The 41457-nt window shown below is 72.4% G+C and carries 44 protein-coding genes (1 of these 44 cut by a window edge); 20 read left to right on the top strand and 24 right to left on the bottom strand.

Annotated features, from left to right (window positions below):
- The first annotated feature begins 130 nt into the window (after positions 1–130).
- Together QUG93_RS14465 and QUG93_RS14460 are read left to right on the top strand one after the other, a co-directional pair.
- Complete coding sequence (locus QUG93_RS14465) at positions 131–607, top strand: hypothetical protein (RefSeq protein ID WP_289474967.1); 477 nt, start codon at positions 131–133, stop codon at positions 605–607.
- 53 nt (positions 608–660) lie between these two features.
- Positions 661–2169, top strand: a complete 1509-nt coding sequence (locus QUG93_RS14460; protein ID WP_289474965.1) for a threonine/serine exporter family protein — start codon at positions 661–663, stop codon at positions 2167–2169.
- A 216-nt stretch (positions 2170–2385) separates the two neighbouring features.
- Here the strand turns inward: QUG93_RS14460 and QUG93_RS14455 are convergent, their stop codons facing one another.
- Complete coding sequence (locus QUG93_RS14455; protein ID WP_289474962.1) at positions 2386–2580, bottom strand: DUF2795 domain-containing protein; 195 nt, start codon at positions 2578–2580, stop codon at positions 2386–2388.
- A gap of 76 nt (positions 2581–2656) precedes the next feature.
- On the bottom strand, positions 2657–3337 hold the full coding sequence (locus QUG93_RS14450; RefSeq protein WP_289474960.1) for a TetR/AcrR family transcriptional regulator: 681 nt from the start codon (positions 3335–3337) through the stop codon (positions 2657–2659).
- Between the two features lie 150 nt (positions 3338–3487).
- Between QUG93_RS14450 and QUG93_RS14445 the strand changes: the two genes are divergently transcribed.
- Positions 3488–3805: a hypothetical protein gene (locus QUG93_RS14445; RefSeq protein WP_289474957.1), complete on the top strand. Its 318-nt coding sequence runs from the start codon at positions 3488–3490 to the stop codon at positions 3803–3805.
- 96 nt (positions 3806–3901) lie between these two features.
- Here QUG93_RS14445 and QUG93_RS14440 read toward each other — a convergent pair whose 3' ends face one another.
- Positions 3902–4828: an SDR family oxidoreductase gene (locus QUG93_RS14440; protein ID WP_289474955.1), complete on the bottom strand. Its 927-nt coding sequence runs from the start codon at positions 4826–4828 to the stop codon at positions 3902–3904.
- A 158-nt stretch (positions 4829–4986) separates the two neighbouring features.
- On the opposite strand from QUG93_RS14440, the gene QUG93_RS14435 reads away from it, so the two are divergent.
- Positions 4987–5826, top strand: coding sequence for a hypothetical protein (locus QUG93_RS14435; RefSeq protein WP_289474952.1), 840 nt, complete (start codon positions 4987–4989; stop codon positions 5824–5826).
- Between the two features lie 27 nt (positions 5827–5853).
- Here the strand turns inward: QUG93_RS14435 and QUG93_RS14430 are convergent, their stop codons facing one another.
- The 5 genes from QUG93_RS14430 to QUG93_RS14410 all read right to left on the bottom strand — a co-directional run bounded on the left by QUG93_RS14430 (position 5854) and on the right by QUG93_RS14410 (position 11707).
- Positions 5854–6636, bottom strand: a complete 783-nt coding sequence (locus QUG93_RS14430) for an endonuclease/exonuclease/phosphatase family protein (RefSeq protein WP_289474949.1) — start codon at positions 6634–6636, stop codon at positions 5854–5856.
- A gap of 26 nt (positions 6637–6662) precedes the next feature.
- A complete protein-coding gene (locus QUG93_RS14425; protein WP_289474946.1) occupies positions 6663–7223 on the bottom strand; it encodes a sigma-70 family RNA polymerase sigma factor in 561 nt (186 codons plus the stop codon).
- An 85-nt stretch (positions 7224–7308) separates the two neighbouring features.
- The gene (locus QUG93_RS14420; protein WP_289474944.1) at positions 7309–8814 is read right to left on the bottom strand and encodes an LCP family protein; all 1506 of its coding nucleotides are present in this window, start codon (positions 8812–8814) and stop codon (positions 7309–7311) included.
- A gap of 103 nt (positions 8815–8917) precedes the next feature.
- Complete coding sequence (locus QUG93_RS14415) at positions 8918–9568, bottom strand: GntR family transcriptional regulator (RefSeq protein WP_289474942.1); 651 nt, start codon at positions 9566–9568, stop codon at positions 8918–8920.
- A 12-nt stretch (positions 9569–9580) separates the two neighbouring features.
- Positions 9581–11707 carry an MMPL family transporter gene (locus tag QUG93_RS14410; protein WP_289474939.1) on the bottom strand — a complete coding sequence of 709 codons (2127 nt, stop codon included), beginning with the start codon at positions 11705–11707 and terminating at the stop codon, positions 9581–9583.
- Positions 11708–11785: 78 nt separating this feature from the next.
- On the opposite strand from QUG93_RS14410, the gene QUG93_RS14405 reads away from it, so the two are divergent.
- On the top strand, positions 11786–12184 hold the full coding sequence (locus tag QUG93_RS14405) for a MarR family winged helix-turn-helix transcriptional regulator (protein ID WP_289474936.1): 399 nt from the start codon (positions 11786–11788) through the stop codon (positions 12182–12184).
- 68 nt (positions 12185–12252) lie between these two features.
- Positions 12253–13284: an LCP family protein gene (locus QUG93_RS14400; RefSeq protein ID WP_289474933.1), complete on the top strand. Its 1032-nt coding sequence runs from the start codon at positions 12253–12255 to the stop codon at positions 13282–13284.
- Between the two features lie 60 nt (positions 13285–13344).
- Here the strand turns inward: QUG93_RS14400 and QUG93_RS14395 are convergent, their stop codons facing one another.
- The 6 genes from QUG93_RS14395 to QUG93_RS14370 form a co-directional block, all read right to left on the bottom strand.
- Positions 13345–14037 carry a LysM peptidoglycan-binding domain-containing protein gene (locus QUG93_RS14395; protein WP_289474931.1) on the bottom strand — a complete coding sequence of 231 codons (693 nt, stop codon included), beginning with the start codon at positions 14035–14037 and terminating at the stop codon, positions 13345–13347.
- Between the two features lie 347 nt (positions 14038–14384).
- On the bottom strand, positions 14385–15536 hold the full coding sequence (gene rlmC, locus QUG93_RS14390; protein WP_289474928.1) for a 23S rRNA (uracil(747)-C(5))-methyltransferase RlmC: 1152 nt from the start codon (positions 15534–15536) through the stop codon (positions 14385–14387).
- Between the two features lie 7 nt (positions 15537–15543).
- Positions 15544–16416 carry an SMP-30/gluconolactonase/LRE family protein gene (locus QUG93_RS14385; protein ID WP_353067776.1) on the bottom strand — a complete coding sequence of 291 codons (873 nt, stop codon included), beginning with the start codon at positions 16414–16416 and terminating at the stop codon, positions 15544–15546.
- A gap of 29 nt (positions 16417–16445) precedes the next feature.
- A complete protein-coding gene (locus QUG93_RS14380; RefSeq protein WP_289474926.1) occupies positions 16446–17066 on the bottom strand; it encodes a DedA family protein in 621 nt (206 codons plus the stop codon).
- 41 nt (positions 17067–17107) lie between these two features.
- Complete coding sequence (locus QUG93_RS14375; protein ID WP_289474924.1) at positions 17108–17794, bottom strand: FadR/GntR family transcriptional regulator; 687 nt, start codon at positions 17792–17794, stop codon at positions 17108–17110.
- Complete coding sequence (locus QUG93_RS14370) at positions 17791–18510, bottom strand: SDR family oxidoreductase (RefSeq protein WP_289474921.1); 720 nt, start codon at positions 18508–18510, stop codon at positions 17791–17793. The genes QUG93_RS14375 and QUG93_RS14370 overlap by 4 nt, the downstream gene beginning before the upstream one ends.
- Before the next feature lie 71 nt (positions 18511–18581).
- On the opposite strand from QUG93_RS14370, the gene QUG93_RS14365 reads away from it, so the two are divergent.
- The 7 genes from QUG93_RS14365 to mnhG all read left to right on the top strand — a co-directional run bounded on the left by QUG93_RS14365 (position 18582) and on the right by mnhG (position 25773).
- Entirely contained in the window at positions 18582–19355 is a 774-nt protein-coding gene (locus QUG93_RS14365; protein WP_289474918.1) for an SDR family NAD(P)-dependent oxidoreductase, read from the top strand.
- Between the two features lie 112 nt (positions 19356–19467).
- Positions 19468–22395, top strand: a complete 2928-nt coding sequence (locus tag QUG93_RS14360) for a Na+/H+ antiporter subunit A (protein WP_289474916.1) — start codon at positions 19468–19470, stop codon at positions 22393–22395.
- Positions 22392–22817, top strand: a complete 426-nt coding sequence (locus QUG93_RS14355) for a Na(+)/H(+) antiporter subunit C (protein ID WP_289474914.1) — start codon at positions 22392–22394, stop codon at positions 22815–22817. The genes QUG93_RS14360 and QUG93_RS14355 overlap by 4 nt, the downstream gene beginning before the upstream one ends.
- Entirely contained in the window at positions 22814–24508 is a 1695-nt protein-coding gene (locus tag QUG93_RS14350) for a Na+/H+ antiporter subunit D (RefSeq protein ID WP_289474913.1), read from the top strand. The genes QUG93_RS14355 and QUG93_RS14350 overlap by 4 nt, the downstream gene beginning before the upstream one ends.
- Positions 24501–25082 carry a Na+/H+ antiporter subunit E gene (locus QUG93_RS14345; protein ID WP_289474911.1) on the top strand — a complete coding sequence of 194 codons (582 nt, stop codon included), beginning with the start codon at positions 24501–24503 and terminating at the stop codon, positions 25080–25082. Before QUG93_RS14350 ends, QUG93_RS14345 begins: the two co-directional genes overlap by 8 nt.
- On the top strand, positions 25079–25420 hold the full coding sequence (locus QUG93_RS14340) for an MrpF/PhaF family protein (protein WP_289474908.1): 342 nt from the start codon (positions 25079–25081) through the stop codon (positions 25418–25420). The genes QUG93_RS14345 and QUG93_RS14340 overlap by 4 nt, the downstream gene beginning before the upstream one ends.
- Entirely contained in the window at positions 25417–25773 is a 357-nt protein-coding gene (mnhG, locus tag QUG93_RS14335; RefSeq protein ID WP_289474903.1) for a monovalent cation/H(+) antiporter subunit G, read from the top strand. The genes QUG93_RS14340 and mnhG overlap by 4 nt, the downstream gene beginning before the upstream one ends.
- Before the next feature lie 410 nt (positions 25774–26183).
- Here mnhG and QUG93_RS14330 read toward each other — a convergent pair whose 3' ends face one another.
- A complete protein-coding gene (locus tag QUG93_RS14330; protein WP_289474900.1) occupies positions 26184–27155 on the bottom strand; it encodes an NAD-dependent epimerase/dehydratase family protein in 972 nt (323 codons plus the stop codon).
- Between the two features lie 104 nt (positions 27156–27259).
- On the opposite strand from QUG93_RS14330, the gene QUG93_RS14325 reads away from it, so the two are divergent.
- Positions 27260–28483, top strand: a complete 1224-nt coding sequence (locus tag QUG93_RS14325) for an ATP-binding protein (RefSeq protein ID WP_289474897.1) — start codon at positions 27260–27262, stop codon at positions 28481–28483.
- A gap of 7 nt (positions 28484–28490) precedes the next feature.
- Here QUG93_RS14325 and QUG93_RS14320 read toward each other — a convergent pair whose 3' ends face one another.
- Positions 28491–29729 (bottom strand): MFS transporter, encoded by a 1239-nt coding sequence (locus QUG93_RS14320; protein WP_289474895.1) that lies wholly within the window; start codon positions 29727–29729, stop codon positions 28491–28493.
- A 187-nt stretch (positions 29730–29916) separates the two neighbouring features.
- On the opposite strand from QUG93_RS14320, the gene QUG93_RS14315 reads away from it, so the two are divergent.
- Positions 29917–30936, top strand: coding sequence for an aldo/keto reductase (locus tag QUG93_RS14315; RefSeq protein WP_289474892.1), 1020 nt, complete (start codon positions 29917–29919; stop codon positions 30934–30936).
- A 10-nt stretch (positions 30937–30946) separates the two neighbouring features.
- Entirely contained in the window at positions 30947–31438 is a 492-nt protein-coding gene (gene soxR, locus QUG93_RS14310) for a redox-sensitive transcriptional activator SoxR (RefSeq protein WP_289474889.1), read from the top strand.
- Between the two features lie 82 nt (positions 31439–31520).
- Here the strand turns inward: soxR and QUG93_RS14305 are convergent, their stop codons facing one another.
- Positions 31521–31964, bottom strand: a complete 444-nt coding sequence (locus QUG93_RS14305; protein ID WP_289474887.1) for a MarR family winged helix-turn-helix transcriptional regulator — start codon at positions 31962–31964, stop codon at positions 31521–31523.
- A 46-nt stretch (positions 31965–32010) separates the two neighbouring features.
- Between QUG93_RS14305 and QUG93_RS14300 the strand changes: the two genes are divergently transcribed.
- Positions 32011–33246 carry a multidrug effflux MFS transporter gene (locus QUG93_RS14300; protein WP_289474884.1) on the top strand — a complete coding sequence of 412 codons (1236 nt, stop codon included), beginning with the start codon at positions 32011–32013 and terminating at the stop codon, positions 33244–33246.
- Positions 33247–33297: 51 nt separating this feature from the next.
- Here the strand turns inward: QUG93_RS14300 and QUG93_RS14295 are convergent, their stop codons facing one another.
- Positions 33298–34023 (bottom strand): phosphatase PAP2 family protein, encoded by a 726-nt coding sequence (locus tag QUG93_RS14295; RefSeq protein WP_289474880.1) that lies wholly within the window; start codon positions 34021–34023, stop codon positions 33298–33300.
- Between the two features lie 128 nt (positions 34024–34151).
- Between QUG93_RS14295 and QUG93_RS14290 the strand changes: the two genes are divergently transcribed.
- The gene (locus QUG93_RS14290) at positions 34152–34649 is read left to right on the top strand and encodes a MarR family winged helix-turn-helix transcriptional regulator (RefSeq protein WP_289474878.1); all 498 of its coding nucleotides are present in this window, start codon (positions 34152–34154) and stop codon (positions 34647–34649) included.
- A 31-nt stretch (positions 34650–34680) separates the two neighbouring features.
- Here the strand turns inward: QUG93_RS14290 and QUG93_RS14285 are convergent, their stop codons facing one another.
- Complete coding sequence (locus QUG93_RS14285) at positions 34681–34968, bottom strand: Dabb family protein (RefSeq protein WP_289474876.1); 288 nt, start codon at positions 34966–34968, stop codon at positions 34681–34683.
- Between the two features lie 136 nt (positions 34969–35104).
- On the opposite strand from QUG93_RS14285, the gene QUG93_RS14280 reads away from it, so the two are divergent.
- Positions 35105–35461, top strand: a complete 357-nt coding sequence (locus QUG93_RS14280) for a VOC family protein (protein WP_289474874.1) — start codon at positions 35105–35107, stop codon at positions 35459–35461.
- Between the two features lie 87 nt (positions 35462–35548).
- Here the strand turns inward: QUG93_RS14280 and QUG93_RS14275 are convergent, their stop codons facing one another.
- Complete coding sequence (locus QUG93_RS14275; protein ID WP_289474872.1) at positions 35549–36436, bottom strand: SDR family oxidoreductase; 888 nt, start codon at positions 36434–36436, stop codon at positions 35549–35551.
- Between the two features lie 126 nt (positions 36437–36562).
- Entirely contained in the window at positions 36563–37294 is a 732-nt protein-coding gene (locus tag QUG93_RS14270) for an NYN domain-containing protein (RefSeq protein WP_289474870.1), read from the bottom strand.
- Between the two features lie 173 nt (positions 37295–37467).
- On the opposite strand from QUG93_RS14270, the gene QUG93_RS14265 reads away from it, so the two are divergent.
- A complete protein-coding gene (locus tag QUG93_RS14265; RefSeq protein WP_289474869.1) occupies positions 37468–38286 on the top strand; it encodes an SDR family oxidoreductase in 819 nt (272 codons plus the stop codon).
- Between the two features lie 103 nt (positions 38287–38389).
- On the opposite strand, the gene QUG93_RS14260 is transcribed toward QUG93_RS14265, so the two are convergent.
- The 3 genes from QUG93_RS14260 to QUG93_RS14250 form a co-directional block, all read right to left on the bottom strand.
- On the bottom strand, positions 38390–39121 hold the full coding sequence (locus QUG93_RS14260) for a S1 family peptidase (RefSeq protein WP_289474868.1): 732 nt from the start codon (positions 39119–39121) through the stop codon (positions 38390–38392).
- A 153-nt stretch (positions 39122–39274) separates the two neighbouring features.
- A complete protein-coding gene (locus QUG93_RS14255) occupies positions 39275–40207 on the bottom strand; it encodes an ROK family protein (RefSeq protein WP_289474866.1) in 933 nt (310 codons plus the stop codon).
- Positions 40204–41457: the 3' portion of a dipeptide ABC transporter ATP-binding protein gene (locus QUG93_RS14250; protein WP_289474865.1), read on the bottom strand. Its footprint extends 459 nt past the window's final position; 1254 of the gene's 1713 nt are visible here — the last part of the coding sequence; its start codon lies beyond the right edge, outside the window; it ends in the stop codon at positions 40204–40206. Before QUG93_RS14250 ends, QUG93_RS14255 begins: the two co-directional genes overlap by 4 nt.

Below are 41457 nucleotides of genomic sequence, written 5' to 3'. Positions count from 1 at the left end.
CGCGGGCCCGGCGGCCGCACGCCTCCCCGCCCCCCCGCCCCCCCGCCGCCCCCCCCCCCCCCGCCGGGGGGGGGGGGGGGGGCCCCGCGGCCCCCCCGCCTCCCGTCCGTCCGTCAGTACCGTTGACCGCATGCGCCGCCTGTTCCGCACCCGCTCCCACACCGTCTCGTGGGTGGGTGCCCTCGTGTCGCTCGTCGGCGTCGTCCTCCTCGCGGCGAGGCGACTGCAGTCGTCCGACCTGATCACGGGCGCGTCGCGGACCGACTTCGCGTTCGTCGCCGGCACGTACGACGGAGAGCTCGTCGCCGGGTCGGTCCTCGCCCTGGTCGGCGGGATCGTCGCAGTGGTCAGTGCCGCTCGCCTCGCTCGGACGTGGACGCCGCGCGCGCTCCTGACGGGCATCGTCCTGCTCGTCGCCGGCGTCGTCGTCCTCCTCGCCGCGCCGAACCCGTCGTTCGGGTGGTTCGCCTACGCGCCCCTCGCTGACGAGGCCATGCTGCCGATCACGCACACGTGGCAGGAGCGCGTGGGACAGGTCGTGGTCCTCGTGGGTGCGGTCGTCACGGCCTTCTCGGCCGGACGGCTCAGCGCCCGGCGCTGGCGCTGACCACGTCCAGCCGACGTCCGGACTCGGGCGCGGGCGGCTGGCACCATGGTCGGATGGCCGAGCAGTTCCTCCCCGGCGTCCCACGGCCCCCACGACCTCCGCGGCCGCGCGTCCGCAACCTCGCCCAGCACGACGTCCGTGACGCCCGGGCCAGGCTCCGCGGCACCATCTACGAGGACGTCACCCCGGACACCCGGGCCCGCGAGCAGTACTCGCCCGTGCAGATCGTCGACTTCTGCCTCGACCTGGCCGAGGTGATGCTCGCCTCCGGCGCCGACACCCGCAGCGTCGAGACCGCCGTCGTCGCGGTGTCGACGAAGTGGAACCTCGCCCCGCTCGACCTCGACTTCTCGGGCAGCTCGGTGACGATCCAGTACGCCCCCGCCGACCACCCGCCGCTCGTGAAGGTCCGCACGGTGCAGTCCGACGGCTCCGACCTGGACCGGCTCGCGCGCGCGAACCAGATCGTCGACGACCTGGTCCACGGCGAACGCGACATGACGAGCGCGGTGAACGCCCTCGTGGCGGTCCTGCGCCTGCCGAGCCGGTGGCCGACGTGGCTGGCCGACGTGGGGCTGTCGGTGCTCGGGACCTCGATCGCGGTGCAGGCCGGTGGCGGGTGGCGTGCGGGCGTCGGCGCCTTCGTGCTCATGCTCGGGATCATCGTGTCGGGGCGTTGGTTGACCGGTCGGGGCTTCCCGCAGTTCTTCGTGTCCGGGGCGCAGGCCGCGGTCGCCTCGGCGCTCGGCACCCTGGCGATCTGGGCCGACGTGCTGACCGCGACCGGAGCGGCCACCATGGTCGCCGCGCTCGTCGTGCTGCTGCTGCCGCACGTGTCACTCGTCACCTGGGCACAGGACGCGATCTCCGGGTTCCGCGCGATGGCCGTCGCCCGGGCGTTCTACATCGTGCTCGTGATCGCCGCGATCGTGGTCGGGGTGCCTGCGGGCATCGCGGTGCTGCAGTGGCTCAGCATCGAGGTCGACCCGTCCGGGATCGTGCTGCAGCCCCTGCCGCTCTGGCTGTCGCTGTCCCTGACGGTGGTCTCGGCGGCGGCGAACTGCTTCGTGCAGCAGGCCAGCGCTCGGGTGATCCCCGTCGCCGTGGTGTTCTCGGTCGCCGCCGGCGCGTTCCTGTGGGAGCTGCGGCACCTCGGCATGCCGCTCCTCGGGGCGACCTTCATCGCGTCGGTGCTGCTCGGCGTCCTGTCGACCATCGCGGCGGCGCGGATGCGCACGGCGGTGGCGGCGATCGCGGTGCCGGCGTTCTGCGGAGCACTGCTGCCCGGTGTCGCGGTGTCGAACGCGCTGCTCAACTTCATGTCCGGCTCGTCCGGGGCGGCACTCGACTTCGTGGCGGCGGTCTCCGTGGCACTCGGCATCGGCGCGGGCCTCGTGCTCGGCGGCCTCGTGGCGACGCCCGGCGCGCGACGGGCCCTGCGTCGCGCTCGACGGGTGACGGTGCACTCGGTCCACAACGACACGACCGCGATCCCCGTGCTGCGCGACACCGGCTACGATCCCGGCAACGGCTCGGTCCCGCGGGGACACCGCCCCCGCTGATCGGCAGCGACGCCGCCGGACCCGATCGCGCGGACGCGCAGCGCCGCTCCGTCGGACGCCGCCGCGCCGCCGGGCCGCCGGGCCGCCGGGCCGCCGGGCCGCCGGGCCGCCGCACACAGTCGCACCCCGCGGCGGACGCCGCGCCCCGGTTCGACGGGGTGCGACGTCCGCGACGGGGTGCGGACGGTGCTGGGCGAGCCGGTGCTCGCCCATGGATCAGCCCGCGTCGGAGACGGCCTTCGTCACCGCGGTCGGTGCGTCGTAGTCGCCGTCCGGGATGTTCCCCAGCGCCTCGAGCACGTCGTCCGGCGCGCTCTCCTGCTTCGCGGTCGACACGATGTCCTCCTTGGAGGCGGGGTAGTCGATGCCGCTGAGGTACTTCTGGACCTGGATCGGGTTCGGTGCTGCCATGTCGGCTCCTTCGCTCGGAGCATCCAGGACTACGCCGGGGTCCCTGCGCACCGGCCCGGCCAGTGCGCCCTGCGGCTCAGATCTCCCAGCTGCCGCCGTCGCTCCAGTTCGAGAAGCGCTGCGCGGCGCGGGGCTCGTACCGCTCCATCCACCCACGCTCGAGACGCGCCACGGCACGGTCGAAGGCGGGGACGAGGTCGAGGTCCGAGCGCAGCATGGCCTGCAGCTGCAGCCCCTCGTACAGGGCGATGAGCTGCTCCGCGCCGCGCCGCGGGTCCATCGTGTGCGGCGCACGGCCCACGGCGATGTCGTGCTCGAGCCCGCGGCGGATCTGCGAGGTGAAGAGCTGGTACCGCGAGCGCAGGTACGTGGCCATCGGGTGCGCGGGGTTGCCGGCGACCGACAGCAGCGCGACGAGGAGCCGCATGAGCGCGGGGTCCTCGGCGTTCGAAGCGACGATCGCACGCAGCAGCTCGACCGTCGGGCCGTCACCGACCTCGCGCGTGACCTCGTCCATCCGGGAGCCGTTCCACCGGTCCAGGGCTGCGAGCACCAGGCCGTCCCACGACGGGAAGTGCTGCCGGAGCTCGTCGGTCGTGATGTCCATGCGCTCCGCGACGAGGCCGACGTGCGCTTCGTGGAAGGGCACGTCGCGGAGCAGGTCGACGGTCGCACCGACGATCGTGATCCGCAGGTGCAGGGTGGCGGCCGCGGCGGCTGCCGCCTGCGTGTCCGCGCTGGTGTGTTCGAGCATCATGCCCTCCGTCGTGCGGCGGACGTCCTGTCCGCCCTCCCATCAAACCGCAGTGTCGGGGGACACAGCATCCCCGGTCCGGGTGTCAGCATGTCGGGGGACAAGGATCGGACCCCACTGCGCGTCACCGGGGTCCCGTGCGACCATGCCGGGATGACTCCCGAGGACCCGATCGCACAGGGACTGGCCACGATGGCGTCGGCCGGCTTCGAGTTCGGCGGCGACGACGAGCAGGTCGCGCACGACGTGCGGACGATGTGGGAGCAGCTCGGCTCCCCGGCGGGCGCCTTCGACGCGGCAGCACGCGCGATCGCCCGCTTGCCGCAGCGGCCGGAGGTCCCGCTCGCCGACCAGGCCCGACGCCGCGCGTTCGAACGCGCGGTCGGCATCAACCCGGTCGAGGTCGAGCTCACCGCGGCGATGTCCGCGCGGGAGCTGCTGGAGCGGATGGCGCGGTCCGTCGCCTGCTGAAGTGACGGACAGACGGACAGACGGACGGGAGGCACGGTGCCAGCTGGCACCGTGCCTCCCGTCCGTCTGCGGTGTACGCGCGTCAGGCCACGCGTCTCACGGGGTCGGCATGCCGCCGTCGACGTGGAGCGTCTCGCCGACCACGTAGGACGACTCACCGCTCGCCAGGAAGACGAACGCCGGCGCGAGCTCGGCGGGCTGGCCCCAGCGGCCGAGGTAGGTCTGCTCGCCGGCGGAGGGCAGCGCCTCCGGCGGCTGGCCGCCAGCCGGCTGCAGCGGGGTCCAGATCGGACCGGGTGCGACGGCGTTGACGCGGATGCCCTTCGGCGCGAGCTGCGCAGCGAGGCCCTTCGCCATGTTGTTCACGGTCGCCTTCGTGGCGGCGTAGTGCACGAGGTGCGGGGACGGCGCGTACGCCTGGATCGACGTCGTGTTGATGATCGTCGAGCCCGGCTTCAGGTGCGGCACCGCGGCCTTGGTGATGCGGAACGTCGCGTAGGCGTTCGTCTTGAACGTCTCGTCGAACTCCTCGTCCGAGATCTTCGTGATGTCGTCGACGTTCTGCTGCTTGCCGGCGTTGTTCACGACGATGTCGAGTCCGCCGAGGCCGTCGACGGCCTTCTGGACGAGCTCCTCGCAGAACGCGAGGTCCTTGATGTCCCCGGGGATCGCGACGGCGGTGCGCCCGGCGTCCTCGATGAGCCCGACGATGCGGTCTGCGTCCTCCTGCTCCTCGGGCAGGTAGACGATGGCCACGTCAGCACCCTCACGGGCGTAGGCGATCGCGACGGCGGCACCGATGCCGGAGTCACCGCCGGTCACCAGGGCCTTGCGCCCGGCCAGGCGTCCCGAGCCGCGGTAGGTGTCCTCACCGTGGTCCGCGGGGACGTTCTGCGCCATCTCCTCGTCGGTACCGGCACCCTGCAGGTACTGCTCGTCGGGCTTCTTGTCGGCGTACATCTTCGTCGGGTCCTGCATCGAGTACTGGTCGATGGCTCCCTGGTCGTTCTGCTGCTCCGTCATGGCCTGGACGGTACGCACCGGGGCACCGCGGTCCGTCCAGCCGGGTGTCCCCCGCGGGACGTCCGTGACACATCCCCAAGATCACGAACGCGTGACGACCGGGCTGCGATTCGGTAACACCTGTCGTCCTGTGCGGTGCCACGTCGTACGGTCGAGTGATGACTCCCCGTACTGCGATCGCCTTCGGCGCTGCCGTGCTCGCCGTGACGGCCTGCACGGTCGGGGTCGACGCGACGGCGCTCGGGAGCGTCACCCCGGCGTCCGCCGCCGAGGACCGCAGCGACGTCGCGCCGTCCGCACAGCCGGCGGTCCGGGTCACGAACCGCGAGCTGCGGCGGGTCGACACCATCGAGCTCGACGCCGAGTCGCTCCTGTTCCAGCACGACGACCACACCGTGGCCGAGACCTCGATGCGCGACGCGCGGTCCACCGTCGACCTGCTCGACCGGCTCCTCGGCACGCCGTCCCGCACGCAGACGGCCGTCGGCGACGGCGGTGCGTGCTTCCCGTCCGGCACCACCTACACCTGGGGCGGGGCGATCCGCGTCGCGGCGATGACCGCCCCGGCCGCGGCGGGGAACGCGGTCGAGATCCGGGTGCTCAAGGACGCCGTGCGGACGCGCGGCGGCGACCGGATCGACCTGACCGGACCGGACGGCGTGCAGGTCGGCGACGACGTCGAGGACGAACTGCGTTCGGCGTCGAAGGCCGACAAGGTCTCGTTCGGGTCCGGCGACTCCCGGGCCTGGCAGCTCCTGCTCGAGCCCGGGTGGGAGTCGACCGACGGCGACGTCCAGCCCGATGGCGACGCGCACGACGAACCGCGGGTCGAGCGTGGCACGCCGAGCGCGGCCCCGACGACCGACACGGACACCCGTGACGACGCAGACGACGAGTCGGACGAGCAGGGCACGAACGGCGTCTCCGCGCTGACGGACGACACCGAGGTCACGGTCATCGGGTCGCCGATGCCCGTGCACGCCCGCCGGTCCTGCTGAGCCGGGCCGTCAGGGCCGTCAGGGCCGTCAGGGCCGGATGGTCGCCACCACCGGGAAGTGGTCGCTCGCTGCCCACGTCTCCGGTCCGTCGTGGTCGATCACGACGCGCTCGACCTGGACCCCACCGCGGGTGAGCACCCAGTCGATCCGCTCTCCCGTGGGGTCCGGTTCCTGCCAGTCGTTGAACGAGGCGGTCCGGTCGTCCGGGTCGCCTGCCACCACCCAGGCGTCCTCGTAGCCGGCGTCCGCGAACACCTGCGATGCCGCGCCCTGTCCGGCCGGCTCGTTGCAGTCGCCGGCGAAGACGACCGGACCGTCGACCGAGCTGAGCCGCTCGACGACGAGGGCCGCGCTCCGGCGTCGCACCTCGTCGCCGTGGTCGTTCGGCTCGTGGTCGAAGTGCGACGTCAGGACCGTGAAGGCGCCGCCCTCGGCGTCCACGAAGCGGGCGTGGTTCGCGATCCGCGGGTACAGGCTCCCCCACGTGTTCGACACCGGTTCGTCCGGGGTGTCCGACAGCCAGAAGCTCCCGACGTCGACGGGACGCAGCCGGTCGCGCCGGAAGAAGATCGCCGCGTGCTCGCCGGCGGTACCGCCCTCGCGTCCCTGCCCGACGTCGCCGTGGTCCGGCAGACCTGCGCGGAGAGCGTCCATCTGGTGGTCGAACGCCTCCTGCACGCAGAGCACGTCCGGGTCGTGGCGACGGATGATCTCGCGCACCAGCGGCAGCCGCGCGGGCCAGTCGTGGGCGGGATCCGGGTTCTTGATGTTGTAGGTCATCAGGGTGATCGGACGGGCGACGTGGCTCACCGGTCGAACATACCCAGGGTGACCCGTCAACACCCCAGGCTGCGTCGCAGGGTCAGCAGGCCGTCGCGGGCGCGGGTCTTCGCGGTCCCGAGCGGAACCCCGAGTCGTTCGGCGAGTTCCGGACCGCTCAGCTCACCGAGGTGCCGGAGGACGACGGCCTCGCGCTGCCGCGTCGGCAACGCCGCGATCGCGCGGTGCAGCGCCGCGCGCTCCAGAGCACCCTCGGCCCGTTCCGTCGCTGCGTGGTCGACGGTGTCGAGCAAGCGGGTCCCGATGCGGAGGTCACGCTGCCGGTCCGCCTCGGCCTTGCGGACCCGGTCGATCGCACGGCGCTGCGCGATCGTCCTGATCCACGAGACCGGAGCGTGCTGCGGGTCGTAGCGACCCGCTCGACACCAGACCTCGAGGAGGACGTCCTGCACGACCTCCTCGGACAGGCTCCGGTCGACCAGGTGGTGCCGCACCCACGACTCGACGAGCGGTCGGAAGCGTCGGTGGAGTTCGGTGAACGCGTCGTGGTCGCCCGCGGCCGAGCGGAGCAGGAGCTCACGCTCCTCGTCACGGCAGCGTCGGAGGTCGTGGTGCACCGTGGCATTCCACATGTCACCGTGCACCACGTGCAAGCAGGACACGTCGGCGCCGACCGATGGCCAGCCGACTGTCGGACGACCGTCAGTTGATGCAGACGCCTTCCTTGCCGTAGCTCTTCACGTCGGTCGAACTCGGCTTCGGTTCGGACGACTTCGACGGCTGCGCCGGCTCCGAGGCCCCGGATCCGGTCGACCCGTCGGCCGGAGCCGAGGACGCGTCCCCGGCGGGGGCCGGTGCGGTGACGGTCTTGCCGTCGGACCCGAGCACCAGCGTGACGCCGGTCACGGTCGTCGAGCGGACGGCGACGGCACCCGGCACGACGGCGGCGACGGCCTTCGCCTGCGCCTCCTGCCCCGCGGGGTACTGCACCTGGGTCGTCTTCGTCGTCTCCGAGGAACCGGGCGCGCCGGCCTGGAACCCACGCGCGGTCAGGTTCGCGGTCGCCGCGCCGGCAGCCCCGGTGACCCCACTGCCGTTCAGCACCGTCACGCTCGTCGCCGCGGGCTGCGCGGCCGTGGCCTTCGTGTACTGCTCAGGCGCACCGACCAGCCCCTGCACGAAGGCGGGGAGCCCGACGGTGTCGACCTGCACGATCGAGAGCGGCGAACCGTTCACGGTGATGGTGGGGGTGCCGAGGGTCGGGATCGTGGCCGACTGGATGTTGCCGGGTCGCAGGTTCCGCATCTGGGTCGCGAGGGAGACCAGGTCGGTGTCCGTCTGGATCGAGCCGCCGACCGCGCTGAGGATGGCGTTCATCTTGATCGGGTTGAGGAGCGTGCCCGCGGACAGGACCTTCCGGGCCTCTTGCGACAGGAAGTACTGCTGGCGGACGTTCCGGTCGAGGTCACCGTTCGGCAGCCCGTGGCGCTGACGCACGAACGACAGGGCCTGCTTGGCATCGAGCTGCGAGGTGCCCGCGGGCAGGTCCACCCCGGAGTACGGGTCGTCCACCGCGTTGTTGAGGCAGACCTCGACCGGGCCGAGCTCCTTGACCACCTGGTAGAAGCCGAGCAGCGAGACGCGCACGTAGTGGTCGATGGTCAGACCGCTGAGGTCCTGGATGGTCTGGATCAGCAGCTTCGCGCCGCCGGTGTCGCCGCCACCGTTGAGGGTGCCGTAGTAGAAGGCACTGTTGAGCTTGCCCTTGCCGACGCCGGGGATGTCGACGTACGAGTCGCGCGGGAACGAGATCATCGTCGCCTGCGAACCGTCGGCGTTGATGTGCAGCACGATCATCGTGTCGGTGTTCGTCGCGCCGCCGTCGCTCGTCGTGCTGAGCTCGGCCATCTGCTCGGGCGTCGCGTTGTCCGGCCGGTGGTCGTCGCCCACGAGCAGGATGTTCTGCGCCTGCCCGTCCACGTCGTCGTCACCGTTCGACCGAGGTGCGATCGCGTCGATCTTCGTGACGCCGTTGTTCAGGCTGGTGAAGGCGAACGCGGCGTACCCGCCGGTCAGGACCAGCCCCATGGCCAGCACGCCGGCGATGGCGGGGAGGACGACGCCGCCCCCGCGCTTCTGGCGCCCGTGGCGCGGCGGCACGTGGCCGCGGCGGGCACGGCGCGTCGTCTGCTCGGGTTCGATGCTCACCCGGAAACCATAACCGCACAGCGTGGAACGGACAGGGAAACCCCTGAAGGTCGTCCGCCGAGGCTGAACGCCCCGTCGCGTCGGTCCCGCGTCGGCGGCCGCGTCAGTCCCGCGTCGGCAGGAGGTGGATGGCCTCCATCGCGAGCTCGGCCGCGATCGGGTCCTGGTCGAGGACGGCGGCCTTGAGCCGGTCGAGCTCGGGGCGGACCACCTCGGCCGGCACGAGCTCCGCCAGCTCGGGGACGCGCAGCTTGAAGGCCAGTCCGTCGGTGGTGGCGCGGCACAGCTGGGCGAGCGAGGCGTTGCCGCAGGCGTCGGCCCACATCGCGTAGATGTCGGAGCCCTCGCGAGCGACCTCGTCCTGGTGCTGCGCGTCGACCCGGGCAGCGACGTCGTCGATCATCGCCACGATCTTCTTCCGCTCGGCAGCGGAGAAGCGCGGCACGGCCAGCCGGACGACACCGCCGTAGATCACGCCGAGCGTGCGGTACGCGTCGAGCAGCTCGTCCTTCGTCGGCGCAGCGACCCGGGTGTAGCGGTTCGGCGCCATCTCGATCAGCCCGGCGCGGGCGAGCTCCGCCAGGGCCTCGCGGATGGGGGTGCGGGAGACGCCGAGCCAGGCGATCAGGTCGTCGTCGTTCAGCCGCTCCCCCGGCTCCAGCGTGCCGTCCATGATCGCGTCGCGGATCTTGTCCTGCACGGTGTCGCGGAGCAGCTTGCGTTCGGCGGCGGGCTGCGTCGAGGGGACTGGCATGACACCAGCGTGTCACATGTGACGGCCGGTCCGCGAGAGGCGCGACGGCCACCAGGCGCGGCGCCCGAGGTCGACGACGAGCGCCGGGACGAGCAGGGACCGGACCACCACGGTGTCGAGCAGGACGCCGAAGGCCACGACGAAGGCGATCTGCGCGAGGAACAGGATCGGGATCACCCCGAGGGCAGCGAAGGTCGCCGCCAGCACGACGCCGGCCGAGGTGATGACCCCGCCCGTCGCGGCCAGCCCGCGCAGGACGCCCTCGCGCGGACCGTGCCGGAGCGTCTCCTCGCGCACCCGGGTCATGAGGAAGATGTTGTAGTCGACCCCGAGCGCGACGAGGAACACGAACGCGAACAGCGGCACGGACGGGTCCGCTCCGGGGAAGTGGAACACGTGGTCGAACACCAGCGCGCCGACGCCGAGCGCGGCCGCGAAGGACACGATCACGCTGCCGATGAGCACGAGCGGCGCGACGACGCTGCGGAGGAGCAGCACGAGGATCAGCAGGATGACCGCGAGCACCACGGGGATGATCACGGTCCGGTCCCGGATGCCGGTGTCGTTCGTGTCGAGGGCGGTCGCCGTGACGCCCCCGACGAGCGCGTCCCGGTCCACCCGCTCGACCGCCGTCCGGAGCTCGCGGACGGTCTGCTCGGCAGCGGCGGAGTCGGCCGGGTCGGTGAGGGTCGCCTCGAGCAGGACGTCGCCGCGCGAGACCGTGGGAGCGGCGGCGGCCGGGGCACCATCCGGACCTGCCGGGTCGACGGGCACCGTGCCCGACGGGGCGTCCTTCGACGCGGCGACCACCCCGTCGACGCCGGGCACCGAGCGGACCGCGTCGACGAGCGCGTCCAGGTCGCGCTCCGCACCGATCACCTGGGCCGGGCTCCCGGACCCACCGGGGAAGTGGTCGGCGAGGACCTGCTGGCCCTCCCGCGCCTGGGACGCCCCGATGACGAGGTCGCTCTGCGGCACCCCGTCGGCACGCAGCCCGATCAGCCCGCTGCCCATCGCCAGGAGCGCCACGGTGCAGACGATCCACACCGTTCGGGACCGGCGCGCCACGAGCCGGCCCACGCGCGCCCAGAGCCCGGTGGCGTCGGGACCCGTCAGCGCGCGCTCCCCGCTGCCGAACCGCGGACGCAGCGGCCAGAACGCCGCGCGGCGGAAGACCAGGAGCAGCGCGGGCAGCAGCGTGAGCGCCGCGAGCAGGCTGGACGCGATGCCGATCGCCGCGACCGGACCGAGCGCCTTGTTCGAGTTCAGGTCGGACAGCAGCAGGCAGAGCACGCCGACGATCACGGTCCCGCCCGAGGCGACGATCGGCTCGGTGGCGCCGCGCAGTGCCGCCCTGGTCGCGTCCCACCCGGTGCGGTGCTCCCGCAGCGCCTCGCGGTACCGCGCCGTGTAGAGGAGCGCGTAGTCGGTGGCGGCACCGATCACCAGGATGGACAGGATGCCCTGCACCTGCCCGTTCACGGTGACGATCCCGGCCTTCGCCAGCGCGTACACGACGAGGATCGAGGCGCAGAGGGCGAACGTCGCCGTGCCGAGCACGAGGAACGGCAGCAGCGGTGAACGGTAGACCACCACGAGGATGACGAAGACGGCGGCGAGCGCGACACCGAGCAGCAGGCCGTCGATGCCCGCGAACGCCGCGGTGAGGTCCGCCGTGAAGCCAGCCGGACCGGTCACGTACCCGTCCACCCCGGAGGGCAGCGCGTCGTCGACCTGCGCCCGGATGGCCGTGACGACGTCACCGGTGTCGGCGTCCTCGGTGGGTGTCGCGACGATCTCCACCGCGTCACCGTCCTCGCTCGGGATCGCCGGGCTGACCGCCTGCACGTCGTCACGGTCGCCGATCGTGTCCGCGAGCCGCTGCGCGTCGGCGAGGTCGGCACCCGTCAGTCCGCCGTCGCGCTCGAGGACGACGATCGCGGGCACCCCGGACGCCTGGCGGAACGCGGACGCACGCTCCTGCACCTTCGTGGCGTCGGCCGACGCGGGCAGGAACGAGGTCTGGTCGTTCGTCGCGACCTCGGAGATCTTCCCGAAGACCGGACCGCCGACACCGGCGACGACGAGCCAGACGACGATGACGAGGGCGGGCAGCACGGCACGGAGGAACCTGGACACGTCGGGGAGCGTACACCGATCGTCAGCATGCTGACTACTTTCCCCGGAGGGCAGGTGCCGCGCCGGTAGGATCCTGCCATGTCCGAACCTGCCGAGCAGTGGCCGCTCGGACGCCTCCTCTCCGCCGCCGCCCGCGCCGTCGAGCGCGAGTGGGACGAGCGACTGCGGGCGATCGGGCTGACCCACGCCGCACTCGTCGCGATCGACATCGTGCTGCGGACCGGCCCGACGGGTGCGGACACCCTCGCCCGGACGGCACGCGTCCAGCCGCAGACCATGTCGCGGACGCTCGAGCGCGCCGAACGCGACGGCCTGGTCGAGCGGACGTCGCACCCGGAGGACGGGCGACGCCGCGTCGTGCAGGTCACGGAGGCGGGGCGTCGGGCATGGGAGACCGCGCAGCACATCGAGCGCGAGGTCCTGCCCGAGGACGCCGAGCTCCGGCGCCGTCTGAGCGCCGTCCTCCACAGGGTCTGATACTGGAATACCAGTTACGGTAAGCTCTTCCGGGTCGGCGCAGGGCCGACCCGACCCGAGGAGTCCCGATGTCCGAACGTCGCACCGCCCGAGCGGCGGCCGAGGCAACAGCCCGACCACCGCGCAGGAAGCGTCCGTTCCTCGTCGCACTCCTCGTGACGGGCGGCACGCTGGTCGCCGCTGCGACCGCCCTCGCCGTCGCCGCCGCGGTCTTCGTCGGCGGCCTCGCGAGCAGCTTCGACCAGCGCTCCGATGCCCTCGCCGACCCGTTCCCCGCCGGGTCCCGTCCCGCCGCGTCCGGCACGGCGGAGAACCTCCTGCTCGTCGGATCCGACTCGCGGGCAGCCCGCGATCCCGACGGCGACCACGCGGCCGGCGGGCGTTCGGACTCGCTGATGCTCGTGCACGTCCCCGCCGACCGTCGGCACGTGTACCTGATGTCGATCCTCCGCGACTCGTGGGTCGACGTCCCGGGGCACGGTCGGGCGAAGATCAACGCCGCGTACTCCTGGGGCGGGATCCCCCTCACGGTGCAGACCGTCGAACAGCTCCTCGACGTGCGGATCGACCACGTCGCGGAGATCGACTTCGCCGGCTTCCAGGACGTCACCGACGCACTCGGTGGCGTGACGGTGCAGTCGAGCGAGGACTTCACGGCGCGCGGTCACCACTTCACCCGCGGGACGAACCACCTCGACGGCGAGCAGGCACTCGTCTTCGTGCGGGAGCGGTACGCATTCGCCGACGCCGACCACACCCGCGTCCGCAACCAGCAGGCGTTCCTCCGTGGCGTGTTCCAGCAGGTGCTCTCCCGGGGCACCCTCACGAACCCCGGGCGCCTGCAGGACTTCGTGGCGGCCACGAGCGAGCACGTCGCCGTCGACGCCGGGTTCGACGCCAGGGCGATCGCGACGCTCGGATGGTCGCTCCGGGGCATCCGCGCCCACGACCTCGTGACCTTCACGCTGCCGACGGCCGGCGGCGGGACCTCCCCGGACGGGCAGTCCTACGTCTCGCTGAACGAACTCGACCGGCAGGACGTGTCGCGCGCCCTGCGGTCGGACGACCTGCAGGACTGGCTCGCCGAACGCGACCGGTAGGACGCACGAGACCCCCGCGGCGCTGGGCCGCGGGGGTCTCGTGTCGGATCGGGAGGTCGATCAGGCGGGGAGCTGCAGCTCCTGGCCGGCGTAGATCAGGTTCGCGTCGTCGATCGTCGACGTGTTCGCAGCCCACAGCTTCATGTAGCCGCCGTCGACGTCGAGCTTCGTGGCGATCGAGTCGAGCGTGTCGCCCGACTGGATCGTGTAGGTCTTGCCACTGGTGGCGACCGCAGCGGGCTTGCTCGGCGCGGTGACCTTCGGCGCGGCCGGGGTCGTCGCCTTCGGAGCCGCCTGCTGCGGGGCAGCCTGCTGCGTCGTCTGCTGCTGCGGGGCGGCCTGCTGCTGCGGCGCCGCCTGCTGCGGGGCGGCGGGCGCCGGAGCTGCTGCCTGCGGTGCCGCACCGGCGGTGCCGCTCAGGCCGAGCTTCGCGGAGCAGGCCGGCCAGGCGCCCCACCCCTGCGATGCGAGGACGCGCTCGGCCACCGCGATCTGGGTCGCGCGGCTCGCGGAGGCCGGGTTGCCCGTGCCCCCGTGCGCCTGCCAGGTGCCGAGGTTGAACTGCAGGCCGCCGTAGTAGCCGTTGCCGGTGTTGATGGCCCAGTTGCCGCCGGACTCGCACTGCGCGAGCGCGTCCCAGGTCGAGCCGGATGCTGCGTTCGCGGGCGTCGCCGCGAGGCCGACACCGGTCGCGGCGATGCCGGCGAACGCCAGGCCGCCGACGATGGTGCGGGTACGGGAAAGCTTCTTCATGGTTGATCGCTCCACCGGGACCACGGACCGAGAGCCGGTCGCCACTGCCCGTCCCGACCGATCGCGGTCACGTTGTGGGGTGCTCCGCCGGGGGCAGTGGACTCGTGCCGGCGTCGCCTGGTCGGCAACCATAGGAAACTCGCGGTCGTTATCAAACCGAGACCAACGGTTCTACGGGACGATGGTATGTACCCCGGTGGCCTTCCTGTACGCCTCGATCACCATGAGCATGGCGATCGGGACGTACCCGGGTACGCCACCTTGGCAGTTCCCTGGCAATGCGGCGGACGGGAGGCCCGTGGCGGGCCCGCCGCGAGCCTCCCGTCCGCCTCCTGGCCGCCGCCTGATCACCGTCTGGACAGCAGCGTCACGGCCTCCAGGTGTCCGGTCTGCGGGAACATGTCGAGCACACGGGCCCGGCGGAGGCGGTAGGACGGCATGCGCGCGAGGTCCTTCGCGAGGGTCACCGGGTTGCAGCTCGAGTAGACGACGTGCTGCACGTCGGACTCCTCGAGCCAGGTCGCGAGCGTCTCGCCGACGCCCCGGCGGGGCGGGTTCACGACGACGAGTTCGGGGAGCGTGCCGGGACGGGCCCGGAGTGCGTGCTCGGTCGCGTCGTCGGCGGCGAAGCGCACGTCGGACAGCCCGGCCTCGCGGGCGGACTGCTTGGCCGATCGGATCGCCTCGCGACTCGTCTCGATGCCGGTGACCGTCCGGCCGGGCCGGGCAGCGTGCAGGGCGAACCCCCCGACGCCGCAGTACAGGTCCCACATCGACGCCGGCGCCACCTCGTCGATCCACGCCGTCGCCTGGTCGTAGAGCTGTGCGGCGACGGCGGTGTTCGTCTGGAAGAAGCTCTGCGGCCGCAGGTGCATGGTCACCGTGCCGAAGCGCATCGGCAGGGTCTCCTGGTCGGTGAGCACGACCTCGCGGTCCCCCTCGGTGACGGCCTTGTGCTCGGGCAGCAGGTTCGCGGTAACCACGACGGCTTCCGGCAGCACGCGGCGGAGGGTGTCGAGGTGTGCACGGAGGCGGGGCAGCTGCCCCTCGGAGCGCAGCACGAAGCGCACCATGAGCTCGCCGTCGGGTGACTCCGTCACGAGGACGAACTTCAGCTCGCCACGGCGCGCGCCGACGTCGTACGGGATGAGCCCGGCGTCGGCGACGAAGTCCGCCAGCACCGGGAGTGCGCGCCGGATGCCGGGGGTGCAGATGCCGCAGTGGCGGAGGTCGACCCCGCGCTGCCGGTGGTCGAGGATGCCGACCGTCGGACGCTGCACCGTCCCGCCGACGACCATCTTCGCCTTGTTCCGGTAGCCGGACTCGGGGCTGGTGACCGCCGGCAGCCACTCGACGACCCCTGGGCCGCCCGCCGCCTCGACCGCATCGTGCAGGAGCTCGCGTGTGCGGATCTCCTTGTCGAGCACCTGATCGGCGTAGGGCTGGCCCATGAGCGTGCACGAGCGGCACACCCCGCGGTCGAAGTAGTCGCACTGCATGGCCGGGTCAGGATACGGCAGCGGCGTCCCGTGTCGTGGTCGGGATGCGGTACACCGACGTCGTCGCGGTGACGAAGAGCGTCGTGCCGTCGTCGCCGCCGAAGCAGAGGTTCGCGACGACCTCCGGCACCGGCAGGTCTCCGATGCGCGTGCCGTCCGGCGCGAGGACCGTGACCCCGCGGTGCGTCGAGGACCACACGTTGCCGTGCTCGTCGACGCGGATGCCGTCCGGCACGCCCTCGCCGTCGTCGAGCCGGGCGAACACGCGGCCGTTCTTCACGCGGACGCCGTCGACGTCGTAGGCGCGGACCACCGGCGCGTCCGACGACGAGCTCGCGACGTAGAGCACCCGCTCGTCGGGCGAGAACGCCAGGCCGTTCGGCTCGTCGACGTCGAGGACCACGGGGCGGAGGTCCTCGCCGTCGGGTCCGCACCGGAAGACCCAGTGGTCGCCGTACTCCCGCTCACCCGGGTGCCCCTCGCGCGGCTGGGTGATGCCGTACGCGGGGTCGGTGAACCACACGGTGCCGTCTCGGGTGACGACGACGTCGTTCGGCGAGTTGAGCCGTCCACCCGCCCAGCCGTCGATCACCGGCGTGACGACCCCGGCGCGGTCGCGCTCGACCCGGCGGCGCCCGTGCGAGCACTGCACGACCGACCCGTCGCGGTCGAGGGTGCGGCCGTTGGTGAACTCGACCCCGGCGGCGTACGTCGAGGTCTCACCGGTGTCCTGGTGCCACTGGAGGATGCGGTCACCCGGGATGTCCGACCAGCGGAGGGTGCGCGAGGAGGGGATCCAGCAGGGCCCCTCGGCCCACGTGCTGCCGGTGGCGAGCCGCTCGAGGGCGCCGGGATCGGGGACGAGGTCGGTCAGCTGCACGGGTTCTCCTTCGAACGGTGGAGCGGGGGTCAGGCTGCGGCTGCTGCCTCACTGCGGCGGCGGACGGCCTTCTCGATGGCCGAGATCGCGAGGCCGAGCAGGATCGACGCCACGACCGCGAGGGTCGTGACGAGGAAGGGCTGGTCGCGGCTCCAGCTCCCGGTCGCCGCCGCGATCCCGACGCAGTACGCGGCCCAGACGACGTCGGCGAGCGCGCAGCTGACCAGGAACGTGCGCAGGTCCAGCCCGCTGTCCGCGCCGACCAGGTTCGTCGTGAGCCGTCCCATGGGGATGAAGCGACCGAGGACCGCGATGCGCCCGGGGGCCCTGCGGTACCGGCCGTCGATCGACTCGCGCGCCCTGCGGACCTTCGGTCGGGTGAACCAGGAGCGGGAGCCGAGGTCGACGGTCCGCGCCAGGTGCCAGAGGCCGAGGTCACCGAGCACCATGCCGACCGTGGCGGCGACGACGAGGAGCAGCACCGGCAGGAGCCCGCCGTCCCCACCGACGAGGAGCGTGCCGATCGCCACCACCAGGGCCTGGCTCGGCAGGAACACCGCCACGCTGCCGACGGCCAGCACGAGTCCGACCACGAGGAAGGCCCACGGCGTACCGACGAGCTGGAGCACCAGCTGTTGCGCTGCGTCCACCGGTCCACCTCCACGGGCGCGGGGAAGCACGCCGACGTCGATCATCCCAGGTCGGCGTCCGGTCCGTGCTCCGTCCTGCGCACGATCTCCCGCATCGCGTCGGCTGCGCCGTCCGCGTCGCCCGTCGCGACCGCCCGCGCGAGCGTGCGGTGCAGCCCGACGTCGTGCCGGTCCGGCCGGATGCTGCCGCGCTCCCGGAGCGCCTCGCCGACCACCCGGTGCAGGCGACGGTAGAGGACGTTGCCGGAGAGCTCGAGCACGAGTGCGTGGAACCGGACGTCCGCGATCGTGAAGTCGAGGCGGCGGTCCTCGGACGCGGCGGCGGCGAGCTCGTCCGCGGTGGTGAGCAGTGCCTCCCGACCGGTCGCGCACGCCTCGAGCGGTGCCCGTCGGGCCGCGGCGGCCGCCGCGAGCGGCTCCACGGCGGCGCGGAGCTCACGCAGCTCCGCCGAGGCTCGTTCGCGGTCCGGGCCCTGCAGTCGCCACCGCACCACGCGCGGGTCGAGGACGTCCCACTCCGTCACACCGAGGACGGTGATGCCGACCCGACGACCGGCGTGGAGCAGCCCGAGCGAGACCAGGACCCGGACGGCCTCGCGCACGATGCTGCGACTGGCGCCGGTCCACGCCACCAGCTCGTCCGTGCTGCGACGGCTGCCCCGGGGGAACGCCCCGGAGACGACCGCTGCGCCGATCGCGTCGATGACCCGGTCGAAGGTGCTCGTCACCGCTGCGAGACCGGCGACAGCACGAGCTCGTCGATCCGCACGTGCGCCGGGGCACCGAGCACGAACGCGACCGTCCGACCGACGTCCTCCGGCTGGAGCATGCGCTGCCGCGCGGCGGCGTCCGGCACCTGCGGCCGCTGGTCGAGGAAGTCCGTGGCGACGTCGCCCGGGCACAGGTGCGTGGCGCGGACGCCGTGCGCGGCCTCCTGCTGGTTGAGCGTCCGGACGATCGACCCGAGGGCCGTCTTGCTCGCCGAGTACGCCACTCCCGCCCCCGGCTGGAAGGACCACCCGGCGTACGACGACACCACGACGACGACGCCACCCGCATCGCGCAGCGCGGGCAGCGCCGCGTCGACGACGGTCACGACCGCCGTCGTGTTCGTGTCGAGGACCGCACGGACGTCGGCCAGCGACTGGTCGTCCCACCGTCTGCCCCGGGTGTTCAGCCCCGCGGCGAGCACGAGCCCGTCGATGCGTCCGTGACGCCGGAGCACGTCGTCGCGTGCGGCAGCGACGGCGTCCTGCGCCGTGACGTCGAGCGGCAGCACGTCCGCTGCCCCACCGGCCGCGCGCACCGCGTCGGCGACCTGCTCGAGGCGGTCGGGGCGCCGACCGCTCAGCACGACGGTCCACCCGTCGCGAGCGGCCGCGACCGCACTCGCAGCACCCATGCCGCTGCCGCCACCGGTGACCCAGAGCACCCTCGCTGCCATGCTCCAATAGTATGACCATTCGAGGCACGGGCGCCGCACGGAGTCGACGGCCTCCGACGACGGGAGCGACGATGCACCTCGACCTGACCGACCGCGTGGTGGTCGTCACCGGAGCCGCGCGCGGCATCGGCCGGACGCTGGCCGCCCGCTTCGCTGCGGAGGGCTGCCGGGTGGTCGCGTTCGACCTCGCCTTCGACGAGGCCCCGCCCTCGCCCTCAACCTCGCCCTCGGGCATCGACGAGGTGGTGTGCGACGTGGCCGACCCGGCGTCGGTCCGCGCGGCCGTCGACACGGTCGTCGCACGGCACGGCACGATCGACGTGCTGGTCAACAACGCCGGCATCAACGTCACCGGGGCCGTCACGGAGCTGGAGTGGGACGCCTGGCGTCGTTGCATGGACGTCAACCTGGGCGGGACGTTCCTGGTGAGCCAGGCCGTCGCCCCGGTCATGCAGGCCGCCGGACGCGGACGGATCGTCAACGCGGCCTCGTTCGCGGCGATCGTGCCGAGCGTGGGCAGCGCTGCCTACGCCGCGTCGAAGTCGGCGGTCGTGGCGTTCACCCGCGTGCTCGCGTCGGAGCTCGGTCCGTGGGGCATCACGGTGAACGCGTACGCACCCGGCATGGTGCCGACGGCGATGAACGGGTTCGCCGAGATGCCGACGGCGGAGCAGGACCGGCTGCTCGACACACTGTCGCTCCGCCGGTGGGAGACCCCGGACGACGTGGCCGACCTGCTCGTCTTCCTGGCGAGCGACGCGGCCGGGTACATCACCGGCACCCTCGTCGACGTGTCCGGGGGCAAGCTCGCGACGCAGATGCCCGCACGGGCGCACGGGCGCTGAGGCGGCGATCGGGGCAGGGCTGTCCGGTCGCTCAGGAACTTGCCACCGAGCGTTCCGTAAGCTGTGAGGGCCCAGTGAGCCGGACTGCAGCCCGACCCCGAGGAGGTGCCCGATGGTCTCCGTCCTCATCGCGTTCGCGATCGTCGCCCTGATCGTTCCCGCCCTGACCCCCCTGCTCGGCCGCCGTGTGTTCTACGCGGCCGCCCTCGCCCCCGCGGCCGCCGCGGTGCTGACGATCGCGCAGTCCGACCGGGCCCTGCACGGCGGCGTCACCAGCCGGTGGCAGTGGATCGCCGAACTCGACCTCGCCGTGTCGCTCCGGATGGACGCCCTGTCGTGGGTCCTCGCCCTCGTGGTCTCGGTGGTCGGCACCCTCGTGCTCGTCTACTGCGCGTCCTACTTCGGGCGCGACGAACCCGGACTCGGACGGTTCGCCGGCGTCCTGACCGCCTTCGCCGGGTCGATGTACGGGCTGGTCGTCGCCGACGACGTCATCGTGCTCTTCGTGCTGTGGGAGGCCACGACGGTCTTCTCCTACCTGCTCATCGGCCACGACGCCGCGAAGCGTGCCAGCCGTGCAGCCGCGATGCAGGCGCTCGTCGTCACGACGGCCGGCGGTCTGGCGATGCTCGCCGGACTCGTCGCGCTCTCGGTCACGGCGGGCACCACGAGCCTGTCGGGGATCATCGCGCAGGCGCCCGAGCTCGTCGACCGCCCCGGTCCGCTCGTGCCCGTCGCCGTCGTCCTCGTGCTGCTCGGTGCGCTGACCAAGTCGGCGATCGTGCCCTTCCACTTCTGGCTCCCCGCCGCGATGGCCGCCCCGACGCCCGTCAGCGCGTACCTCCACGCCGCGGCGATGGTGAAGGCCGGCATCTACCTCGTCGCCCGCCTCGCCCCGGCGTTCGCGCTCATGACCGGGTGGCGCGAGACCGTCACCGTGCTGGGTGTGCTCGGCATGCTCGTGGGTGGGTACCGGGCGCTGCGCCAGACCGACCTCAAGCTGCTGCTCGCGTACGGCACCGTCGCCCAGCTCGGCTTCCTCGTGCTCGCCGCCGGGTGGGGTGCCCCAGCGGTGGCGCTCGGCGGCGTCGCCCTCCTCGTCGCACACGCCACGTTCAAGTCCACGCTCTTCCTGGTCGTCGGCTCGATCGACCACGTCGCCGGCACCCGTGACCTCGGCCGGTTGAGCGGACTGGGACGGCGGATGCCCTGGCTCGTCGTCGTCAGCGTCCTCGCGCTGGCGTCCATGGCCGGGATCCCACCGACGATCGGCTTCGTCGCGAAGGAGGCCGTGCTCACCGGCTTCGTCGAGGAGCTGCACGGTCCGCAGGCAGGGTGGGCCTGGTTCGCGCTCGTCGGCGTGACGCTCGGCTCCCTGCTGACGGTGGCCTACTCGCTGCGGTTCCTGTGGGGTGCCTTCGCCCGGAAGCCCGGCGTGCAGGAGACCGAGGCGCACGGGCTGCACGGCCTCGGGGTCGTGCCGTCGGTCCTCGCCGTCACCGGTCTCGTCCTCGGCGTGCTCACCCCCGTCGTCGCACACGGCATCGAGCCCGCGGCCACCGCCGCAGCGCTCCCGGAGGGCGAGGTCCCGCACCTGGCGCTCTGGCACGGCCTCGAGCCGGCGCTCGGCCTCTCCGCCGTCACGCTGGTCGGCGGTGTCGCCCTGTTCCTGCTCCGCCGTCCGGTCGAGGCCCTGCAGCACCGGCTCGCCGGGTCCCCGAGCGCGTCGGGCACGTACCGCGGGATCATGCGCGGACTCGACCGTCTGGCGACCGGTCTGACAGCCGGTGTGCAGCGCGGCTCGCTCCCCTACTACCTGACGGTGATCCTGTCGGTGTTCGTCGCCGGGGCCCTGGCGAACCTCGCGCTCGGTGGTCCGTGGGAGTTCCGGGTGCGGTTCGCCGACTCGTGGGGACAGGTCCCGGTCGTCGTCGTGATGGCCGTGGCAGCGATCGCCGTGCTCACCGCCAAGACGCGCTTCGCCGCCGCCGTGCTCGTCGGCGTGACCGGCTACGGGATGTCCGTCCTGTTCGTCCTGCACGGCGCCGTCGACCTCGCCCTCACGCAGCTCGTCGTCGAGACCGTCACCCTCATCGCCTTCGTGCTGGTGCTCCGGCGCCTGCCCCCGCGCATCGCGACGGCCAACCCGTCGCGGTTCCGCATCGTCCGCGCGCTCTTCGCGGCGCTGGCCGGTGCGACCTTGGCGGTCGTCGTCGTCGTCGCGGCGTCGGCGCGCAACAGCACCCCGATCTGGCCGGACATCCCCGCGCTCACGAAGTCCTTCGGGCACGGGCTCAACGTGGTGAACGTCGCCCTGGTCGACCTGCGCGGGTGGGACACGCTCGGCGAGCTGACGGTCGTCGTGGCCGCGGCGACGGGTGTCGCGAGCCTGATCTTCCTCGACTCGCGCGAGGACACCCTCCCCCGGCTCCGTGACCTGCCCGCGAGCGTGACGAGCGACAAGCACCGCCCGGACGGTGAGCCACGGGCCTGGCTGCCGACGAGCGCGGCGATCCCGACCGGCCGCTCGGCCCTGCTCGACGTGGTCGTCCGCCTGCTCTTCCACGGACTCGTCGTGCTGTCGCTCTACCTGCTCTTCGCCGGCCACAACGCCGCCGGTGGCGGGTTCGCCGGCGGTCTCGTGGCGGGCATCGCACTCGCCGCCCGGTACCTGGCCGGCGGTCCCGCCGAGCTCGGCGCCGCCGCTCCGGTCCGGGCCGGGCGGCTGCTCGGGCTCGGTGTCGCCACCGCAGCCACGACGGCGGTCGTGCCGCTCTTCTTCGGCAAGGAGGCCCTGTACTCCGAGTTCTTCGAGGCCACCGTGCCGGTCCTCGGTCACGTCGAGTTCGTCACCGCGACGTTCTTCGACATCGGTGTCTACCTGGTCGTCGTCGGGCTCGTGCTCGACGTGCTCCGCAGCCTCGGCGCCGAGGTCGACCGGCAGCGCCTCGAGGACTCCCGCTCGCGGGTGCAGGACACCACCGAGGACGACCCGCACGACAACGCCGCCGCATCGACCCCGGAGGGGAGTGCCGTATGACCATCACCCTGGTCCTCGTCATCGCGATGGCGGTGCTGTTCTCGTGCGGGGTCTACCTGCTGCTCGAACGCTCGCTGACGCGGATGCTGCTCGGGTTCCTGCTGCTCGGCAACTCGCTGAACCTGCTGCTGCTCATCATGTCCGGCGCGGCGGGGAGGCCCCCGATCGGCGGGTCGTCCGAGGGCATCACCGACCCGCTCCCCCAGGCGTTCGCCCTGACCGCGATCGTCATCACCTTCGCCGTCAGCGCCTTCCTGCTCGCACTCATCCACCGCTCCTGGAAGCTGTCCCGCGCCGACGAGGTCGAGGTCGACGAAGCCGACGCGGCCATCGGCAGGGACCGCGACGACGACCCCGCCGACGACGACCCCGAGATCGACACCGACCCCGAGGCCGCACAGAACGAGGAGGCCACGCGATGACCTGGCTCGTCCCCCTGCTCGTCCTCGTCCCGCTGCTCGGGGCGGCCGTCGCACTCGGACTCCTCCGGCACCGGAAGCTCCAGCGGGCGATCACCGTCGCCGTGCTGGCGGTCGCGGTGGCCGTCGCCGCCACGTTGATGGTGCTCGTCGACCAGCACGGCACCATCGTCGTGCAGGTCGGCGGGTGGCAGGCGCCCTACGGCATCTCGCTCGTCGTCGACCGGCTGAGCGCGCTGCTCCTGACCGTGAGTGCGAGCGTGCTCCTGCTCGTCCTGCTGTTCTCGATCGGCCAGGACCTCGCGCCGGACGACGAGGACGCCCCGGTCACGATCTTCTACCCGACGTACCTCGTGCTCGCCGCCGGTGTCCTCGACGCGTTCATGGCCGGCGACCTGTTCAACCTCTACGTCGCGTTCGAGATGCTGCTCGTGGCGAGCTACGTGCTCATCACCCTCGGCGGCAGCGAGCAGCGCGTGCGGGCCGGCACGACGTACATCATCACGAGCCTGATCGCCTCGGCGCTCTTCCTCGCGTCGATCGGCCTCGTGTACGGCGCGACCGGCACCGTGAACATCGCGCAGATCTCGGAGCGGGTCGCCGGGCTGCCCGATCACGTGCAGCTCCTGCTCCACACGATGCTGCTCATCGCGTTCGGCATCAAGGCGGCGGTGTTCCCCCTGGCCTTCTGGCTGCCGGACTCGTACCCGACCGCGCCGGCCCCGGTCACCGCGGTGTTCGCGGGCCTGCTCACCAAGGTCGGCATCTACGCGATCATCCGGCTCGAGACGATCATCTTCCCGCGCCCACAGCTCAACACGGTGCTGCTCGTGGTCGCGGTGCTCACGATGATCGTCGGCGTGCTCGGGGCGGTGTCGCAGACCGACGTCAAACGGCTGCTGTCCTTCACGCTCATCAGCCACATCGGCTTCATGGTGATGGGCGTCGGCCTCGGCTCGGTCGTCGGCACGGCCGCCGCGGTGTTCTACACGGTGCACCACATCGTCGTGCAGACCACGCTGTTCCTGGTGTCGGGCGTGATGGAGCGCGTCGGCGGGACGACGTCGACCAGGTCGCTCGGCGGACTGCTCAAGGCTGCACCGCTCCTCGCCGCGCTCTACCTCGTGCCGGCGTTCAACCTCGGCGGCATCCCCCCGTTCTCCGGCTTCATCGGCAAGCTCGGCCTGTTCCGCGCCGCAGCCGAGGACGGCTCCCCGATGGCCTGGGTGACCGTCGGCGCCGGCGTCGTGACGAGCCTCCTGACCCTGTACGCGCTCATGCGCGTCTGGGACGCCGCCTTCTGGCGGCCGAAGCCCGCCGCCGAGGCGGCGGCACCGCACGTGAGCACGGCCGAGCCGCAGGCGCACCTGCGGTCGCCGGAACCGGCGCCCCTCACCGTCTCCGAGGAGACGGGCGAGGCGTACCACCCGGGAGGCTCGACGACCGTCACCGACGCACCCCACGCGAGCAGCGCCTCCCGTCCGGCCACCGGCCAGACCGCCGCTGTCGGCGAGGCACCGGAACGTCCGCAGCTGCCCCGCATGCTCGTCGCCGTCACGACCGTCGCCGTCCTCGGGTCGGTCGCCCTGACCGTCGTCGCCGGACCGCTCTACGGCTACGCGACCCGCGCAGCGGAGTCGCTGGAGTCGCCCGACCGCTACGTGCAGGCCGTCCTGGGAGGCACCGATGAGTGACACCCGCCGCATCTCGAACGCCCGGCGCATCGCCCTCGCCTGGCGCTACGACGTCCCGCTCGTCGCCGGCCTGACCGTCCTGTGGGCGCTGCTCTGGGGGTCGTGGAGCGTCCTGACGCTGCTCTGCGGCGTCGTCGTCGCGCTCCTCGTCACGCAGCTGCTCCCCCTGCCGCCCGTCCCGCTGTCGAAGCGGTTCTCGGTGCCGCGGGTGCTGTGGTTCCTGCTGGTGTGGGCCGGACACGTCGTCGTCGCCTCGTTCCGTGTGGCGTGGGTCGCCGTCCGTCCGCGGGGCGTGCAGCGCAGCTCGGTCGTGCTCGTGCAGCTGCACACCACGTCCGAGATGACCTTCACGCTCGCCACCCTGGCGATCTCGCTGGTCCCCGGCTCGTACGTCGCCGACGTCGACCTGCCCCGCCGGCGCCTGCTCGTCCACGTGCTCGACACCGAACGCATCGAGCAGGTCGACCAGGAACGCCGCACCATCGCACGCATCGAGGAGCTCGTCATCCGCGCCATCGGGTCAAAGCAGGACGTCTCGGAGCTCGCCGAGCCACTGCCGGAGGTGACCCGGTGAGCGCCGCCGTGGTCGTGATGAGCACCGGGATCGTGCTCGTGCTCGCGCTGCTCGGCGCGACGCTCGCCCTGGCCGTGGGCCGCATCGTGCGCGGGCCGACGATCCTCGACCGGATGATCGGCTCCGACATGGTGCTGACGACCGCGCTCGTGGTGATCGCCGCCGCGATGGTGGTCCGGCGCGACCTGACCGGGGTGCCCGTGCTCGTCGTGATCGCCGCGACGAGCGTGTTCGCGACGATCGCCGTCGCGCGGATCGTCACGCCCTCGTCGGACCCGTCGGACGAGGGGCTCGACGCGACCACGCCGGAGCACGCCGTCGAGGAGGAGACGAAGTGATCGCGATCCTGGAGTCCTTCGTGGACGGCGCCGGCGTCCGCGCGTGGATCGCGCTCGCGCTGCTGCTCGTCTCCGCGGTGCTCTCGCTCGGCGCAGCGATCGGCATCGTGCGGTTCCCCGACCCGCTCGTCCGGCTGCACGCGATGGCGAAGCCGCAGGTGCTCGGGCTGGCGCTCGCCCTGGCCGCGCTCGTCGTGGCGGTGTGGACCTGGACCGCGTTCTGGGTCGCGGTGCCGATCATCGTGTTCCAGCTGTTCCTGGTGCCGGTGTCGACGCACATGATCGCCCGTGCCGGGCTGCGGTCGAACGACTACCGGCACGAGGACCTGCTGGTCGACGACACCGAGGACTGAGTCAACTCCTCGCGGGCCTGTCAGCTCCGGCATCGATGAGACCGGTGCCGGGGCGGAACCGTGAGCACTCTCGAGAACCCCTCGCCGCAGCCGTACACCGCCAAGGGCCTGCTCGGCGGCGAGACGTACAGCCTGACGGCGCGCATCGTGGAGGCCGACCCTCTACCCCGGATCGAAGTTCACCGGGTACACGGCCTACCTCGTTCCGGACAGCGCACAGTCCTTCCTGCTCTACGACAACGGGAAGTACATCGCCTTCTGAACCGCTCACGCCAGTGATCGCCCACTCGCACTGCTGATCAGGAGTCACCGCCAGGAGCTCCAGACCGAGTCGACGAGGAACAAGTGCCCCGGACCGAGGTCCGGGGCACTTGTTCATCCACCGGCACGAGGGACGTGTGGTCGTCGACTCACCCGGCGGCGCGGACGGCAGCCTCGTCGTCGTCCGAGAGGCCGGCGCCGTGCGGGTGGACCGGCTGGAGCTGCTCCCACGCGAGCACGTCCGCCAGCGTCTCGGCGAGTGGGCGCCGCCTCAGGCCAGCCGACCGTGCGCGGTCTGCCGGGCGGTCGTTCATGCCCTGGTGGTCGTCGTCGGGGATCCACAGCGGCAGGGACCGCGCCCCTGCCCAGGGCGCCACCCCGCGCGCGAGGAGCACCTCGTCCGACAGCGGCTCGACCGGGACGTCCGCAGTAGCTGCGACCCGTGCTGCCTCGAGGTGCTGCCCCAGCGTGACGACCTCGCCGGGGACGTCGTGGACGCCCGCTCGGCCGCCCTCGGCCGCTCCGACGAGCCATCCCGCCAGGTCGCGGACGTCGATCACCGAGGTGGGTCGATCCGTGCGCGCCGGGACCACCACCGCGCGGCCGCTCTCGGCTGCACGGGCGAACCGCCACGGCCAGTAGCCGGAACGTCCGGTGTGGTCACCTGGTCCGCCGACGAGCCCGGCCCGCGCGATCGAGGCGCGCTCGGGGCCGAAGGCGTCGAGGACCGCACGTTCGCACGCCACCTTCGCAGCGCCGTACTCGGCGGGGTCGTCCGACGGCTCGAGCACGGCGGCGTGCTCGTCGTCACCGTGCTCGGCCTGGGACGCGTAGACGCTCACGGTCGACACGAAGACGTACCGATCGGCGACGGACTCGAGGTCACGGGCTGCGCGACGGACGTGCTCCGGGGTGCGGGAGACGTCGATGACCGCGTCCCAGTGCTCGCCGGTCACCACGGTCCGGGCGCCGTCGTGGTCACGGTCGGCCACGACGAGCCGGGCGCCGGTGGGGACGTCCGAGCCGCGCGCGACGCAGGTGACGTCGTGGCCAGCGTCGAGGGCGTGCTGCACGACGGTCCGGCCAAGCCAAGCGGTACCGCCGAGGATGAGGATGCGCATGCGGTCCAGCCTGTACCGTGCCCGGCACCCGCCCAGGGATTTTGATTTCTTATTCGACTTTACAAGCCCTAGATAAAGCGGCGTAAGAACAGTAAGGTCGGCGCGTGGACAGCGTCAGGAACCCGTACACGCCCAACGCCGGTGCTACTCCGGAGATCGTCGCAGGACGCGTCGAGCACACGCGCTCGTTCGAGGTACTCCTCCGACGCCTCGCTCGCGGACGCACCGACCAGTCCATGATCATGACGGGCTTGCGCGGGGTCGGGAAGACCGTGCTCCTCAACGCGTTCGCGGACTTGGCGCGCGAGGCGCGGTGGGAAGTCGTGGAGTTCGAGGCCAGCAAGCACGACGACAGCCAGTTCCGACAGACGATGGCTTCCCTGCTCCGATCAGCACTGCTGCAGGTGTCACCCCGGAAACGATGGAGCGACCGGGCTCGGCGTGCCGCTGAGGTCCTGACCTCGTTCAGCATGAACATGAGCGCGGAGGGGACTTGGTCGATGACGTGGGACGTCGAACCCGCGGAGGGCCTCGCGGACCACGGAGACCTGACGCTCGACCTCACCGATGTCCTCCTTGCGCTCGGTCAGGCCGTACAGGAGCACGGTAGGGGGCTTGCCATCCTGATCGACGAGGTCCAGTTCCTGCGCGCCGCACAACTCGAGGCCTTGATCCAAGCACTCCACAAGACCGTTCAGCGACGGCTCCCCATCACCTTCGTCGGGGCGGGCCTTCCGCAGATAGCGGAGCTCGCCGGCGATGCGAAGTCGTACGCCGAACGCCTGTTCCGTTTTCCGGAGATCGGGTCGCTCGGCCCGGAGGACGCGCGTGAAGCACTGATCCGACCGGCAGAGATCGAGGACGCATCCTTCAGCGAGGATGCCATCCAGCTCGCGCTCGAGATCACGAAGGGCTACCCCTACTTCATCCAGGAACTCGGGTACCAGGTCTGGGAGATCGCTCCCGGCCCGGTGATCGATGCAGACGACGTCGACGCGGCGAGAGAGGGGTACCTCGCGAAACTGGACCAGTCGTTCTTCCGTGTCCGGCTCGATCGCACCACGACCCTCCAGACGGCCTACCTCCGAGCAATGGCTGAACTCGGTCCGCTTCCGCAGAAGGCTGCGGACGTCGCCCGTGTCCTCCACCGGGAGTCCACGCAACTCGGACCGACCAGAGCAGAACTCATCGACATGGGGCTGCTCTACACGCCAGAGCACGGCTACGCCGCGTTCACCGTGCCGGACTTCGACCAGTTCATGTTGCGAGCCGTGCCGAAGCTGATCGTGCCCGAGGTCAGACGCCGGACGTCGAAGAAGTCGAGCTGATCCGGGGTCAGGCGGTCGCAGCGACCGGGGAGTCCTCGCGGCGGGCGAGCAGCAGGTCCGCCACCGCGGCGACGACGACCAGGGCGGCCGCGAACGCCGGGAACGCCATCGCGGCACCGGTCCCAGCACGCTCCGCGACCTCGCCGACGACGGCCGACGCGACCGACTGCCCGACGATCACCGCCGAGCCGAGGATCGTCATCGTGGTCGCGGACCGACCCACCGGTGAGCGGTCCGACCCGAGGCTGTACTGCGCCACGAGCGTCGGACCGATGCCGATCCCCATGACGCCGAGGACGAGGACGACCGCGCCGACGGAGTCCGCACGGCCGAACGCGATCGCACCGCCGAGCAGCACGACGCCGAACACGAGCCAGCGCCACGCGACGCCGAACGAGCGCGGGAACGCCGCCGACCCGAGTGCCAGCGCGGCGGAGCCGATGCCCATCACGCCGTAGAGCAGGCCAGCCTGGGACGCCTCGCCGTGTTCCTCCATGAAGGCGGTCAGCGACGTGAGCGTCGAGCCGAAGAAGAGCCCGATGCCGAGGATCCCGACGACGACCACGAGCAGCCGCGGGCGGAGGAGCTGCCGCGCCGGCGCCCGGGTCTCCTGCGCCGGGCCACCGACGACGAGCGCACCGGTCGGGTGCAGGGCGAACGCCGTGACGAACACGAACGTCAGGGCCGAGGCCCCGGCGACGGCCACCCACGGGGCGATCGCGCTCGCGAGCAGGCCGACCAGGAACGGACCGATGATGAACACGGTCTCGTCGGCTGCGGACTCGTAGGCCATCGTGCCGCTGAAGACCTTCTCGCGACGACCGGGCGACATGCGCTGCCGGATGATCGCGACGAGCCGCGTGCGGGACATCGGGGCGACCTGCGGCGCGGTCGCACCGATCAGGAACGACATCGCCAGGACCGCGAGGTCGGGGGCGGTGCTCGCCACGACGAGCGGCAGGACGCCGAGGAGCACGGCGTTCGCGAGGCCGACCGGCACGAGGACGGCGCGTTGGCCGAACCGGTCGGCGGCCGCACCGACGAGGGGGCCGAAGACCGCGGACCCGATGCCGACGAAGGCGGAGTTGACCCCACCGAGCGCGACGGAGTCCCGCGAGGCGACGACGAGGGTGAGGACGCCGACGACCATCATCGCGAAGGGCAGTCGGGCGACGAACGCGATCGGGAAGTACCAGCGACCGGCGAGGGAGACGAGGGACGCGTCAGCGCGTCGTTCTTGGAGCATGAGGGGGTGTGCCTTCTGGGGCCCGGCCTGATCGGGCAGCGGGCCCATCGGGTGCCGCCGTTGTCCGCCGGGGGTGCCGACGGCCGGTAGATACACACTGCGTGCTGGTGGTGCACGTCGAGGGTAGCAAGGGTAACCGGGCGTCACCCGAGCGGTGCGGGGAGGGCGGCGCTCCTATCGTGGCGCCGTGGAACAGCGACGCATGGGGCGGACCGGCGCTCCCGTCAGCGCCCTGACCCTGGGGACCCGGGCCGTCGCGGTGCTCGCGCGCTCGGCCCCGGACGACGCCGTGCGGCTGGTGCAGACGTCGCTGGACCGCGGACTGACCGCGGTCGACGTCTCCGACGCCCACGGCGCCGGGCTCGCCGAGCAGGTCGTCGGCCGGGCGCTCCGGGGGCGCCGGGACGACGTGTTCGTGTCGGTGCGGTTCGGCGAGCCGGTCGACGACGACCCCGCACGCCGGGGGAACGGCCGACGGTGGATGTTCCGCGCGGTCGAGCGGAGCCTGGAGCGGCTCGGCACGGACACCATCGACCTCTACTCGCCGGCGCGGCCCGACCCGACGACGTCGCTCGACGAGACGCTCGACGCGCTCGCCGACCTGGTGGCGCAGGGCAAGGTCCGTGCGTTCGGCACGCCGGGGTTCCCGGCCGAGGAGCTCGTGGAGGCACAGTGGCTGCGTTCCGGGGGCAAGAGCGCCACGGCCACGCACGTGCCCTACTCGGCGCTGACGCGCACCGCGGAGCGGACGGTGCTGCCCGTCGCGCGGCGGTTCGGGCTCGGGGTGCTCGCGGCGGCACCGCTGGCCGGCGGCTGGCTCGCCGGCGCGTACCGGTCCGGCGCCGTGCAGCCCCGTTCGCCCCGGTCGCAGGAGGACCCGGACGCGTACGACCTCCTCGCCACGCGCAACCGACGGAAGGCCGAGGCGACCGACCGGCTCGGCACCCTGGCGGACGAGTGGGGCCTGACGCTGCTCGAGCTGTCGGTGGCGTTCGCGCTGACCCACCCGGACGTCTCCTCGGTGGTGGTCGGGCCGCGGACGTCCTCGCACCTCGACGCCTTCGTGCAGGCCGCGTCGCTCGTGCTCGAGGACGAGCTGCTGGACGCGCTGGACGCCGTCGTGCCGCCGGGCACCCACGTGCTGGAGGCGGACACCGGCGTCGCCCTGCCCGCGCTCGGCCGAGACCGACTGCGGGGTCGCTCGTAGGATCTCGACCGTGGTGGAGATCCCGGAGCCGAAGCCGACCGACCTGCTCTCGATCGGCGAGGTCGTGCAGCGCACCGGGGTCGCTGCTTCGGCCCTGCACTTCTACGAGCGCAAGGGCCTGATCCACCCCGAGCGCACGACCGGCGGGACGCGCCTGTACCCGCGGCACGTCGAACGCCGGATCGCGATCATCCAGGTGGCGAAGCGCCTCGGCATCCCGCTGGCCGAGGTCGCCGAGCAGTTCGCCGCCCTGCCGAGCGACCGGATGCCGTCGCTCCGGGACTGGGACCGGCTGAACGAGCGGTGGCGTGCCCGGCTGCGCGCCCGCCAGCTCGAGCTCGAGCGGCTGCAGCAGGAGATGACGCAGTGCATCGGCTGCGGGTGCGTGTCCCTGAACGCCTGTCTGGTCGTGAACCCGGGCGACGCCCTCGGGACCGAGGGGCACGGTGCACGCCGCCTGCTCCCGATCGAGGACGGCGAGGAGTCGCGGCAGACCGCCTGAGCCGACCGGCTCGGGTCGCCGGGACGGCCACGGGACGAACGGGAGGCACGGTGCGGGTCCGCCACGCGCCTCCCGGCCGTCGTCAGCCGCGTCGGCGCAGGCCGTCGTCGATGCGCCGCAGCAGGTCAGCGGCTGCGTCGAGGCCGTCCTCGTCGCCGCCGAGGGCGGCGCGCAGCCGGTCGGCCCAGTGCGCGTGCAGCCGCGCGATGCTGTCGTGCGCGAGTGCTGTGGGGTGCAGCTGCACCGTCCGCGCGTCGTCCGGGTCCGTGCGGCGCTCGACCATGCCCTTCGTGACGAGGGAGCGGAGCGCGACGCTGCAGTTGCTGCGCTGGAGGGCGGTGGCCTCGGCGACGGCGCTCGGCGAGGCGCCGGGGTTGTGGTGCACCCAGCGCATCACGAGTGCCTCGGTCCCGGTGAGCGGGACGATGTCGAGGGCGTGCGGGCCGTGCGGGTCGACCTCGCGGCCGATGCGCAGGACGACGTCGGCGAACTCGGCGAGGGCGTCGTCGGAGACCGCTGGTGCCATGCCGTCACTGTACCGCTCGACGCGGATGAGTTATGGTTTCATAACCATGACGACGGACACCGGATCCATCCACGCCGCGACGGCGACACCCTCCACCCGACCGACGGGCATCACGACACCGCTGCTGCTCGTGCTCGGTCTGCTCAGCGCGGTCGCACCCTTCGCGACCGACCTCTACCTGCCGGCGTTCCCGCAGATGACCACCGAGCTGTCGGCGTCGGCGACCACCGTGCAGCTCACCCTGACCGCGTTCCTGGTGGGTGTGACCGCCGGGCAGCTCGTCTTCGGGCCGCTGTCGGACCGCTTCGGTCGGGTGCCCCCGCTCCTGGCGGGCGCCGCGCTCTGCGTGCTCGCGAGCGCGGCAGCGGTGCTCGCGCCGAACGTCGCCGTGCTCGTCGTCGCCCGACTGCTGCAGGGTCTCGGCGGCGCGGCCGGCATGGTGATCGGTCGTGCCGTGATCTCGGACCTGGCGACCGGCAAGCCGGCAGCGCGTGCCTTCTCGCTCATGATGATCGTCGGCGGGGTCGCACCCGTGGTGGCACCGCTCCTCGGCGGGCTGCTCACCGGCCCGATCGGCTGGCGCGGGCTGCTCACGATCGTGCTCGGCCTGTCGGTCGTGATGCTCGTCGCCGTGCTCGCCGTCGTGCGGGAGACCCACCTGCGCTCGCGTCGTGACGCCCTCCGTGCCGAACGCGTGGCGTCCGGTTCCCCGCTGCGCGCGCTGCGGTCGCGGACCTTCGTCGGCTACACCGCGGTGTTCGGCTTCGCCTTCGCGGTGATGATGGCCTACATCTCGGCGTCGCCGTTCCTGTACCAGGGCATGCTCGGGCTCGACACCGTCGGCTACGGACTCGCGTTCGGCCTGAACGCCCTCGCGCTGATGGGCGTGAGCATCCTGTCGGCGAAGCTCACCGCGACGCGGTCGGTGGAGGGCGTGCTCACGCTCGGCATCGCGCTCGTGGTGGCGTCCACCGTGGCGTTCGCGCTGCTCGTCGCGACCGGTGCGCCGGTCTTCTGGCTCGCGGTGCCGCTCTTCACCGCCGTCGGGTCGCTCGGCCTGGTGCTCGGCAACGCCACTGCGCTGGCACTCGGCGCGGTGCCCGGGGTCGCCGGCAGTGCGTCGGCCGTGCTCGGCGCCCTGCAGTTCGGGCTCGCGGCGCTCGTGTCGCCGCTCGTGAGCATCGGTGGCGAGGGGACGGCGGCACCGCTCGCGGTCGTCATGCTCGCTGCCGCGGTGATCGCGGTCGTGGCGCTCGTGGCCGCGCGGCGCACCGGGGCGTAGGCGGGCAGGGCGGCAGCGGCCGGAGATCGGTCCGCCGCCGCCCACCGGCGGTCAGCGGTGCGCGCGCAGCGGGACCGCGGCACCGTCGCGCGGCCGGAGGAACGGGATCCGCGGCATCGCCCAGTCCACCCACACCACACGGGCGGCCGGCGCCACGGCGATCGCCCACAGGATCGACGCCGCGGCATCGGTCGGGTAGTGGACGGCGTCGATCGACACCGAGAGGAAGACGACCACGATGGCCACGACCCCGACGACGCGGGCGACCTGGTGCCACCGTGTCTCGCGCACGACCCAGACCAGGGCGATGACGAACGCGGTGATGTAGACGGTGTGACCGCTCGGGTACCCGGGGTCCGGCTGCACGGGGAACGGGTGCGGCAGGAGTGCGACGTCCGGCCGGGCGCGGTGCACGATCTCCTTCACGACCGCCGACGGCAGCCAGGTGATCGCGATCGTCATCCCGAAGCCGAGCGCCGGGCGGAGGTCCCGCGCCCGCCACCAGATGATCCCCGCGACGACGAACGTGATCGCGATCGCCGGGACCGGACTGATGACGTGGTAGACCGCGGTGGTGACGGCACCGAGGGCCCCGACGTGCAGGCTGTTGAAGGCCTTCGCGAGCCCGATGTCGACCGTGCCGAGGAAGAACCCGACCACGGCGAGCACGATCACGGTCGCCACCGCGACGGTGATCGCCACCAGCGGGTAGGGGTTCGGCTCGAGGATGCCGACGACGTCGGCCCTCCTGCGGCGGCGGTCGGGCTCGGTGCTCATCCGTCCATCGTCCCAGGACCACGTCACGCTGCCCCGCACGACGGGCTCCCGGGAGATCAGAGACCACTCAGCCCCGGTCGGCACCCGACCCCTCGTTGCTTCGGATTCGCAGCACCTAGGATGGGCGGGTGTCCGACCCCGTCCCGCCCCTCGACCCCGCCGAGCTCAGCGCCTACTTCTCGCTGATCGAGGTGAGCAGTCTGCTCCGGCACACCGTCGAGCAGCAGCTCAAGGACGCCGGGGGCCTCAGCTACGTGCAGTTCCAGCTGCTCGCGACCCTCGGCGACAGCCCGGACGACAGCCTGCGCATGACCGACCTGGCGGACGGCGTCGTCTACAGCCGGAGCGGCCTGACCTACCAGGTCGGCCTCCTCGAGCGCGACGGCCTCGTGCGGCGCAGCCCGTCGACCGACGACGAGCGCAGCGTGACGGTCACCCTGACCGACGCCGGCCGCGACGTGCTGGCACGCGTCTTCCCGGGGCACGTCGAGGTGCTCCAGGAGCGCTTCCTCGAGTCGCTGTCGCCGGAGGACGTCACGACCCTGGCGGACGTGCTCGGTCGTGTCCGTGACCACATGCGGACGATCCCACCGCGGTCGGCCCGCCCCCGCCGCCGGCACAGCTGAGTCGGGCTCCGCGCCGGCGCCCGGCGCCCCTTCAGTCCTCGACGTCGAAGACCACCACACGGGAGCTCGACGCACCGATGTGGTCGGCCACGGGTCGGTGCTCCGGGTGCGGCAGGTACGCCTCGAGCGCCGAGCGGTCCCGGAAGCGCACGACCAGCATCCAGTCGAACCCGTCCTCGAGCCCCTCGGTGCTGACGCTCGCGCCGGAACGCACCGACTCCACCCCGTCGATGTGGGGCAGGTGCTCGCGACACAACGCGTCCGCCCGGCCGGCGTGCTCACCGTCCCCGTCCCACGCCACCAGCACCACGTGCGTCACGCCGCTCATCCACCGCTCCCGTCCTCGGGGCCCCACGATGCCACCGGGGCGCTGGGACACCACTCCGCCTGTGTCCGCATGCAACCGGGCGACCTAGCGTCTGCCGGGTACGAGACGACACGACGAGAGGAACACCATGGCAAGCGGAGTGGCAGCGGTCTGGGTACCGGTCAGCGACATGCAGCGCGCGGTCGCGTTCTACCGGGACGCCCTCGGGCTCGAGGTGGCGAGTGAGTCCGACGACTGGAGCGAGATCGACGCGAACGGTCTGCGCATCGGCCTGAACGGGCGTGAGAGCGCGACGGGGTCGAGCGGCGGCGGAGCCGTGGTGTCGTTCCAGCCCGACGGCAGCATCGAGGACGAGGTCACCGACCTGCGCTCGAAGGGCGTCGAGTTCGCGGGTGACATCAGCGAGCACCCGTGGGGCAAGATCGTCCCCTTCCAGGACAGCGAGGGCAACGACCTGCAGCTGTACTCGCCGCCGCAGGGCTGACGCGAGCAGGTCGCGGACGCGACCCGCTGACGGACCGGAGGCGCGTGGCGAACCCGCCACGCGCCTCCGGTCCGTTGCTGGTCCCGTCTAGAACGCGGGCGTCCCGCCCGCGATCGTGATCGTCGAACCGGACTGGTAGCTGGACTCCGGGCTGACGAGGTGCACGTACGCGGCCCCGAGCTCCGCGGGCTGGCCGGGACGGCCGAAGGGTGACTGCTCGCCGAAGTGCGCGACGGTCTCGGCGTCGTCCGAACCGGGCTGGAGCGGTGTCCACACCGGACCCGGCGCGACGGAGTTGACGCGGATCCCCTTGGGGGCGAGCTGCTGGGCGACGGCCTCGGTGAAGGTCTTCACGGCGCTCTTCGAGATGGCGTAGTCGATCTTGTCGGGCGACGGGGTCGCTGCCTGGATCGAGCCGGTGGTGACGATCGTCGAACCGGGCTCGAGGTGCGGCACGGCGGCCTGCGTGAGCCAGAAGAGCGAGTAGATGTTCGTCTTGAACGTCGAATCGAAGTGCTCGGTCGTCAGCGACAGGATGTCGTCGTTGCTGTCCATGCGACCGGCGACCATGACGAGGGTGTCGAGCCCGCCCAGCTCGTCGACGGCCTTCTGGACGAGGTCCTTGCAGTACTGCTCGTCGGAGATGTCACCAGGCACGAGGACGGCCTTACGCCCCTCGGACTCGAGGAGGTCGCGCACCTGCTCGGCGTCCTCCTGCTCGTCGGGCAGGTAGGAGAGGACGAGGTCGGCGCCCTCGCGGGAGAGCGCGATCGCTGCGGCGCGGCCGATGCCCGAGTCGGCGCCGGTGACGATGCCGCGGAACCCGGTGAGCCGTTCCTTGCCGACGTAGCTCTGCTCGCCGTGGTCGGGCTCCGGGTCCATCTTCCAGGCGGCACCCGGCAGCGACTGCTCCTGCTCGGGGAACGGCGGCTTCGGGTAGAGGGAGTTCGGGTCGCGCTTCTCGTACTGGCTCATGGGGCCATGGTGCTCGCGGGAGCACGAGTGCGCTGCCAGCGGGATCGCGCACCTGCTCGGAACGAAGAAGCCCGGCCCCTGAGGGGCCGGGTGGTGTGCCCCTAATGTACCAGATGACAGCCCTCCTCACCATCCCACTGGCCGGTGCAACCGACCGATCCGCGCAGGCAACTGCGCTGCGGACACGTCCGCCGCAGTCAGCCGGTACCACCACTGTCCGCCGACCCCGGGAGCACCGTCGCTGCGGAGCTTCCCCGCCGTCGGTCCCGGGGTCGGGTTCACGGTGCCGACCGGGACGAGCGTGCGCGCGTACGCGACGGGGAACGCGAGGTCGCTGTCGTTGCTGATGACGATCACTGCGTCCACCGCTCCGGTCAGGACGTCGATCAGCAGGTGCGCAGCGACGTTGACGTCCGACCCCTTCTCTTCACGCCTCGCCACGGAGGCCATGAAGGTCGCGGAGGGGACGTCGGCCCCATCGCCGTTCCGGACCTGCAGCGGCCAATCAGCCGTCACGAGGCGCGGGCGACCTCGACGGCCTGCGACCGCAAGGGGTGCCGTCGCCACGCGGGTGACGTACTGACCGAGGGCGAGGACGTCGATCGAGGCGTGGTCCCGGAGTGCGCGGAGGTAGGTGTCCTGGTCACGCTGACCGTCGACGTTGTCCGCGCCGTTGACGCGGGCAGTGCAGTAGACGATCCGCTCGATCGTGCCGTGCCACCCGGCTCCCGGGCGGTCGAGCAGGACCTGCGCGAGCGCCCTCGGATCGAGCCACCGCCAGCCCGGGACGGATCGACCGCAGAGCACCCGGGTTCCGTGGTAGAGGTTGAAGCCGTCGACGTACACACCTACCCGCATGGGCTGCGACGGTAGCCGGGCCGGTGATCCGGTCACCCACTGTCCACAGCACGACGCCCCGGCGCCTCTCCCCCAACACCGGCCGCAGGTTCTGTCACCCGGGCACCCAGGTGCCGCCCGGGCGACGGGCGTTGCCTGCTCGCGGTCACCCGAACAGCAACTGGAGGCAGCGAATGGCCAAGACCTGGTTCATCACCGGAGCATCGAAGGGCTTCGGCCGCGAGTGGGCGGAGGCCGCCCTGGAGCGCGGCGATTCCGTCGCCGGCACCGCCCGGAACACGGACGACGTGCAGGCACTCGTCGAGCAGTACCCGGACACCTTCCTGGCGATCCGCCTCGACGTGACCGACAAGGCAGCCGACACGGCCGCCGTGCGGCAGGCAGCCGAGCACTTCGGCCGGCTCGACGTCGTCGTCAACAACGCCGGCTTCGGCCACTTCGGCATGGTCGAGGAGCTGACCGAGGACGAGGTGCGCGCACAGCTCGAGACGAACTTCTTCGGCGCGCTCTGGGTCACGCAGGCGGCGCTGCCGATCATGCGCGAGCAGGGCTCGGGCCACATCGTGCAGGTCTCGAGCATCGGCGGCATCAGCGCGTTCCCGACCGTCGGCGCCTACCACGCGTCGAAGTGGGCGCTCGAGGGCCTGTCGCAGTCCCTCTCGCAGGAGGTCGCGGGCTTCGGCATCTCCGTCACGCTCGTCGAGCCGGGCGGCTTCTCGACCGACTGGTCCGGTCCGTCCTCGAAGCACAGCGAGGAGCTCGACGCCTACGCGGACGTCCGCGAGGCCGCGTCGAAGCGCCCCTCCGCCGCGGACCCGGGCAAGCCGGAGGCGACGCGGTCGGCGATCCTCAAGGTCGTCGACGCCGAGCAGCCGCCGCTGCGCGTCTTCTTCGGCAAGGCGCCGCTCGGCATCGCCGAGCAGGACTACGAGTCGCGTCTCGCCACGTGGCGCGAGTGGCAGCCGGTCGCCGAGGAGGCGCACGGCGCCTGACGCTCGTGCTCGAGTTGCTCACGTCGCTGACGCGAGCAGTCGACGGACCGGAGGCGCGGTGCCGGCTGGCACCGCGCCTCAGTCCGTTCCGTGGTCGCGCTGGTCAGACGCCCGCCGTGGAACGGATCCACGAGGACGACTGCGACAGCAGCGCGTAGTTCGACCCGGCCCGGGTGTTCGCACCCGGATCGGCGCTGTCGCCGGTGGAGCACACGGCGACGACCTTGCCGTTGACCAGGAGCGGGCCGCCCGAGTCACCGTGGTTCGACGCTCCGGTGACGCCGGTGACGTGCTGGGCGCGGCCGTTGTAGGCGTCCCGCGTCGATCCCGTCAGCGACACCGTCGCCTGGTAGAGCGCGTCGGACTGCTGCGCGTCCGCCCGCAGGCCGTAGCCCTGGATGACGCCGGTCCCGCTCGACTTCGCCGTCGCGGCGAGGTCCAGGGGCGCGTAGGTGGAGAGTGAGTACGCGCTGCGCAGGTGCACGAGCGCGATGTCGCCGGCCGGCGCGGCGGTGACGCGGTCGACGGCGACCGGGGTGCCGCGGTTCGTGGTCGAGTTCGAGTGGTACACGTTCATCGCGCCGATGCCGTCGATGCAGTGGCGGGCCGTGAGCACCCACGAGGCGTTGATCTGCTCGCCCGTGCAGTTGCTGACGTAACCGGACGGGATGGTGCCGCCCGAGGCCTCGAGCTGGACGGCCCAGGTCGTGGTCGGTGCCTTCTCGCCGCCGACGACCTCGGTGCCCGCGGGCAGGGCGGAGGCGGGGGTGGCGGCGAACACGCCACCGGCGACGATGGCGACGGCGGCGAACGCCGCTGCGAGGGTGTGCTTCATGTGGACTCCTCGGTCAGGACCCTGCTCCGTTGCAGGGTGCAACGTGAAGCCATCCTGACCCCCGTCCGGGGGTGCCACCAGTCCGCACTTCCACCGACAGGAGCACCGATCGGGTGCGCTCCCGATCGCTCGTGCAGGAGCCGGATCCCCGTCTCAGACCCCGACGGTCCCCCGCACCAGCGCGCGCACCTGTGCGGCCGCCCCGAGCGCCACCGCGTCCGACCCGAGGGTCGAGTGCGCCAGACGGATCGACGCCCCACTGACCGGCGGCTCTGCGGCGATGGCCGCGCGCACGGCGGGTTCGAGCAGGTCCCACGAGCGGGCGATCCCGCCGCCGACCACGACGGTGGTCACGTCGAGGATGCCGGCCGTCAGCAGTGCCGCACGCGCGAGCCCCCAGCCCGCCGTCGCGAACACGGCCTGGGCGTCCGGGTCACCGAGGCGGGCGGCGTCGGCGACCTCGCGGGCGCTGAGCAGGCGGTCCGTGCGGCCCACCCGCTCCGCGTACCGGTCCGAGATCCCCCGCGCTCCGGCGATGGTCTCGAGGTGGCCGGACTGCCCGCAGGTGCACGGCGCGTCACCGAAGCCGGGGACGTGGCCGATCTCGCCGGCGGCTCCGCGCGGCCCGGCGAAGAGCGCACCGCCGAGCACGAGTGCCCCGCCGACCCCGGTGCCGAGGGTCATGCCCAGCACGTCGGTCTCCCCCGCGACGGCGCCGGTGGCGACCTCGCCGAGCAGGAAGGCGTTCACGTCGTTGTCGAGCGTGGCGGGGACCCCGAGGGCCGCGGTGATCGCCTCGGTGACGCCGTACCCCGCCCAGCCGGTGAACGAGTTCCCGGTGACCAGGACCGTGCCGGTCGCCGTGTCGACGACCCCGGCGGCGCCCACCCCGACACCGGTGAGCGTCGCACCGTGCCGGTCGAGCAGCCCTGCGACGGCGTCGAGTGCCGCGGCGACGATCGCCGCGCCGCCCTCGTGCGCGGGCGTCGGCAGGTCGGCGCGGCCCACGACGCCGAGGTCGGGGTCGGTGAGGACGACCGCGGTGTTGGTTCCCCCGACGTCGATCCCCGCGATCACCGCGCTCACGCGTCCACCGCCGACAGGGTCGCGAGCCGCTCGGTCCGTCGACGGCGTTGCAGGACCGGGTCGGGCACGGGCACCGCCGCGAGCAGGCGACGGGTGTAGTCCGTCGTCGGGTGCAGCAGGGTGCTGCCGGTGGGGCCGTGCTCCTCGACGCGGCCCTGGCGCATCACCACGACGCGCTCGGCGAAGTGCTGCACGACGGCCAGGTCGTGGGAGACGAACAAGCAGGCGAAACCGAGGTCGTCCTGCAGGTCGCCGAGCACCTCGAGCACGGTCTCCTGGACGCTGACGTCGAGCGCGCTGGTGGGCTCGTCGGCGACGAGCAGCCGCGGCTCGAGCACGAGTGCGCGTGCGAGCGAGACCCGCTGCCGCTGCCCACCGGAGAGCTCACGCGGCGCCCGGGACGCCAGTGCGGTCGGGAGCCGGACCGCGTCGAGGACCTCGTCGACCCGCCGCCGACGGTCCGCCGAGGACATCCCCCGGCGGTGCACCGCGAGGGGTTCGGCGATGCACTCTCCGACCGACATCCGGGCGTCGAGCGAGGCCACCGGGTCCTGCAGCACGACCCCGATCCCGGAACGGAGCGCCCGGCGGTCACGGCCCCGCGCGCGCCGGAGGTCCTGGCCGAACAGGGATACGGCGCCGGAGGTCGGGCGGACGAGCCCGAGGGCGACGCGGGCGGCGGTGGACTTGCCGGAGCCGGACTCGCCGACCAGTCCGACCGTCTCCCCCGCGTGCACGACGATGTCGACGCCCTGCAGTGCGTGGACGGCGCGCGTCCCGCGCCCGAAGGTCACCGAGACGTCCCGGAGGTCGACCACCGGAGCCGCGCCGGGTCTCCCGTCCGGGTCCCCGACCGAGCCGGGACCGAGCACACCGGGACCGTCGGGCACGGCGGCTGCGACGGGACCGTCCGGAGCGCCCTCCGCCACGTCGAGCCGCGGCACGGCCGCGAGCAGGCGCTTCGTGTACTCGTGCTGCGGACGGAGCAGGACGTCCTCGACGCCCCCGGTCTCGACGATCTCGCCCTGCAGCATCACAGCGACCCGGTCCGCGAAGTCCGCGACGACGCCCATGTTGTGCGTGACGAGCAGGACACCGGTGCCGGAGTCGGCCGCCAGCCGACGCAGCAGCTCGAGGATCTCCGCCTGCACGGTGACGTCGAGCGCGGTCGTCGGCTCGTCGGCGATGAGGAGCGCGGGCTCGTTGGCGATCGCCATCGCGATGACGACGCGCTGCCGCTGCCCGCCGGA

Origin of the sequence: Curtobacterium caseinilyticum, from assembly GCF_030363035.1 — a bacterium.
Classification (GTDB): domain Bacteria; phylum Actinomycetota; class Actinomycetes; order Actinomycetales; family Microbacteriaceae; genus Curtobacterium; species Curtobacterium caseinilyticum.
This window is presented reverse-complemented; position numbering and strand designations above follow the sequence as displayed.

Bases quoted from the DNA above. Each gene is read 5' to 3' on its own strand.
- QUG93_RS14275 (WP_289474872.1), bottom strand. From the start codon at position 36,436: ATGAGCCAGTACGAGAAGCGCGACCCGAACTCCCTCTACCCGAAGCCG.
- QUG93_RS14445 (WP_289474957.1), top strand. From the start codon at position 3,488: ATGACTCCCGAGGACCCGATCGCACAGGGACTGGCCACGATGGCGTCG.
- QUG93_RS14345 (WP_289474911.1), top strand. From the start codon at position 24,501: ATGAGTGACACCCGCCGCATCTCGAACGCCCGGCGCATCGCCCTCGCC.
- QUG93_RS14395 (WP_289474931.1), bottom strand. From the start codon at position 14,037: ATGAAGAAGCTTTCCCGTACCCGCACCATCGTCGGCGGCCTGGCGTTC.
- QUG93_RS14405 (WP_289474936.1), top strand. From the start codon at position 11,786: ATGTCCGAACCTGCCGAGCAGTGGCCGCTCGGACGCCTCCTCTCCGCC.
- QUG93_RS14280 (WP_289474874.1), top strand. From the start codon at position 35,105: ATGGCAAGCGGAGTGGCAGCGGTCTGGGTACCGGTCAGCGACATGCAG.
- QUG93_RS14295 (WP_289474880.1), bottom strand. From the start codon at position 34,023: ATGAGCACCGAGCCCGACCGCCGCCGCAGGAGGGCCGACGTCGTCGGC.
- QUG93_RS14455 (WP_289474962.1), bottom strand. From the start codon at position 2,580: ATGGCAGCACCGAACCCGATCCAGGTCCAGAAGTACCTCAGCGGCATC.
- QUG93_RS14355 (WP_289474914.1), top strand. From the start codon at position 22,392: ATGACCATCACCCTGGTCCTCGTCATCGCGATGGCGGTGCTGTTCTCG.
- QUG93_RS14450 (WP_289474960.1), bottom strand. From the start codon at position 3,337: ATGATGCTCGAACACACCAGCGCGGACACGCAGGCGGCAGCCGCCGCG.
- QUG93_RS14270 (WP_289474870.1), bottom strand. From the start codon at position 37,294: ATGCGGGTAGGTGTGTACGTCGACGGCTTCAACCTCTACCACGGAACC.
- QUG93_RS14330 (WP_289474900.1), bottom strand. From the start codon at position 27,155: ATGCGCATCCTCATCCTCGGCGGTACCGCTTGGCTTGGCCGGACCGTC.
- QUG93_RS14370 (WP_289474921.1), bottom strand. From the start codon at position 18,510: ATGGCAGCGAGGGTGCTCTGGGTCACCGGTGGCGGCAGCGGCATGGGT.
- QUG93_RS14265 (WP_289474869.1), top strand. From the start codon at position 37,468: ATGGCCAAGACCTGGTTCATCACCGGAGCATCGAAGGGCTTCGGCCGC.
- QUG93_RS14440 (WP_289474955.1), bottom strand. From the start codon at position 4,828: ATGACGGAGCAGCAGAACGACCAGGGAGCCATCGACCAGTACTCGATG.
- QUG93_RS14360 (WP_289474916.1), top strand. From the start codon at position 19,468: ATGGTCTCCGTCCTCATCGCGTTCGCGATCGTCGCCCTGATCGTTCCC.
- QUG93_RS14435 (WP_289474952.1), top strand. From the start codon at position 4,987: ATGACTCCCCGTACTGCGATCGCCTTCGGCGCTGCCGTGCTCGCCGTG.
- QUG93_RS14365 (WP_289474918.1), top strand. From the start codon at position 18,582: ATGCACCTCGACCTGACCGACCGCGTGGTGGTCGTCACCGGAGCCGCG.
- QUG93_RS14465 (WP_289474967.1), top strand. From the start codon at position 131: ATGCGCCGCCTGTTCCGCACCCGCTCCCACACCGTCTCGTGGGTGGGT.
- QUG93_RS14400 (WP_289474933.1), top strand. From the start codon at position 12,253: ATGTCCGAACGTCGCACCGCCCGAGCGGCGGCCGAGGCAACAGCCCGA.
- QUG93_RS14460 (WP_289474965.1), top strand. From the start codon at position 661: ATGGCCGAGCAGTTCCTCCCCGGCGTCCCACGGCCCCCACGACCTCCG.
- QUG93_RS14320 (WP_289474895.1), bottom strand. From the start codon at position 29,729: ATGCTCCAAGAACGACGCGCTGACGCGTCCCTCGTCTCCCTCGCCGGT.
- QUG93_RS14260 (WP_289474868.1), bottom strand. From the start codon at position 39,121: ATGAAGCACACCCTCGCAGCGGCGTTCGCCGCCGTCGCCATCGTCGCC.
- QUG93_RS14300 (WP_289474884.1), top strand. From the start codon at position 32,011: ATGACGACGGACACCGGATCCATCCACGCCGCGACGGCGACACCCTCC.
- QUG93_RS14350 (WP_289474913.1), top strand. From the start codon at position 22,814: ATGACCTGGCTCGTCCCCCTGCTCGTCCTCGTCCCGCTGCTCGGGGCG.
- QUG93_RS14415 (WP_289474942.1), bottom strand. From the start codon at position 9,568: ATGCCAGTCCCCTCGACGCAGCCCGCCGCCGAACGCAAGCTGCTCCGC.
- QUG93_RS14305 (WP_289474887.1), bottom strand. From the start codon at position 31,964: ATGGCACCAGCGGTCTCCGACGACGCCCTCGCCGAGTTCGCCGACGTC.
- rlmC (WP_289474928.1), bottom strand. From the start codon at position 15,536: ATGCAGTGCGACTACTTCGACCGCGGGGTGTGCCGCTCGTGCACGCTC.